Source organism: Streptomyces sp. NBC_00096 (genome assembly GCF_045041305.1).
Lineage (GTDB): Bacteria > Actinomycetota > Actinomycetes > Streptomycetales > Streptomycetaceae > Streptomyces.
The window spans coordinates 112615-167636 of the sequence record NZ_CP108221.1 but is presented as its reverse complement, the minus strand read 5'-3'; the positions used below and the strand labels follow the sequence as shown (position 1 = coordinate 167636).

56 protein-coding genes (2 of these 56 only partly in view) are annotated in these 55022 nt (G+C 73.0%); 35 read left to right on the top strand and 21 right to left on the bottom strand.

Annotated features, from left to right (window positions below; all coding sequences use genetic code 11):
- Positions 1 to 2475, bottom strand: partial view of a LamG-like jellyroll fold domain-containing protein gene (locus OG904_RS00790; RefSeq protein ID WP_405486264.1) — the 5' portion only. 189 nt of this gene lie to the left of the window's left edge; the window shows 2475 of its 2664 coding nt (coding positions 1-2475); the start codon lies at positions 2473 to 2475; the stop codon falls past the left edge of the window.
- Between the two features lie 414 nt (positions 2476 to 2889).
- Positions 2890 to 3795, bottom strand: a complete 906-nt coding sequence (locus tag OG904_RS00785; RefSeq protein WP_405486262.1) for a S41 family peptidase — start codon at positions 3793 to 3795, stop codon at positions 2890 to 2892.
- 57 nt (positions 3796 to 3852) lie between these two features.
- Between OG904_RS00785 and OG904_RS00780 the strand changes: the two genes are divergently transcribed.
- Positions 3853 to 4395, top strand: a complete 543-nt coding sequence (locus OG904_RS00780; protein WP_405486260.1) for an ArsR/SmtB family transcription factor — start codon at positions 3853 to 3855, stop codon at positions 4393 to 4395.
- Positions 4396 to 4497: 102 nt separating this feature from the next.
- Entirely contained in the window at positions 4498 to 5160 is a 663-nt protein-coding gene (locus tag OG904_RS00775; protein ID WP_405486258.1) for a phosphotransferase, read from the top strand.
- A gap of 57 nt (positions 5161 to 5217) precedes the next feature.
- Here the strand turns inward: OG904_RS00775 and OG904_RS00770 are convergent, their stop codons facing one another.
- A complete protein-coding gene (locus tag OG904_RS00770; protein WP_405486256.1) occupies positions 5218 to 5688 on the bottom strand; it encodes a MarR family winged helix-turn-helix transcriptional regulator in 471 nt (156 codons plus the stop codon).
- A 249-nt stretch (positions 5689 to 5937) separates the two neighbouring features.
- Between OG904_RS00770 and OG904_RS00765 the strand changes: the two genes are divergently transcribed.
- The 4 genes from OG904_RS00765 (at position 5938) to OG904_RS00750 (ending at position 9877) form a co-directional block, all read left to right on the top strand.
- The gene (locus OG904_RS00765) at positions 5938 to 7185 is read left to right on the top strand and encodes an MFS transporter (RefSeq protein WP_405486254.1); all 1248 of its coding nucleotides are present in this window, start codon (positions 5938 to 5940) and stop codon (positions 7183 to 7185) included.
- Between the two features lie 70 nt (positions 7186 to 7255).
- Positions 7256 to 7690 (top strand): heme-binding protein, encoded by a 435-nt coding sequence (locus OG904_RS00760; protein WP_405486252.1) that lies wholly within the window; start codon positions 7256 to 7258, stop codon positions 7688 to 7690.
- 73 nt (positions 7691 to 7763) lie between these two features.
- On the top strand, positions 7764 to 9392 hold the full coding sequence (locus OG904_RS00755; protein ID WP_405486250.1) for a beta-N-acetylhexosaminidase: 1629 nt from the start codon (positions 7764 to 7766) through the stop codon (positions 9390 to 9392).
- A gap of 47 nt (positions 9393 to 9439) precedes the next feature.
- The gene (locus OG904_RS00750) at positions 9440 to 9877 is read left to right on the top strand and encodes a GNAT family N-acetyltransferase (RefSeq protein ID WP_405486248.1); all 438 of its coding nucleotides are present in this window, start codon (positions 9440 to 9442) and stop codon (positions 9875 to 9877) included.
- Between the two features lie 41 nt (positions 9878 to 9918).
- Here OG904_RS00750 and OG904_RS00745 read toward each other — a convergent pair whose 3' ends face one another.
- Entirely contained in the window at positions 9919 to 10773 is an 855-nt protein-coding gene (locus OG904_RS00745) for an endonuclease I family protein (RefSeq protein WP_405486246.1), read from the bottom strand.
- Between the two features lie 236 nt (positions 10774 to 11009).
- Here OG904_RS00745 and OG904_RS00740 point away from each other — a divergent pair, with 236 nt between their 5' ends.
- Together OG904_RS00740 and OG904_RS00735 are read left to right on the top strand one after the other, a co-directional pair.
- Entirely contained in the window at positions 11010 to 11576 is a 567-nt protein-coding gene (locus OG904_RS00740; RefSeq protein ID WP_405486244.1) for a DJ-1/PfpI family protein, read from the top strand.
- A gap of 221 nt (positions 11577 to 11797) precedes the next feature.
- A complete protein-coding gene (locus OG904_RS00735) occupies positions 11798 to 12760 on the top strand; it encodes an SMP-30/gluconolactonase/LRE family protein (protein ID WP_405486242.1) in 963 nt (320 codons plus the stop codon).
- On the opposite strand, the gene OG904_RS00730 is transcribed toward OG904_RS00735, so the two are convergent.
- Positions 12744 to 13556, bottom strand: a complete 813-nt coding sequence (locus tag OG904_RS00730) for a glutamate ABC transporter substrate-binding protein (RefSeq protein ID WP_405486240.1) — start codon at positions 13554 to 13556, stop codon at positions 12744 to 12746. The genes OG904_RS00735 and OG904_RS00730 overlap by 17 nt on opposite strands.
- 241 nt (positions 13557 to 13797) lie before the next feature.
- On the opposite strand from OG904_RS00730, the gene OG904_RS00725 reads away from it, so the two are divergent.
- Positions 13798 to 14922 carry a hypothetical protein gene (locus tag OG904_RS00725; protein ID WP_405486238.1) on the top strand — a complete coding sequence of 375 codons (1125 nt, stop codon included), beginning with the start codon at positions 13798 to 13800 and terminating at the stop codon, positions 14920 to 14922.
- A gap of 200 nt (positions 14923 to 15122) precedes the next feature.
- Positions 15123 to 15662, top strand: a complete 540-nt coding sequence (locus OG904_RS00720) for a TerD family protein (RefSeq protein ID WP_405486236.1) — start codon at positions 15123 to 15125, stop codon at positions 15660 to 15662.
- Between the two features lie 235 nt (positions 15663 to 15897).
- On the opposite strand, the gene OG904_RS00715 is transcribed toward OG904_RS00720, so the two are convergent.
- Positions 15898 to 16530 (bottom strand): TetR/AcrR family transcriptional regulator, encoded by a 633-nt coding sequence (locus OG904_RS00715; RefSeq protein ID WP_405486234.1) that lies wholly within the window; start codon positions 16528 to 16530, stop codon positions 15898 to 15900.
- Between the two features lie 195 nt (positions 16531 to 16725).
- Between OG904_RS00715 and OG904_RS00710 the strand changes: the two genes are divergently transcribed.
- From OG904_RS00710 to OG904_RS00660, 11 genes are all read left to right on the top strand, one after another.
- The gene (locus OG904_RS00710; RefSeq protein ID WP_405486232.1) at positions 16726 to 17655 is read left to right on the top strand and encodes a phosphatase PAP2 family protein; all 930 of its coding nucleotides are present in this window, start codon (positions 16726 to 16728) and stop codon (positions 17653 to 17655) included.
- The gene (locus OG904_RS00705; RefSeq protein ID WP_405486230.1) at positions 17652 to 18536 is read left to right on the top strand and encodes a hypothetical protein; all 885 of its coding nucleotides are present in this window, start codon (positions 17652 to 17654) and stop codon (positions 18534 to 18536) included. The genes OG904_RS00710 and OG904_RS00705 overlap by 4 nt, the downstream gene beginning before the upstream one ends.
- Positions 18537 to 18541: 5 nt before the next feature.
- Positions 18542 to 18877: a hypothetical protein gene (locus OG904_RS00700; RefSeq protein WP_405486228.1), complete on the top strand. Its 336-nt coding sequence runs from the start codon at positions 18542 to 18544 to the stop codon at positions 18875 to 18877.
- 150 nt (positions 18878 to 19027) lie between these two features.
- Complete coding sequence (locus OG904_RS00695) at positions 19028 to 19294, top strand: GlsB/YeaQ/YmgE family stress response membrane protein (protein WP_328302561.1); 267 nt, start codon at positions 19028 to 19030, stop codon at positions 19292 to 19294.
- Between the two features lie 72 nt (positions 19295 to 19366).
- The gene (locus tag OG904_RS00690) at positions 19367 to 21064 is read left to right on the top strand and encodes a protein kinase domain-containing protein (RefSeq protein WP_405486225.1); all 1698 of its coding nucleotides are present in this window, start codon (positions 19367 to 19369) and stop codon (positions 21062 to 21064) included.
- A gap of 39 nt (positions 21065 to 21103) precedes the next feature.
- A complete protein-coding gene (locus tag OG904_RS00685) occupies positions 21104 to 21667 on the top strand; it encodes a GNAT family N-acetyltransferase (RefSeq protein WP_405486223.1) in 564 nt (187 codons plus the stop codon).
- A gap of 166 nt (positions 21668 to 21833) precedes the next feature.
- On the top strand, positions 21834 to 22754 hold the full coding sequence (locus tag OG904_RS00680) for a phytoene/squalene synthase family protein (RefSeq protein ID WP_405486221.1): 921 nt from the start codon (positions 21834 to 21836) through the stop codon (positions 22752 to 22754).
- 69 nt (positions 22755 to 22823) lie between these two features.
- On the top strand, positions 22824 to 23822 hold the full coding sequence (locus OG904_RS00675; protein WP_405486219.1) for an ABC transporter ATP-binding protein: 999 nt from the start codon (positions 22824 to 22826) through the stop codon (positions 23820 to 23822).
- Between the two features lie 2 nt (positions 23823 to 23824).
- Positions 23825 to 24541, top strand: coding sequence for an ABC transporter permease (locus OG904_RS00670; protein WP_405497676.1), 717 nt, complete (start codon positions 23825 to 23827; stop codon positions 24539 to 24541).
- Positions 24542 to 24544: 3 nt separating this feature from the next.
- Complete coding sequence (locus OG904_RS00665; protein WP_405486217.1) at positions 24545 to 25882, top strand: sensor histidine kinase; 1338 nt, start codon at positions 24545 to 24547, stop codon at positions 25880 to 25882.
- Entirely contained in the window at positions 25879 to 26484 is a 606-nt protein-coding gene (locus OG904_RS00660; RefSeq protein WP_405486215.1) for a response regulator, read from the top strand. Before OG904_RS00665 ends, OG904_RS00660 begins: the two co-directional genes overlap by 4 nt.
- Before the next feature lie 15 nt (positions 26485 to 26499).
- Here the strand turns inward: OG904_RS00660 and OG904_RS00655 are convergent, their stop codons facing one another.
- The 3 genes from OG904_RS00655 to OG904_RS00645 form a co-directional block, all read right to left on the bottom strand.
- A complete protein-coding gene (locus tag OG904_RS00655) occupies positions 26500 to 27069 on the bottom strand; it encodes a GNAT family N-acetyltransferase (protein WP_405486213.1) in 570 nt (189 codons plus the stop codon).
- A gap of 177 nt (positions 27070 to 27246) precedes the next feature.
- The gene (locus OG904_RS00650; protein ID WP_405486211.1) at positions 27247 to 28200 is read right to left on the bottom strand and encodes an IS481 family transposase; all 954 of its coding nucleotides are present in this window, start codon (positions 28198 to 28200) and stop codon (positions 27247 to 27249) included.
- 109 nt (positions 28201 to 28309) lie between these two features.
- Positions 28310 to 28819, bottom strand: a complete 510-nt coding sequence (locus OG904_RS00645; RefSeq protein ID WP_405486209.1) for a DUF4188 domain-containing protein — start codon at positions 28817 to 28819, stop codon at positions 28310 to 28312.
- Between the two features lie 87 nt (positions 28820 to 28906).
- On the opposite strand from OG904_RS00645, the gene OG904_RS00640 reads away from it, so the two are divergent.
- Together OG904_RS00640 and OG904_RS00635 are read left to right on the top strand one after the other, a co-directional pair.
- Complete coding sequence (locus tag OG904_RS00640; RefSeq protein ID WP_405486207.1) at positions 28907 to 29551, top strand: MerR family transcriptional regulator; 645 nt, start codon at positions 28907 to 28909, stop codon at positions 29549 to 29551.
- A 130-nt stretch (positions 29552 to 29681) separates the two neighbouring features.
- Positions 29682 to 30062 carry a 5-carboxymethyl-2-hydroxymuconate Delta-isomerase gene (locus tag OG904_RS00635; protein ID WP_405486205.1) on the top strand — a complete coding sequence of 127 codons (381 nt, stop codon included), beginning with the start codon at positions 29682 to 29684 and terminating at the stop codon, positions 30060 to 30062.
- 50 nt (positions 30063 to 30112) lie between these two features.
- Here the strand turns inward: OG904_RS00635 and OG904_RS00630 are convergent, their stop codons facing one another.
- Both OG904_RS00630 and OG904_RS00625 read right to left on the bottom strand, forming a co-directional pair.
- Positions 30113 to 30799 (bottom strand): LysM peptidoglycan-binding domain-containing protein, encoded by a 687-nt coding sequence (locus OG904_RS00630; RefSeq protein ID WP_405486203.1) that lies wholly within the window; start codon positions 30797 to 30799, stop codon positions 30113 to 30115.
- Between the two features lie 1425 nt (positions 30800 to 32224).
- Positions 32225 to 33202: a dihydrodipicolinate synthase family protein gene (locus tag OG904_RS00625; protein ID WP_405486201.1), complete on the bottom strand. Its 978-nt coding sequence runs from the start codon at positions 33200 to 33202 to the stop codon at positions 32225 to 32227.
- A gap of 70 nt (positions 33203 to 33272) precedes the next feature.
- On the opposite strand from OG904_RS00625, the gene OG904_RS00620 reads away from it, so the two are divergent.
- The 3 genes from OG904_RS00620 to OG904_RS00610 all read left to right on the top strand — a co-directional run bounded on the left by OG904_RS00620 (position 33273) and on the right by OG904_RS00610 (position 37145).
- Complete coding sequence (locus OG904_RS00620) at positions 33273 to 34274, top strand: LysR substrate-binding domain-containing protein (protein WP_405486199.1); 1002 nt, start codon at positions 33273 to 33275, stop codon at positions 34272 to 34274.
- A 135-nt stretch (positions 34275 to 34409) separates the two neighbouring features.
- The gene (locus tag OG904_RS00615; RefSeq protein ID WP_405486197.1) at positions 34410 to 35495 is read left to right on the top strand and encodes an S-(hydroxymethyl)mycothiol dehydrogenase; all 1086 of its coding nucleotides are present in this window, start codon (positions 34410 to 34412) and stop codon (positions 35493 to 35495) included.
- A 336-nt stretch (positions 35496 to 35831) separates the two neighbouring features.
- Entirely contained in the window at positions 35832 to 37145 is a 1314-nt protein-coding gene (locus tag OG904_RS00610) for an alpha/beta fold hydrolase (protein WP_405497674.1), read from the top strand.
- A gap of 12 nt (positions 37146 to 37157) precedes the next feature.
- Here the strand turns inward: OG904_RS00610 and OG904_RS00605 are convergent, their stop codons facing one another.
- Both OG904_RS00605 and OG904_RS00600 read right to left on the bottom strand, forming a co-directional pair.
- Positions 37158 to 37589: a DUF3887 domain-containing protein gene (locus OG904_RS00605; RefSeq protein WP_405486195.1), complete on the bottom strand. Its 432-nt coding sequence runs from the start codon at positions 37587 to 37589 to the stop codon at positions 37158 to 37160.
- A 255-nt stretch (positions 37590 to 37844) separates the two neighbouring features.
- Positions 37845 to 38717: an MBL fold metallo-hydrolase gene (locus OG904_RS00600; protein ID WP_405486193.1), complete on the bottom strand. Its 873-nt coding sequence runs from the start codon at positions 38715 to 38717 to the stop codon at positions 37845 to 37847.
- An 18-nt stretch (positions 38718 to 38735) separates the two neighbouring features.
- On the opposite strand from OG904_RS00600, the gene OG904_RS00595 reads away from it, so the two are divergent.
- Positions 38736 to 39500, top strand: a complete 765-nt coding sequence (locus tag OG904_RS00595; RefSeq protein ID WP_405486191.1) for a PIG-L deacetylase family protein — start codon at positions 38736 to 38738, stop codon at positions 39498 to 39500.
- 23 nt (positions 39501 to 39523) lie between these two features.
- Positions 39524 to 40357 carry an enoyl-CoA hydratase/isomerase family protein gene (locus tag OG904_RS00590; RefSeq protein WP_405486189.1) on the top strand — a complete coding sequence of 278 codons (834 nt, stop codon included), beginning with the start codon at positions 39524 to 39526 and terminating at the stop codon, positions 40355 to 40357.
- Positions 40358 to 40382: 25 nt separating this feature from the next.
- On the opposite strand, the gene OG904_RS00585 is transcribed toward OG904_RS00590, so the two are convergent.
- The 3 genes from OG904_RS00585 to OG904_RS00575 form a co-directional block, all read right to left on the bottom strand.
- On the bottom strand, positions 40383 to 40985 hold the full coding sequence (locus OG904_RS00585) for a TetR/AcrR family transcriptional regulator (protein ID WP_405486187.1): 603 nt from the start codon (positions 40983 to 40985) through the stop codon (positions 40383 to 40385).
- A gap of 43 nt (positions 40986 to 41028) precedes the next feature.
- Positions 41029 to 41928, bottom strand: a complete 900-nt coding sequence (locus OG904_RS00580; RefSeq protein ID WP_405486185.1) for an SDR family oxidoreductase — start codon at positions 41926 to 41928, stop codon at positions 41029 to 41031.
- 61 nt (positions 41929 to 41989) lie between these two features.
- Positions 41990 to 43102: a hypothetical protein gene (locus tag OG904_RS00575; protein ID WP_405486183.1), complete on the bottom strand. Its 1113-nt coding sequence runs from the start codon at positions 43100 to 43102 to the stop codon at positions 41990 to 41992.
- Between the two features lie 232 nt (positions 43103 to 43334).
- On the opposite strand from OG904_RS00575, the gene OG904_RS00570 reads away from it, so the two are divergent.
- The 4 genes from OG904_RS00570 to OG904_RS00555 all read left to right on the top strand — a co-directional run bounded on the left by OG904_RS00570 (position 43335) and on the right by OG904_RS00555 (position 47479).
- Positions 43335 to 44339 (top strand): NADPH:quinone oxidoreductase family protein, encoded by a 1005-nt coding sequence (locus tag OG904_RS00570; RefSeq protein WP_405486181.1) that lies wholly within the window; start codon positions 43335 to 43337, stop codon positions 44337 to 44339.
- Positions 44336 to 45529: an acyl-CoA dehydrogenase family protein gene (locus OG904_RS00565; protein ID WP_405486179.1), complete on the top strand. Its 1194-nt coding sequence runs from the start codon at positions 44336 to 44338 to the stop codon at positions 45527 to 45529. Before OG904_RS00570 ends, OG904_RS00565 begins: the two co-directional genes overlap by 4 nt.
- Positions 45526 to 46644 carry an acyl-CoA dehydrogenase family protein gene (locus tag OG904_RS00560; protein WP_405486177.1) on the top strand — a complete coding sequence of 373 codons (1119 nt, stop codon included), beginning with the start codon at positions 45526 to 45528 and terminating at the stop codon, positions 46642 to 46644. The genes OG904_RS00565 and OG904_RS00560 overlap by 4 nt, the downstream gene beginning before the upstream one ends.
- Positions 46645 to 46867: 223 nt before the next feature.
- Entirely contained in the window at positions 46868 to 47479 is a 612-nt protein-coding gene (locus OG904_RS00555) for a trimeric intracellular cation channel family protein (RefSeq protein ID WP_405486175.1), read from the top strand.
- A 76-nt stretch (positions 47480 to 47555) separates the two neighbouring features.
- On the opposite strand, the gene OG904_RS00550 is transcribed toward OG904_RS00555, so the two are convergent.
- The 4 genes from OG904_RS00550 to OG904_RS00535 form a co-directional block, all read right to left on the bottom strand.
- Complete coding sequence (locus OG904_RS00550) at positions 47556 to 48908, bottom strand: chloride channel protein (RefSeq protein WP_405486173.1); 1353 nt, start codon at positions 48906 to 48908, stop codon at positions 47556 to 47558.
- Positions 48909 to 48975: 67 nt separating this feature from the next.
- Positions 48976 to 49542: a potassium channel family protein gene (locus tag OG904_RS00545; protein ID WP_405486171.1), complete on the bottom strand. Its 567-nt coding sequence runs from the start codon at positions 49540 to 49542 to the stop codon at positions 48976 to 48978.
- A 212-nt stretch (positions 49543 to 49754) separates the two neighbouring features.
- Positions 49755 to 50465: a GAP family protein gene (locus tag OG904_RS00540; protein ID WP_405486169.1), complete on the bottom strand. Its 711-nt coding sequence runs from the start codon at positions 50463 to 50465 to the stop codon at positions 49755 to 49757.
- On the bottom strand, positions 50455 to 51681 hold the full coding sequence (locus OG904_RS00535; protein ID WP_405486167.1) for a DUF2254 family protein: 1227 nt from the start codon (positions 51679 to 51681) through the stop codon (positions 50455 to 50457). The genes OG904_RS00540 and OG904_RS00535 overlap by 11 nt, the downstream gene beginning before the upstream one ends.
- A gap of 249 nt (positions 51682 to 51930) precedes the next feature.
- Here OG904_RS00535 and OG904_RS00530 point away from each other — a divergent pair, with 249 nt between their 5' ends.
- On the top strand, positions 51931 to 52782 hold the full coding sequence (locus OG904_RS00530) for a YhjD/YihY/BrkB family envelope integrity protein (protein WP_405486165.1): 852 nt from the start codon (positions 51931 to 51933) through the stop codon (positions 52780 to 52782).
- Positions 52783 to 52792: 10 nt separating this feature from the next.
- On the opposite strand, the gene OG904_RS00525 is transcribed toward OG904_RS00530, so the two are convergent.
- Positions 52793 to 54076, bottom strand: a complete 1284-nt coding sequence (locus OG904_RS00525; RefSeq protein ID WP_405486163.1) for a hypothetical protein — start codon at positions 54074 to 54076, stop codon at positions 52793 to 52795.
- Between the two features lie 236 nt (positions 54077 to 54312).
- Here OG904_RS00525 and OG904_RS00520 point away from each other — a divergent pair, with 236 nt between their 5' ends.
- Both OG904_RS00520 and OG904_RS00515 read left to right on the top strand, forming a co-directional pair.
- The gene (locus OG904_RS00520) at positions 54313 to 54699 is read left to right on the top strand and encodes a tyrosinase family oxidase copper chaperone (protein ID WP_405486161.1); all 387 of its coding nucleotides are present in this window, start codon (positions 54313 to 54315) and stop codon (positions 54697 to 54699) included.
- A gap of 6 nt (positions 54700 to 54705) precedes the next feature.
- Positions 54706 to 55022: the start of a tyrosinase family protein gene (locus OG904_RS00515; protein ID WP_405486159.1), read on the top strand. It continues 547 nt past the right edge of the window; the window shows 317 of its 864 coding nt (coding positions 1-317); its start codon is at positions 54706 to 54708; the stop codon falls past the right edge of the window.

The following is a 55022-nucleotide window of genomic DNA, read 5'->3' as shown; positions in this document are numbered from 1 at the left end:
GTCGGAGACGAACACCCAGTAGTCGGTGAGGCGTTCGCTGCAGCAGTCGGTGCGATTGTGGATCTCGATGGCCTGTAGCGTCCGGCTTGCTCCGAGGTCGGTCTGCCACCAGGGGGACGCTTCGAGTGCGGTGTGGGACACGGAGCCGGCAAACCAGTCGCCGTTGGTGTCGCCGTCCACGGCTCGGGTGGCGGATGCGCCGGAATAGGTGGAGGACTGGCTGGCGGTACGTCCGGAGAGCACATAGTGGTCGGTGACCTGCCGGGGGGTGAGAGCCGTGGGGTAGACCGCGGTTTCGTCGATTTCACCGGTGAACGATGCGCTCGACGGGTTGCCCGGACCGACCTGCCAGCCAGCCAGTGCATCGGGGACGCCTCCCCCCACGATCCAATAGCCCAGGTAATCGGCGCTGGTGGTCACCTGCCGGTTGGCCGCCTCCAATACGCCGTCCACGTACAGACTCATTCCGAAAATGGGGCTCTGGGCGGCGACAACATGGTGCCACTTGCCGTTGTTGAGTGCCCCGACGCTGTGGATGGTTCGGTTTGTGCCGCTGCGTACTCCGAACCACACGTATCCGTCATTGCTCATGAAGAGGTTCTTGTCCGTGGTGCGGCCCAGCATGAAGTTGTTGCTGTCGAACCCGATGAGCTTGCCACCGGATTTCGTGGTCGTCCTGAACCACGTCTCGATCGTGTAAGCGGCCGGGGTCTGGCTGGGGTGTTCGCTGTAGGTGTGCTGGTCGGTGCCGAGGTAGCCGGCGGCCGCATTGAACCCGTTGACACCGTTGGGGGTCGTCACGCCGGGCTTGACGCCGCCCTTGTGGATGCCACTGTTGCCGTTCCCCGAGGCATCGGCCGCGAAGGTGCCCGCCGTTTCGTCGAACCGCCAGTACTGCTTTGCCCCGTCCGCGACGACGCGTGCTGCGTACGGGTCGGCCGCTGCGGCGGGTTTGACCTTGGCGGGCGCGGAGAGCGCACTGGTATTCGTGCCGTCACTGGCCGTGATCCGGTAGGTGTACGTCGTACCGGGTGTGACGTTGGTGTCGCTGAAAGTCAGCTGGGGGCGGTTCCAGGGGGAGGACGAGCCGGTGACGGTGTAGACCGGCGTGCTGGAGCCGTTGCGGTAGACGCGGTAGGTGAGGTCGCTGTTGTCGAGGTCGATGCTGGACTGCCAGCGAACGTCGATCTTGCCCGGAGTGGTACTGGAGACGCTGGCCTGCGGGACCGACGGCGACCCAGTGTCCTTGGCCCCGGAGAAGCGGGTCAGCCCCTGCTGCGGCTTGCCGTTGACCTTGGTGAACTCCCCGCCCACCCACATGTAGTCGGTGTCGTTCTTGGGCGCGACGGCAAGGACCCGGGGGCCGATGCCCTCCCCGAGCCCGTCGTTGGTGTCGGGAAACCAGCCGAGGATGGGCCCCGGACTGCCCACCGGCTGGGCCAGCAAGTGCTGGCGCTCCCACCTTTCGGTGAATTCGTCCAAACCGCGGCAGTCGTGTACGTGCGAGGCCGAGTAGAGCACGCCCTTGTAGGCCTCGACGGCCTGTGTGGCGCCGAAGCAAGTATCCCGCCAACGCTCATTGAAACTACCGAGATCGAAAGCCATCCGTCCGTCGTACGCAATGGGGTCGTTGGGTCGAGTAGGCAGGCTGAGGTTCTCCATGGCGGTATAGAAGCCGGTGGAATCGATGGAGATGTCCTTCACCCTCACGTTGCTGGCGAGGAACCCGGCCGGATAGGCCTTGGTCAAGGTTCCACTGGTGCTGGACACGACGGCAAGGGCCTGGGAATCGCGCCCATTCACAGTGAAGAAATCACCGCCAAGGATGACGTTTTGCCCGTCTGGGGTCACCTCGATTGCCCGGCCCGTCTTATCTGTATTCGCCGTCCAGGAGCGCAGCGCCGCGGATGCGGTGGTGACGGAGGCGAAGTAGCGGCGGGGCTGGCCGGCGACACTCGTGAAGTCGCCTCCGAGGTAGACCTCGTCCTTGGTGACGGTCAGGGCCCGGACGGTGGCGTTGACCGAAGGCTGGAAATTCGCCTTGGGTTTGCAGGTGGCGATGTCGATGGCCGCCAGGTTGCTGGTGGCGACGCCGTTGACGGCACCGAACCGCCCACCGGCGTAAAGGGTCTTGTGGTCAGGTGACACGGCCAGCGCTCGCACGGTCGCCAGTCCGGAACCCACTGTGAACGACAGGGCGCAGGAGGTCGGCTGTCCGGTCGCAGCGTCCAGAGCGACGAAATTGACTGCCGGCGTTTCGCTGTCGCCGGCCGCTGCACCGGGTGGCCTGACAGTGGAGAACGTGCCGCCCGCGAAGACGACGCCATCGGCCTGGGTCATCGCCCACACGATTCCGTTGGGCTGCCAGGTGGGCAGCTCATCTGCTGTGATCGGAACCGGTGGAACGGGAGCAGCGGCAGCCGCCGCAGCCAGGCCGCCGCCCAGCGCCGTCGGCAGTACTGCCGACAGTGACAAGGCTGCTATCCAAGCCCCGATCGATCGTGTGAACATAACCGCCCCTTGTGCGTCTCGCATCGCAGATCCAGCAGCAGAATGCGTTGTTTTTGGTCCTGAACTTCGAGGCCCCCAAGACCCATGCACGGCTTGGCCTGATCCACGGCTGCCGCAATGGGCCGGCAGGTGAGTGTCGACCGGCCATTCCGCATCCGCGCGCCACCGGCACCCGGCGCTGCATTCTTCGCCCGGCCGGGTCTGCTTCCTCGCTTACTCAGGTCCCCTTTGCCAATCGAGCAGATTGAAACACACAATCAGCATGATCTATTTGTAGGGTGCGGGAATTGGTGATTCCTCATGATCTGTATGTGAGGTGCAGGAATTTTGGCAATTCCTCACCGGCGTGGCGCCCGATCTCCGGAGCCCCGGACGGGGTCAGCCCGCCAGTCGGGCGAGGGCCAGCGCGTGTGCGTGGGTGAGGGAGTCGGCAGCAGGGCAAGTGACGTCCGGCTGCACGCCGGTGCCCTCCCAGTTCGTGCCGGAGACGGGATTGATGGCGCGGCCAACGGGGACGGTGGCTTCCAGGTGCGGGTGCACCGTCCAGCCCTTGCACGGATGTGCGCCGCCACGGGTGCGCTCGCCGACGACCACGGCGCGGCCGAGCTGCTGGAGGTCGTACGCCAGCTCTTCAGCGGCAGAGAAGGTGCTGTCGCTGGACAGCACGTACAACGGCTTGCTGCCGCCGAAGCGTGCGCCGGGAACGTGCGGCAGGCTCCAGGACTGCTCGCTGCGCTCGCCGCCGGGCCAGTACATGGTGTTGAGGTGGGTGCGCTCGTCGAGTAGGTAGCTGCAGACGAAGGCGACCGTGTCCGGGTCGCCGCCCCGGTTGGCGCGAAGGTCAACGATCAGCGCCCGGGCGCGGGAGGCCAGGGTGAGCGCGGCGCCCAGCGGTTCGGCGGCCCACTCCAGCGGAAACAGCATCGGTGCCAGCTCCACCACGGCGACCCCTCCGTCGAGCAACTGCACCCGCGGCGCACCGCCCAGCGAGGTGTCGAAGTCCCGGCGCATGGCGTCCAGGGTGGCCGCCCCCTGCTTCGGGGACACCGGTTCGGCGTGGTGCTTCAGCCTCAGGTGCCGGTCGCCGTTGACGGACTGCAGATCCGCGGTGACCAACGGGGCGAGCTCCTCGGCGCCGTCGACGTCATAGGCACCCTCGGCGAGGCGTCGTTGCAGCAGGCCGGCGAGCTGCTCGGCTATCTCGGGGAATACGTAGTGCTCGGTCAGGAGCCGGGCCGTCTCGTCGATGACAGGTGCAGCCTGAAGCCTGGTTGGAGTCGTCATGGCAGGGAGTAGAGCACCGCCCTTGCGAAAGCGTCAACGAAATTAGACACTTTCCGCATGCGGGATCAGCCTCGCCGTCTGCCGCCCCCGGAGGGCGTTCTGGAGATCGTTGCGCCTGAGCAGTTCGCGGCACTCGCGCACCCGTTGCGTCAGCGGTTGCTCTTCGCCCTGGGCCACCGGCCGGCCACCATCAGACAGCTTGCGGCGCAGCTCGACGCGAAGAAGGGCAACGTGGCCCACCACCTCAAAGTGCTCCGCGAAGCCGGGCTGGTCCACATCGCAGGGACCCGCCAGGTCCGCGGCGGCACCGAGCAGTACCACCAGCGCACGGCCCGCCGCACGGTCGTCGCCGAACCCCGAGCGGCCGGCACCGCCACGACGCTCGCCGTGTTCGCCCAGGAGCTGGACTCCTCACCCGCCGAGCCCCACCTGACCCTGCGTCACCTGCGTCTGAGCCCCACGAGGGCAAGAGAACTCGCCGAGACCCTGGCCAAACTGGTCGATGAGGCCGGGGGAGACACAGAAGACCAGCCTCTGTACGGCGTGTTGGTAGCGCTCTACCAGCAGGCCCTGCCGGCCGACACCACCAGTTCCGGCTAGGCTGGAGCGGCCGCGAACCCCGATCCGAAACGCGGCCCAGGCCGGCAACTGATCTCGGAGACGGCTGTCGTTGACCGTCCCGCACCGAGTAGGTTCCTCGGCATGAAGATCGGCGAGCTGGTGGGGGCCGGCCGGACGGCGGACGTGTTCGCGCTGGACGACGGCCGGGTGCTGCGGCGCTACCGGGGTGGTGGGGACACCACGGATGAGTTCGCCGTCATGGCGTACCTGGCGGAGCGCGGGTTTCCTGTTCCCGCCGTCTGGCCGGGAACGGCCCCGGGGGAGCTGGTGATGCAGCGGCTCGCCGGAAGGACCATGGTCGAGGCCCTGCTCGACGGGGCGCTCACGGGTGAACGGGCGGGGGAGATGCTCGCGGAGTTGCTGCGGAGCCTCCACGCGATCCCGGCGCGCCTGTCGGCAGACCCCGGGCACCGGGTCCTGCACCTGGACCTTCATCCCGAGAACGTCATGCTGACGCCGCAGGGACCGGTGGTGATCGACTGGTCCACCACGGCGGAGGGCCCGCCCGGTCTGGACTCGGCGATGGCCGCACTGATCCTGGCGCAGGCCGCCCTCACCGTGCCCGCCGTGGCCGTGGGGGCCCGCTCCGTGCTCTCCTCGCTGCTACGGCACCTCGGCGGCGTAGAAGAGGCGCACCTCGAGGAGGCCAGGGCGCGGCGCGCCGCGAACCCGACGCTCAGCCCGGCGGAAACCGGCAGGCTCGAGGAGGCGGTGGCCCTGATCACCGGGACGGCTGGTTCCTGAGGCGCCCCGGCGACCTCCGGAAGGATCGCCCCGGTCGCCCCGGTCGCCCCGGTCGCCCTAGACGGCCCGGGCCCCGGCCGTCGGGGTGTTCTTCACGGCGGCCACCAGCGGGGCGAGCTCCGGTGTGTGCGCGGCCGCCTCGAGGGCTTCGCGCAGAGCGGTGTCGTTGGTGGGACGGGCCTCGGTCAGGAGGGTCAGGCCGGCCGGGCTGACGTCGGTGTAGATGCCCCGACGGTCGGTGTCGCAGAGATAGCGGCTCAGCAGCCCGCGGTCCTCCAGCCGGCTGACCAGGCGGGTCGTCGCGCTCTGGCTGAGCACCACCGCGTCCGCGACCTGGTGCATGCGCAGGTGGCCGCCGGGACCGCTGTGCTGGCGGCTGAGGACGTCGAGCAGGGAGTACTCGCGCACGCTCAGGCCGTGTCCCGACTGGAGCGCGCGCTCGATGTGCGTCTCGATCCGCCCGTGCAGGAGGGAGAGGGCGCACCAGCCCTGGGAGAGGGCGGTGAGTGCGCTGTCCGTGGCCGTCATGGGCTCCTCCTCGAAGGCGTGGGACTCCAGGATAGGGCACGTCTGCAATTGCCCGCGCTTGCAAATATCCCGCGTCTGCAATTAATGTGGACGCAGGCAACCCGCCGTGGCAATCCAGCAGTGGCGGCGCGTCGCGGCAGTACCTCCGGCCGTCGCCGCCCCTTCCGCAACCGGCGCGGCCACCGCCGCCCCCTCGGGCGCCGATCGCGCAGCACCACCCGCACCCTCCCCTGAAGGGCACCCCCCCTCATGCCTCTCGCTCTCCTCGCACTCGCCATCGGCGCCTTCGGGATCGGCACCACCGAGTTCGTGATCATGGGCCTGCTCCCCGAGGTCGCCGGCACCTACGGCGTCTCGATCCCCACCGCCGGATTCCTGGTCACCGGCTACGCCCTCGGCGTGGTCCTCGGCGCGCCGCTGATGACCGTCCTGGGCACCCGCATCCCGCGCAAGCGGATGCTGATGCTGCTCATGGGCCTGTTCATCGCGGGCAACGTGCTCTCCGCACTCGCCCCCGCCTTCGGGATCATGCTCGCCGGACGTGTCGTCGCCTCCCTCGCCCACGGTGCCTTCTTCGGCATCGGCGCCGTCGTCGCCGCCGAGCTCGTCGCCCCCGAGAAGAAGGCCGGAGCCATCGCCATGATGTTCACCGGCCTCACCGTGGCCAACGTCGTCGGCGTCCCCCTCGGCACTCTGGTCGGCCAGCACCTCGGCTGGCGCGTCACCTTCCTGATCGTCGCCTCGCTCGGCCTCCTCGGCCTGCTCGGCATCGCGCGGCTCGTCCCCGACCTGCCCCGCCCCGGGGGCGTACGGATCCGCCACGAGCTGGCCGCCTTCCGCAACGTCCAGGTGCTCCTGGCGATGGGGATGACCGTCCTCGGCTTCGGCGGGGTCTTCGCCGCCATCACCTACATCACGCCGATGATGACCGGCGTCGCCGGGTTCGCCGACACCTCCGTCACCTGGCTGCTCGTCCTCCTCGGCCTCGGCATGGTCGCGGGCAACCTCGTCGGCGGCCGCTTCGCCGACCGAGCGCTGATGCCGATGCTGTACACCTCGCTGGGCGCACTCGCCGTGGTCCTGGCCGCCTTCACCCTCACCGCCCACACCAAGGGCGGCGCGGCCGTCACCATCTTCCTCATCGGCGCCCTCGGCTTCGCCACCGTGCCGCCGCTGCAGAAGCGCGTCCTCGACCAGGCGGCGGGCGCCCCCACCCTCGCCTCCGCCGTCAACATCGGCGCCTTCAACCTCGGCAACGCCCTGGCCGCCTGGCTCGGCGGACTCGTCATCGCCGCCGGGCTCGGCTGGACCGCCCCGAACTGGGTCGGCGCGGCGCTGGCCGCCTCCGCCCTGGTCCTCGCCCTCGTCTCCGGCGCGCTGGAACGGCGTACGGGAACCCGCACGGGCTACGCGGACGCCGCGGGCAACGCGGTCCGCAGCCGGGTCGTCGCCGCCGACACCCCGGCGGCAGCGGCGGCCGCCCCGGCCCACCACTGACCCCACCCGACCACTGACTCCGCCCCACCCCCGCCCCGTCGTACCAGTTCATTCACAGGAGAACCCCCTCATGTCCAGCGCCACCACCACCCGCACCGCCGTAGCCCCCCTGACCACCACGGACGCCGAGGCGCTCGTCGCCGCCGCCACGGCCGCCGCCGACGCGGCCGGGGTCGCGGTCAGCGTGAGCGTCCTCGACGCGGGCGGCCACCTGCTCGCCTTCCGGCGCGACGACCGGGCCGTCCTGATCTCCGGCGAGACCAGCACCCGCAAGGCCTTCACCGCGCTCCAGCTGGACGCCCCGACCGCCGACCTGGTCGAAGCCGTCCAGCCCGGCGGTCCCTTCCACACCCTGCCCACCGCCCTCGACCGCCCGCTGCTGTTCATCGCGGGAGGGCTGCCCGTCCACCGCGACGGCCGGCTCATCGGGGCCATCGGCGTGGGCGGCGGCGCGCCCGCCCAGGACCACGGCTTCGCCGCGACCGCGCTCGGCGCACTGGCCTGACCCCTCCCGCCCGGGTCGCGCACCCGTCTCCCCCGTGCCAGGTTGGTACGGGGGAGACGGGTTGCGATGCGCGATGCGGCAGACGAAGCAGTACCGGCGGAGCCACGCCGGCGCGACGGCCGTTGCCGCCGCGCTGGTCTCCCTCGTCGCCGTACCGGGCTGCGCGGCCGGTGCCGCCCCGGGCGAAGCCAGCGCCCCGGCCCCCACCTCGGCACCCCCGGCGGCCACCACCCCGCCCGCCCCACCCACCGCCCCCTCGCCGACGCCCTCCTACCCGCTGTCCACCGCCCCGCGCACCGTCCCGGCCGTACGGGAACACGTACCGGCCCGCGGCCCCGGCTGGCGGCCCGGTCCCGGCGCACGGGTCGTCGTAGCGCCGTCCGACAGTGCGGCCCTGTCGGACGAGGGCAAGCTGCTGGCCGGTGAACTGCGCATGGGATTCGCCGAGACCGACGCACCGCGCCGCGGGGACGTGCAGCTCGCACTGGGGGCCAAGAACTCCGGGGCGCCCGAGTCGTACACCCTCACCGTGCACGACGGGCAGGTCCGGATAGCCGGCCCCGACGAGGCCGGGGTGTTCTACGGCACCCGCACCCTCAAACAGGAGGTGGGCGGCGGCGGTTCGGCCCCGGAGGGCACGGTCCGCGACGCACCGGCCAAGCCGCAGCGCGGACTGAACCTCGACATCGCCCGCAAGTACTTCACCCCGGACTGGATCGAGGACCGGCTGCGCGAGATGGCCGATCTGAAACTGAACCAGCTCGGCCTGCACTTCTCCGACGACCAGGCCTTCCGGATCGAGTCCGCCACCCACCCCGAGATCGTCTCCACTCCCCACCTCACCAAGGCGCAGGTGCGCGAGATCACGGGCCTAGCCGCCCGCCTGCACATCACGGTCATCCCCGAGATCGACTCACCGGGCCACCTCGGGGCGGTCCTGCGGGCGTACCCGGGGCTGCAACTGAGCGACTCCCAGGGGCGGGCGGTCAAGGGCGCCGTCGACATATCGAACCCGGCGGCCGTGAAACTCGTGGACCAGCTCCTGCGCGAGTACCTGCCGCTGTTCCCCGGCGCGATCTGGAACCTCGGCGCGGACGAATATCAGGCGCTGGTCTACAAGGACCCGCAGACCTCCTTCCCGCAGCTCGCGGCCGCCGCCCGGCAGCGGTTCGGGCCCGGCGCGCGGGTCCGGGACCTGACGACGGGCTGGCTGAACGACCGTGCGGACGTGGTCCGTTCGGCGGGCCGGCAGCCGGCCGCGTGGAACGACGGCTTCTTCACCGGCGGGGTCGTCCAGCCCGCGAAGGACATCCAGGTCGAGTACTGGACCGGCAAGGAGGGCGGGGCCAGGCCACCGCTGGAGTACCTCCGGGAGGGCCGTGACCTGGTCAACCTCAACGACGAGTACCTCTACTACGTGCTGGGGCAGCCCAACCAGTTCACGTACCCCGACGGCCGGCGCATCTACGAGCAGTGGACCCCGCTGGTGCTGCGCGGCACCACGGCCGTGCCCGCGCGGTACGCGGACCAGATCCTCGGTGCCCGCTTCGCCGTCTGGTGCGACCTGGCCGGAGCCCAGACGCAGGCCCAGGTCGCGGCGGGCATCCGGCTTCCGCTGGCGGCCCTGTCCCAGAAGGTCTGGGACTCCCGGACCCCGGCCCTCACCTGGCCGGCCTTCAAGGCGCTCGCCGACCGCCTGTAGGCATATTTCACTGGTCAGGCGCGGGGCCGTGTTGCTTGGATGCGGGGATGAACAGTGAACTGCCCTCGCCCGGAGGTCATGAGATCTCCACCGACCCCGGACGGCTCGACCGGACGCTGATCCACCGGTGGCTGTCCGAGGACGCCTACTGGGCCCTTGGGCGGAGCCGGGAGAAGCAGGACGCCGCGATCGACGGCTCGCTCAACTACGGGGTCTACGACCGGGTCTCCGGCACGCAGGTGGCCTACGCCCGCGTCGTGACCGACCTGGCCACCTTCGCCTGGCTCTGCGACGTGTACGTGGACCCGGACGCGCGGGGCAAGGGGCTCGGCACGGCCCTGGCGGGGGCGGTGCGTGACCACCTCGCCCCGTACGGTCTGCGCCGGATCCTGCTGGCCACGGGGGACGCCCACGGCGTCTACGCCAAGGTCGGCTTCGAGCCGCTGGCGGCCCCGGACAAGTGGATGGTCCTCGGCCGGCAGTAGGGCGGGGCGGCGGGGGCCGCCCCGCCCGGTCCGGCGCAGGCCTACCAGATGGAGTTGACCCACTCCGGGTGGTCGATGAACGGGTTCCGGTTGTGCTGGTAGGTGTCGAATATGACCTGGTTGCGACGCTGCTCGAAGGCGTCCGGCGGGTCCTGCAGGTTCCACTGCTTCAGGACGCTGATCCGGCCGATGGCGGGCGCGCTGCCGTTGTTGACCTTGTCGTTCACTTCCAGGTCGGCGAAGCCGTCGCCGCCGTCGTAGCGCACGGCCATGTAGAGGAGCATGCGCGCGACGTCGCCCTTGACCGCGTCCCGCGGCTCGAAGGAGTCGGAGTCGGTGAAGCTGCCGGGGGCCTCGGCGACCGGGCTGCCGCCCTTGTCGAAGTCCTTGTTCCCGCGCGTGCTGTTGACGGTGACGTCCTCGGGCCTGAGGTGGTGCAGATCCGTTCCCGGGCCGGTGGCGGTGCCGAAGTCGCCGTGGCTCTTGGCCCAGACGTGCTCACGGTTCCAGTCGTTGACACCGCCGCCGTTGGTGGACTTGGACTGGGAGCGGCCCGAGTAGACCAGGATGACGTTGTTGGGGTTCGCCGGGTCCTGGTCGGTGACCTTCAGGGCGTTCCACACGCCGTCGTACGTCACCTTGGACTGGGTCTTGATGATGTTGTGCAGCGCCGTCTTGAGCGCGGCGCCGGTCTTGCCCTCGGCAGCGGCGTAGTAGGTGTCGATGGCTGACGCGGAGACCGCCGCCGACGCCGGGGCCGCTTGCACCGAGGACGCCGGGGCGTCCCCGGGGGCGCCGGCCGCGGTCCGCTGGCCGGCCGTGGCGGAGGCCGGGAGCAGCAGCAGGGAGGCCGCCGCGAAGCCGGCAGCCCATGGAGTCAGACGCGAGATTCTCATCAGGTGGGGGGTACCTCTCCACACGCACCGCTCCCGCCCGGGGAATTGGCGGGGCATCAGGTGGCAGAGCGAGGCTCACATTGTCATGTGCCCTACAGGTAAAAACCACGTGTCGGGAGTCCGGACTTTCTACGCGCGTCGTTCGGGTGATTGGCGCAAGAATCCCTTGGCAGAATCCGGCGGCGCGTGCACGGTGACGGAGCCCACACCGTGAACAGCCCCACCAGGAGCAGCCCATGGCAGTGAAGATCCTCATCGTGACCGGCGACGCGGCGGAGTCGCTGGAGGTCCTCTACCCCTACCAGCGCCTGCGCGAGGAAGGGTACGAGGTCCACATCGCGGCGCCGACGGTGAAGAAACTCCGGTTCGTGGTGCACGACTTCGAGGAGGGCTTCGACACCTACACCGAGAAGCCCGGCTACACCTGGCCCGCCGACATCGCCTTCGCCGACGTGGACCCGGGGGAGTACGCGGCGCTCGTCGTACCCGGCGGGCGCGCCCCGGAGTACCTGCGCAACGACCCCGAGGTGCGGCGGATCCTGGCCGCCTTCGCCGGTTCCGACAAGCCGATCGCACAGATCTGCCACGGCCCGCTGATCACCGCGGCGGCCGGCGTGCTCGACGGGCGCCGGGTCACCGCCTATCCGGCGCTGGAGCTCGACATGAAGGCCGCCGGGGCCGAGTTCGAGGACTCCGAGGCCGTGGTCGACGGCACGCTGGTGTCGGCCCGCGCGTGGCCCGACCACTCGGCCTGGATGCGGGAGTTCCTGACCGTCCTGCGCGGCAAGGCCCCGCTGGCCTGATCGGGCCGCGGAGTCCGGGGCACCCCGCTCGGCCGGGGCTCCCCGGGCTCCCCGGACTCCTCCTCCTCGCTCTCCCCGTCGCCGGCCCCGGCCGTCCGGGGAGGGTGAGGTTCCCCGTCCCTTTGTGAAAGATCCTGACGGGGGACTGCCGGAAAGCGATCGGTGTGATGTGGTGGGCGGGTCAACACGTCTGGTTCGCAAGGCAGTTGAGGGGGACAATCATGTCTGGAACCTTGGGGCGACGCGGGTTCATCGGTGCGGCAGCGGCTCTGGGAGGCGCCGCCGTCGTCGGTGCCGGAGCCCCGCTCGCGCAGGCGCAGAGCGCCCGGCCGCCCCGGCCCGACGCGATCGCCACCCCGGCGGGGTTCCAGCCCGAGGGGATCGCCGTCTCCGCGGGCGGCACGGCCTACACGGGCTCGCTGATCGACGGCTCGATCTACCGCTTCGACCTCGCCACCGGCGCGGGCCGGATCATCACCCGGGGCGGGGGCCCGATCTCGGTCGGCCTCAAGACCGACTCCCGCGGGCGCCTGCTGGTCGCGGGCGGCGACAGCGGGCAGATCCGCGTGATCGACGCCGGGGACGGGCGGGTTCTGGCCACCCACCAGGCCGCGACGGGAACGGCGTTCATCAACGACGTCGTCGTCGGCTGCGGAGGCGCCTGGTTCACCGACTCCTTCGCGGACGTCCTGTACTTCCTGCCGGCCGGCCGCGAACTCACCGGCCCGGGCGCCGCCCCCCGCGCGCTGCGGCTCGGCGGCGAGTGGGCCCCGGTCCCGCCCGGCGGCGAGCACTGGGGCGCCAACGGCATCGAGCGGACCCCCGACGGCCGGGCCCTGCTCGTGGTGCACGACACGGCCGAGGCCCTGTTCCGCATCGACCCGCGGACCGGCGCCGCCACCCGGACCGTGCTCGACGGCGGCTCGGTCGGCAACGGCGACGGGCTCGTGGTGCACGGGCGCACGCTGTACGTCGTACGCAACTGGGCCTATGCCGTGGACGTGTTCACCCTGAGCGTGGACGGCCGCCGGGCCCGCTTCGTCAAGCGGATCACCGACCCGCGCTTCGACGAGCCGACCACGGCGGCGGTCCACGGCGGCCGGCTCTACGTGGTCAACGCCCGCTTCGACGCCGACTGGTCGGACCCGGCCACTTCCTCGACGGTCGTCAGCTGCCCGATGTGACGGCGGGGGCCGGCTCGTACTTGTAGTCCGCGCCGAAGTTCTTCTTCACGGCCCGTTCCCAGGAGCCGTCCGCGACCATCTTGCGGATCGCCTCGTTGATCTTGCCCTGGAGCTCGGTCTTCCCCTTCTTCATGCCGATCCCGTAGTTCTCGCTGCTCAGGCTCAGCCCGACCAGCCTGAACTTGCCCTCGTTGCCCTTGCGGGCGCTGTAGCCGGCCAGGATGGAATTGTCCGTGGTCATGGCGTCGACCAGGCGGTCCTGCAGGGCGACGAGGCACTCGGAGTAGCCGGGGAGCTCCAGGAGGCTCGCCTTGGGGGCCAGGTTCTTCTTGATGTTCTCGGCCGAGGTCGAGCCGGTCACCGAGCAGAGCCGCTTGTTGTTGAGGTCTTCGGCCTTGGTGATGGTGGCGTCGTCGGCGCGGACCAGCAGGTCCTGGTGCGCGAGGAAGTACGGGCCGGCGAAGTCGACCTTCTCCTTGCGCTTGTCGTTGATCGAGTAGCTCGCCGCGACGAATTCGACCTCGTTGTACTGGATGAGGAGCTCGCGGTCGTTGCTGTAGACCTGCTTGAACTCGATCCGGTCCGGCTTGTAGCCGAGCTCCTTCGCGATGTACCTGGCCACGTCCACGTCGAAGCCGGTGTAGGTGCCGTCGGGCTCGCGCATGCCGACGCCGGGCTGGTCGAACTTGATCCCGATGGCGAGGGTCCCCTTGGAATCGTCGCCACCGACGCACCCGGATGCGGTCAGGACGAGACCGATCACTGCGGCAACCGCGCCGACCTTGGGAACCTTCATGCTGCACTCTTTCCTGGGGTACCCGGATCGCGGGTACACGGGTGCGCGGGGTAGCGCGGGGGTGCGCCAGGACCGGGCCGGGGTACGGGGAACCGCGGAGGCAGGGGGGCGCGTATATGAGGAAGCTAGGAACTTGCCGGGCGCGGTGTCACGGCATCTGAGCAAAGCTTGAGGGTCACGATCCGGAACGGCGGCAGATCACGCGGCGCATCCGGTCCTGTACGGGAGAGGAGCCGGTCGCATGGCCGACGGCGGGACGAGGGTCGAGGGGAACGCCCTGCTGCTGGGCGAGGGGGCGCAGGTCAGGTTCATGCGGACGCTGCGGCTGCCGGAGTCGGGCACGCACAATCTGCCACCGGGGCTGGGCGAGTTTCCGCTGCGGCGGGTGGAGGACCATCCGGACACGGTGCCCGCGGACTGGCTCGCCAAGGGCGGGGTGATGCTCCCCGTGTACCTGCGCGAGGCGATGTGGCTCGCCTTCGGCGGGAGCCGGCAGCCCACCGCCCTCCAGGTCGGGGTCGGCAAGGTGTGCGCCGTCTCCGGTGAGCGGTGGACGGGCACGCTCGGGCGCCGGCCGCAGAACTACCTCGTACTGCCGCGCCAGCCGTGGCTGGACGGGATCAACTCGGGCAGGGGCACGGTCCGCCAGTTCGTCGCCGTCCCCCTCGGGCTCGGCGCCACCGTCGAGGGCCAGGTCACCGGGGAGGAGACCACGGGCGGCGTCCAGCTCCAGGCGTTCCCGCTCGGCCCGAAGGCGCTGGCGCGCTGGCGGGAGGAGGAGCGGCAGCGCGCGGCCACCCTGCCCCGTCAGGGCGGCGGCCTGTACGGGACCGTCCCGCCGGGCGGCCCCGCGGGCGGCTACGGGGCCGCTCCGGCGATGCCGATGGCGGCGCCCGCCCCGGGCGGACCTCCGGGAGCGCCGCCCGGCTCGGCCGGTGGCCCGGCCACCCGGTTCCGCGCGGGGGCCCCGCAGGCGGCTCCGGCGATGGGGCTCGGTGTCGGCGGGGCCATGCGCCAGGAGGTGTACCGCGACGACCGGAAGCTGCGGGACTGGGCGGACGAGCCGGCCGCGCGGGTCTTCGTACACCTGGTGCCCCCGCCCGCGTGGCGCCGGATCACCGGTGAGGAACCGCCGCCCTCCCCGGTGGACCGGGCCGCCTACACCAAGGCCGGGCTGCCGTGGTTCGACCACTACGACGAGCAGGCCACCGACCTCGCCCCCGCCGACGCCCTGAGCGGGGTGGAGCCGGTGGGCGAATGGCTCGGCACCGATGACACCCCCTGGTCCGATCCCGCCCCCGGGCAGATCAGGCCCCTGGGCAAGACCCCCCGGCCGGGCCGGCCGGTCCAGGACGGCGACTGGTAGGAAACGCGGGCCAGGGCGGGTGGGGCCGGGGCGTCTCGTGGAACCGGCGGGCGGGGTGGGCGCGGCAGGTCGTGGGCCCGGCAGGTCGTGGGCCCGGCAGGTCCTGGCGGACTGGCCGGGAACGTACGGTCGTTCGGGTCCGGCGGACGGACACGTGACAGCATGGGAGGGCAACAGACGTGAGGTGGAGGGGGAGTTCGGTGAGCGGAGTACGCAAGGGCCTGGCCAAGGTGGAGATCGCCCTGAAGTGGGATCCCAGCCCTGCGGGCGCGCCCGTCCACGACCTCGACATACTCGCCGGGGTCTACGCCGCCGCCGACCCGTACGGGGAGCCCGTCCACCTCGTGCACTTCGGCAGCCGGTCCCCCGACGGCACCATCACGCTGAACCGGGACAGCCGGACCGGCCAGGGGCTCGGCTTCGACGAGGTGATGACCCTCGAACTGGACCGGATCGCGGTGGAGCTGAGCCGTGTGGTGGTGGGCGTGATGATCCAGCAGCAGGCGGGTGAGGGTCCGCCGCTGACCTTCGCCGACGTCGCGAGGACGGGGCTGCGCATCCGGGAGGGCTACACCGACCTCGCCGTGGACGACTTCGCGGGCGTGGCCACCGCGAGCGCCGTGACGGTCGCCGAGTTCACCCGCGACGCCTCGGGCGTCTGGTCGCTGAACCCGGCGCTCCGGAGCTTCGGCACCGGCCCGGAGGAGTTCGCCCGGGTGATGGGCGCGGCCCGGGGCTGATCACCGTACGGGCCGGGCGCGCCGGTCACCGTACGCGGCGGTCGGGCTGGTCACCGTACGGACCGGTCGGGCCCGGTCACCGTACGGACCGGTCGGGCTGGTCACCGTACGGGCCGGTCGGCGGGCACTCCGCGAGGGAGTGCCCGCCGCCCGGCCCGGTGGTGCGCTGCCACCGTCCCCACGAGGCAGCGCGGGCAGGTCGCCGTCCGGTCATCGGGAACGGCGGCCGGCCGGTTCAGGGGGTCTGCGCGGAGGCCCGCGGGGCCACGCCCAGCGCCGGCAGCAGGCAGGCGTCGACGAACCGTACGAGGTACTCGGAGTCGGCGTAGCGCCCCTCCAGTACGGGCCGGATCCGCAGGACGCCCATGAGCTGCGCGGGCAGGAACTCCACCGCCGGATGCCCGGGGGCCAGCTCTCCCCGCTCCACGGCCCGCTCCACGATGGCGTCGAACGCCGCCAGCTCGGGCTCCACCAGCGCCTCGCGCAGGGCCGCCTTCAGCTCCTCGTCGCTGAGCACCGCCACCCCGAGGGCCTGTGTCAGCCGGGTGTCGCGCCCCGAGGTGTAGGCCGCGATCCGGGCCGCCTCGCGCAGGTCTCCCGCCAGGGTCCCGGTGTCCACCGCCGCCAGCGTCCCGCGCCGGTCCGCGCGCAGGGCGGCGGCGACGAGCTGGGGCTTGGTCTTCCACTGCCGGTAGAGCGTGGACTTGCCGCAGCTGGCCCGCGCGGCGATCTTCTCCATGGTCAGCGCCTCGTAGCCGTCCTCGCGCAACTGGTCCAGGACGGCGTCGTAGAACTGCCGCTCCCGCTCCGGGCTGATCTTGGAGCGGCGCGCGGGGGCCGGGGCGGCTTCCGGCGTCGGCGACGTCATGGTGCGGCTCTCCTCGGTGCTGCTCGGTGCTGCTCGTGCGGGTCTGCGGGGCGGTAAATCGGTCGCGCCGCAACGGACTCCAATGAAAGTCTACGGGAACGCGAGCGTATCGGTACACACTCGTATCGATACGCGAATGTATCGATACACTGGTGTGTCGATTGTGAGTCCGTGTACAGGAAGCGAGACCGGGGGATGACCTCCCACACCACACCTGCCGAGGCCGGCGCGGGGCCCAGGCCGTCCGGCGGCCGCCGCCGTCTCATACGCGAGCTGCTGCTCGTCGCGGGTCTCTTCGCCGTCTACAAGTGCGGCCGCATGCTCTCCACCGGCCGCACGGACGAAGCCTTCCGCAACGCCGCCCGGGTCTGGGACGCCGAGCGCACCCTGCACCTGCCCGGCGAGGGCCTGGTCCAGAGCCTGCTCCTGCACAGCGACGCCCTGGTCCACACCGCGAACACCTACTACGCGGCCGTGCACTTCCCCGCCACCGTGGTCTTCCTGGTCTGGCTCTACGTACGCCGCCCCGCGCACTACCTCTGGACCCGCCGCGTCCTCGCCGTGCTCACCGGCGCGGCCCTCGTCCTCCACCTGGCCTTCCCCCTCGCGCCCCCGCGGATGCTGGGCGCCGCCCACCTGATCGACACCGGTCAGGTCTACGGACCGACCGTCTACGGGGCCGCGCCGGCCACCGACACCGTGGCCAACCAGTTCGCCGCGATGCCCTCCCTGCACTTCGGCTGGGCCCTGATGCTGGCCCTCGGCATGATCGCCGCGACCTCTTCCCGGTGGCGCTTCCTGTGGCTGCTGCACCCGCTGGCCACCCTGCTCGTGGTCGTCGGCACGGCCAACCACTACTGGCTCGACGCCGTCGTCGCGACGCTGCTGCTCGGGGCCGCCCTGCTGCTGGTTCCGCGCCCGGCCGTCCGCGCGCTCCTCGCCGCGCGGAGCGTGCCCGGTCCGCGCGGGACCGGCCCGGTACCCGTGACCGCACCCCCGCCCGTGACCGCCAGGACCGCAGTGACCGCCAGGACCGCAGTGAGCGCTGGGACCGCAGCGACCGCAGTGAGCGCCGGAACCGCCACGACCGCCGGGACCGCAGAAGTCGTGGGAGCGGTCCGGTGAGCGCCACCCTCGTCGCCGTCCTGCTCTGCCTCGCCGCGGCCGTCACCTACGCGGCGGCCGCCGTCGCCCAGGAACGCCTCGCCCGCCGCGCGGTCGCCCGCAGCGCCGCATCACTGCTCGGCAACGGCGCCTGGTGGTGGTCGGCGGGCCTGAACGCCGCCGCCGCCCTCCTGCACGCCGCCGCCCTGCGCTACGGCCCGCTCACCCTGGTCCAGCCGCTCGGCGCGCTCACCCTCGTCGCCGCCGTCCCGCTGGGCGCGCACGGCGCCGGGCGCAAGGTCGTGGCCACCGAGTGGCGCGGCACCCTGGCCACCGTCGCCGGCCTCGGGCTGCTCCTGCTGCCCGCCTCCGGCCCGGCCCCCGACGAAACCCTCACCCTGGCCGAGGCCCTCGCCGTCTCCGCGGCGACGGCTGCCGTCATCGTGCTGCTGACCGTACGCACGGACACGCGCTCGGGGCTGCGCCACGCGACGGCGTCCGGGCTGGCCTCCGCGGCCGCCTCCGCCCTGACCCAGACCGTCGCCGTGGCGGGCGGCCGCGGCGGGGCGCTGCTCAGCCTCCGGGTCGTGTCGGTGGCCCTGCTCGTCGTGGTCTTCGCGGTCGGCGGGATGCTGCTGTCCCAGCGGGCCTACCGGGGCGGCCTCGGGGCCCCGCTCGCGGTGGTCAACCTCACCAACCCGCTGGCCGCCGCCGCGATCGGCATGGTGCTGCTCGGCGAACGCATCCAGGGCGGGGCGCTCGGAGTCCTGCTGGCGGCGGCGGGCGCGCTCGCGGCGGCCCGGGGCGTGCTGCTGCTCACGCGGACCCCGCAGCAGACGACGGCCGCCGCGTCCCCGGCCGCCGGATCCCCCGCCGCGCCGATGGCCGGTGTGGCAGCATGATCCGTATGGCTGCCGACGACGGTTCGTTCCTCTCGCTCCGCTCCAAGGACTCGATCCTCTCCTTCGGTTCGGTGGGCTCCGTCCTGTCCCTCGGTTCCGTGGGCTCGGTCCTCTCGGTCGGCTCGGTCGGCAGCGTGCTGTCCATCGGCTCGATCGGCTCTGCCCTGTCGGCCGCGTCGGCGGGGTCCTGGCTGAGCGCGGGCTCGGTGCTCTCCGCCCAGTCGACGCTGTCGGTGCTGTCCTGGCGGTCCCGCGGCGGATTCCTGGCTGCGGGCGCGATGGGTGCTGCGGCGGCCGCCGTGCTGGTCGCCGCCACCGCCGCCCGTACCCGGCGCGGTTGAACCCGGCGCGCATGTGCCCGGCGCGTCCATATCCGGCGCGGCCGAACCGCCTCGGCTGAGAACCGTTTCGCCCGTTCGCGCGTCCTTCCCGGTGAGACGGAAACGGACACCGCGCGCACCCGCGCGCACACCGAAGCGGAGTGAACAGGCATGGGCATCATCGGCTGGATCATCCTTGGACTGCTCGCGGGCGGGATCGCCAAGGTCCTGCTGCCCGGCCGGGACCCCGGCGGCCTGATCGGCACCACCCTCATCGGCATCGCCGGCGCCTTCATCGGCGGCTGGCTCTCGGCGAAGTTCCTGGGCCGGTCGATCCAGAACGACTTCTTCGACCTCGCGACCTGGGGCTCCGCCATCGCGGGCTCCCTGGTGCTGCTCGTCGCCTACCGGCTCCTGTTCGGCAACTCCCGCAACTGACCGGCGCCCCCGACCGTCCATCCCCGGGACCACCTGCACCACCGTCGGCGGTGGCGCCTACGATGACCGGCCATGGAGAGCAGTGAGGCCGGCAGACGGTTGATCGACGGGCGTTTCGAACTGGTGGCGCCCCTGGGCAGTGGCGGTATGGGCACGGTGTGGCGGGCCCGTGACATCGCGCTGCACCGGGACGTGGCGCTCAAGGAGGTGCGGCCGCCCGATCCGGCGACCGCCGCCGCCCAGCCCGATCTCGCCGTCCAGCTGCGCGAGCGGGCCGTCCGCGAGGCCCGCGCGCTCGCCCGCCTCGCGCATCCGAACGTGGTCACGATCCACCACATCGTGGAGCCCGCGGAGGGATCCGGCGGGCATCCGTGGATCGTGATGGAGATGGTCAGGGGCGGCTCCCTGCACGACCGGCTGGCCGACGGGCCGATGCCGGTGGCGGAGGTGCTGCGGCTCGGCCTCGACGTGCTCTCCGCGCTGCGCGCCGCCCATGCGGAGGGGGTGCTGCACCGGGACGTGAAACCGGCCAACGTCCTCCTGCGGCCCGACGGCTCCGCGGTGCTCACGGACTTCGGGATCGCGGCGCTGCACGGTTCCACCGCGCTGACCTCGACGGGCGTGCTGATCGGGTCGCCGGAGTACATCGCGCCCGAGCGGGCGCGCGGCGAGGAGGGACTGGCCGCCTCCGACCTGTGGTCGCTCGGCATGCTGCTCTACGTGGCCTCGGAGGGGGTGCACCCGCTGCGCCGGGCCACCAGCCTGGCCACCGTGGTCGCGGTGCTCGACGAGCCGATCCCGGCGCCGGTACGGTCCGGGCCGCTGGGGCCCGTACTGGAACGGCTGCTGGTACGGGACCTGGCCGCGCGGCCCGGCGCCGAGGAGCTGGAAGCGCTGCTCCGGAGTGCGAGCAGTGCTCTCGGCGGGGCCACTCCGGTGGTACCCCTGGTCGCCCTCGGGAACTTCGGCCCGGTGACCCCGGGGCCCGGGCCGACTCCGGCACCGACTCCCACCCCCACGCCGTTCGTTCCGGGCGCCGGCAACCCCTACGCGTCGACCGTCCCCGTACCCGCCCCGGTGCCGTCCGGACCGCGCCGCCGCCGTCCGGCGCTGCTCGCCGGGCTCCTCGCGGTGGTCCTGGCCGCCGGGGTGGCCGGCATCGTGCACTGGAAGGCCGACGGGAACGAGGGCACCGGCGCCGCCGGTGCGGGCAGCGACGCGAAGTCCTCCCTCACCCCGTCCGCCTCCGCCCCGGTCTCCCCGGCCCAGGGCACCCCCGTGCTCACCAGCCCCACCCCGAAGGGGAGTACGGCGAAGACCGCCACCCCGCCCCAGGGCAGCCTGATCACCCCGGCCGGCATCCGTGCCGCCGTCGAGGCGCTCAAGCAGCAGACGGGCACCACCACCTTCGTCAACATGCGGGTCTACGACGAGTACGTGCTCGCCGACATCCCCACCACCCCCGGAGCCAAGTCCGTCGACGCCTGGCAATACCGGGGCGGTGCGGCCAAGCGCACCGGACCGGCCGGACTCGTGAAGGAAGGGGACGACCTCATGGACATGGCCGCGATCAACTGGGACCGCCTCCCCGCCCTGATGGACCAGTCCAAGCAGGAGCTCGCCGTCGCGATCCCGAGCTCGCGCTACCTCAACGTCTCCCCCTGGCTCGGTGGCCCCGCGATCCGCCCGTACATCAGCGACCCGTACGGCCAGGGCGGTTACGTCCTCGCGGACACCGATTTCAAGATCAAGAAGGTCTACAAGAGCTGACGATGTGGCGCGCGCCAGGCCATTGGGATACTTCGGCCCATGGATGCGAGTGCGAGTGCGAGTGCGAGTGCGAGTGCGAGTGCGAGCGCGGGGGCGGACGGGGCGGACGGGGCGGACGGGATACGGCCGGGCCGTCCCGTGGAATGGGCGCTGCGTTCCGCGGAGCCGGCGGATGTCGAGGCGATCGCAGAGCTGCGGGCAACGGTGATGCGCCCGGACCTGGAGCGGCTGGGACGGTTCGACGAGCACCGGGTCCGGCAGCGGCTGCGGGATTCCTTCTCCCCGCGGCACACGTCGGTCATCGTGGCCGACGGCGCCTTCGCGGGATGCGTCACCGTGCGACCGGCCGAGGACGGGCGGTGGCTGGAGCATTTCTACCTCGCTCCGGCCCTCCAGGGCCGGGGGCTCGGATCGGCCGTGCTGCGAACACTGCTGGAGCGGATCGACGCCGGCGGCTTGCCCGTTCGCCTGAACGTCCTGCGGGGCAGCGCCGCCCGGCGGCTGTACGAGCGCCACGGGTTCACCGTGGAGGTCCAGGACCCGATCGACGTCTACATGGTGCGACGGCCGGGTGCAGGCGCCCTCGGATCCGCCCGCTGCTGACCGCCCCCGGCTTCGCCGTCCCCGACCACCAGGCCGGCACGCCCGACCTCGAGCACGGACCGGGTCGTAAGATCCACAGGAACTGACCGCGCCCACCGGCCCGGCCGCCCGGCGCGGGCACCGGCCGGCACGTACGCGGACGCACGAAGCGGAGAACCGACCCACCATGCCCAGCTGGCGCACCACGCTCACGACGGCCGGCATATCCGGCGCCCGGCTCCGCGGCGACTACACCCACGCGGCCCGCCGGGTCCTGCGCCGGGAACCCGCGCCCTACCTCGCCCTGCGACTGCTCGCAGCGCCCCCGCTCGTGCCCTGGCTGGCGGCCGGACTCGCCTTCATGAACCGGGTCGACGACGTCGCCGAGACCGGAACCCCGGACCAGCGGGCGGCGGGCCTCGCGGAACTGGGCGCCCGGGTGCGCCGGGCGCTGGAGACGGGGGACGGTGCCGACCCGCTGCTGCGTGCCTACGCCCACGCCGTCGACTCCCGCGGCCTGCCCGCCGAGTGGATCTTCCGGTTCCTCGACGGAGCGGCCGCCGCGGAGGCGGTCTTCGACGGCTTCGCCTCCGAGGAGGAGTTCCAGGCGTACCTCGACGCCTACGCCTGGCCCGGGGTGCTCGTCTTCACCGGCCTGCAGTACGAGGGCGGGCCCGACGCCGAACAGGCGGCCGGCTGGCGGCGGTTCGTGGACGCCGCCCAGCGGGTCGACTTCCTCGCCGACCTCGCCGGGGACCTCTCGCAGGGCCGGCTCTGCATCCCGCGCGCCCGCCTCGCCGAGCACTCCGTGACCCGGGCCGACCTCGAACGGGCCCGTGACACCCCGGCCGTGCGGGAGCTGCTGGCCGCCGAGTGCGGGCGGGCCCGGAGCGCGCTCGCCGCCGCGGAGGACGTCGTGGACCTCGCCGATCCGGGGCTGCGGGCGGTCGCCTCGACGATGACGGAGCTCATGGGACACCAGCTCACGGCGGTGGAGCGGGCCGGAGCCGGGGCCCTGCGCAAGGACGTCGGCTACGGCTTCGCGGCGCCGCTGCGCACCCTGGCACGCGCCCGATCGCGCAGGCCGCGTACCGCCGTACGGCAGTGACATTCGTACGGCCACGGTCCGTACACGAGGCTCTGCCGGGGGTCCGGTCCCGTCCGTAGGGTGGTGGACATGACGCAGACGACGACGGGAACGGGAACCCGAACCGGAACGGGAACGGGAACGGGAACGGTGGCGGCGGGCACGCCGCGCCGGGCCGCCGACGCGGTGCCGCCCGCGGTGAGCTTCCGGCACACCGCCAAGTCCTTCGGCCCCGTCCACGCCGTGGCCGGCCTCGACCTCGACATCCGGCGCGGTGAGACGGTCGCCCTGCTCGGCCGCAACGCCGCCGGAAAGTCCACCGCCATCAGCCTGTTGCTCGGGCTGGACGAACCCGACGCGGGCAGCGTGCGCCTCTTCGGCGGGAGCCCCGGGCGGGCGGTGCGCTCCGGCCGGGTCGGCGCGATGCTCCAGGAGGGGCGCGCCGTGCCCCGGCTCACCGTGCGCGAGCTCGTCACCTTCGTCGCCCGGACCTATCCGTCGCCGATGCCCGTCGCCGAGGCCCTGGCCCTGGCCGGGCTCACGGACCTGGCCGGCCGCCGCGCCGACCGGCTCTCCGGCGGCCAGGCCCAGCGCGTCCGCTTCGCCGTGGCCCTCGCCGGGAACCCGGAGCTGATCGTCCTCGACGAGCCGACCGCGGCTCTCGACGTGGAGGCCCGGCGCGCGTTCTGGGTGTCCATGCGGGCGTACGCCCGGCGCGGCAACACCGTCCTGTTCTCCACGCACTACCTGGAGGAGGCCGACGCCCACTCCGACCGCATCGTGGTCGTGGACCGGGGCCGCGTCGTCGCCGACGCCACCGGAGAGGGGCTCCGGCGCGCCGCCGGCGGCTCCCTGGTCGCCTTCGACCTGGCCGGGCTGCCGACCGAGGGCCTGGCCGGGTTGCCGGGGGTGGTCGCCGTGGAGGTACGCGGGGAGCGCGCGAGGCTGCGTACCAAGGACCCCGACGCCACGGTCGTGGCCCTCGCCGGCCGGGGAGCCGTGCGCGGCCTGGAGGTCACGGGGGCCTCCCTCGAAGACGCCTTCCTCGCCCTGACCGGATCCGCGGCCGCCGTGGAGAGTGCCCGATGATCATCACGGCGTACGTCCGGCTCGAAGTCCGCCGCGCCCTGCGCGACACCGGATTCGTCTTCTTCGGCATCGGCATGCCGGTGGTGATGTACCTGCTCTTCACCAACCTCGGCACCAACGCCCCCGAGTGGAAGACCGCCTCCATGGTCGCCATGGCCGCCTACGGGGCCCTGGGTTCCGCCCTCTCGACCGGTACCGGCATCGCGGAGGACAAGGGCGCCGGCTGGCTGCGCCAGCTGCGCGTCACCCCGATGACCGCGCGCCAGGTGGTGACCGGCCGGGCGCTGACCGGCTCGGTCATCGTGCTGCCCGCCATCGCCGCCGTCCTCACGGCGGGCGCGCTCGTCAACGGGGTCCGCCTCGGGGCCTGGCAGTGGGCGGCCGTCGCCCTCGCGCTCTGGCTCGGCGCCCTCCCCTTCACCCTGCTGGGCATGGGCAACGGCTACCGGCTCTCCGCCCAGACCACCGGCCTCGTCAACGTAGCCTGCAACCTGCTGTTCTCCGTCGTCGGCGGCCTGTGGTTCCCGGCCGAGCTGTTCCCGCACTGGCTGCGGTCCCTCTCCGCCCTCACCCCGACCCACCGCTTCGCGGAGATCGGGCAGTCCCTAGCGGCGGGCGCGGCCCCCGCCCTCGCGGCGGTGGCCGTGATCGGGGCATGGGCCCTGCTGTTCGGCGCGTACGCGGTCCTCTCGTACCGTCGGTCCGCGAGGACGGTGTAGACCATGGGTTCGGTACACGAGGCGGAACGGGGCACGGGCATGGACGTGGGTACGGGCGCGGGTACGGGCACGGGCACGGGCGTGTGCGAGGACCCGGCCCCGGGCGGCGGCTCCGGCGGCAGGTGGGGCAAGGGGGAGGGACGGGGGTCCGGCCCGCGCGGACTGAACGGCGGATTCACCCTGCTGCCCTGGCTCCTGATGGGCATGGGGGCCTTCTCCAACATCCTCCAGGGCCGGACCCCCAACCCGCTCGTCGGCGGCGCCGGTCTGCTGATCTTCAACTCCCTCTACATCAGCGTGGTGTTCCGCGCCTTCGACACGCGCAAGCGGGAGGCCGCGAGCACCCGCTGGAGCCTCGTCGTCATGGGCCTGGTCACCTGTGGGCTGGCCCTCGGTTACGGCGGCAGCTGGCTGACGTTCTTCCCGCTGCTGGGCCTCGCCACCGGGGCGGTGCTCCGGGGCCGCCCGCTGGGGGTGGCCGTGCTCGGCCTCAGCGCCGTGGGCGGCGCGATCGCCGTGTACCACGACGGGTGGGGGGCGGTCGGCATCGTCTACGGGACGTTCCTGTCCGGCATGGTCACCGCGGCCATCCTCGCCCTGTCGGAAACGGTGCGGGAGCTGCGCGAGACCCGGCAGGAGCTGGCCCGGGCGGCCGTGGAGCAGGAGCGGCTGCGCTTCTCGCGGGACCTGCACGATCTGCTCGGCCACACCCTGTCGGTGATCGTCGTGAAGTCGGAGGCGGCCCGCCGGCTCGCGCCCCGCGACCTGGACGCGGCGCTCGCGCAGGTGGCCGACATCGAGTCCGTCGGCCGCCAGGCCCTCGTCGAGATCCGGGAGGCCGTCACCGGGTACCGGGAGGCGAGCCTGGCGGGCGAACTCGACCGGGCCCGCGGCGTCCTGACCGCTGCCGGGATCGAGCCCGTCGTACGGCAGTCCGGGCCGCCGCTGCCACCGCGGACCGCGGCGCTGCTGGGCTGGGTGGTGCGCGAGTCCGTGACCAACGTGATCCGGCACAGCGGTGCGACGGGCTGCGAGATCGAGATCCGGGGCGCCGCCGGGCGGGTCCGCCTGATGATCACCGATGACGGGGGCGGCGGCGTAGGCTCTGACCCGCCGGGCGACAACCGGGCGGGCAGCGGTCCGACGGGCAGCAGTCCGACGGGCAGCGGTCTGACCGGGCTGACCGAGCGGCTCGCCGCGGCCGGCGGCACCCTCGTCAGCGGCCCGGCCCCGGGCCGCCGCGGTTTCCGCGTCACCGCCGAACTCCCGGTGGACGAGGACTTCGTACAGGGGGATTTCGTACAGGGGGACTTCGTGCACGGGGAAGGGGACGGCCGATGATCAGGCTCCTGCTGGCCGAGGACCAGGGCATGATGCGCGGGGCCCTGGCCCTGCTGCTCGGTCTGGAGGAGGACATCGAGGTCGTGGCGCAGGTCGGCGCCGGGGACGAGATCGTGCCCGCCGCCCTGGAGACCCGGCCCGACGTGGCCCTGCTCGACATCGAGCTCCCCGGCCGCAGCGGGCTCGACGCGGCGGCGGACCTGCGCAGGCAGTGCCCCGGCTGCCGGGTGCTGATCCTGACCACGTTCGGCCGGCCCGGCTACCTGCGGCGCGCGATGGACGCGGGCGCGGCCGGCTTCCTGGTGAAGGACGGGCCGGTCGAGGAACTGGCGGCGGCGGTACGGCGGGTGCTCGCGGGGGAGACCGTGATCGACCCCGCGCTCGCGGCCGCGGCCCTCAGCGCGGGCCCGAACCCGCTGACCCCGCGCGAGGTCGACGTGCTGAGCGCCTCGGTCGACGGCGCCACCGTCGCCGACATCGCGGCGAAGCTGCACCTGTCGGAGTCGACCGTACGGAACTACCTGTCCGCGGCGATCGGCAAGACCGGCACCCGCAACCGCATGGAAGCCGTCCGCGCGGCCCGCCGCCAGGGCTGGCTCTGAGGCCAGGGCCGGCTCTTAAAGCACGACGGGCTGGTGGATGAAGCCGGTCAGTGGTGCGAGGACCTTCCAGTCGAGCGCTTCGTAGAGCGCCCGGCCCTGGACGGTCGCGCCCAGGATCCCGGTCGCCGCGCCGCTCCCGATGGCCGCGTTCGTGAGCGTGCCCATCACGACCGTTCCGAGGCCGAGGCGCTGGTGGGCCGCCTCGGTGATGATCTGGTCGAAGACACAGGCTCCATTGGTCAGACCGAGCTGACCGCGCGCGGCGAGCTCCCCGTCGGCAGCCAGAACGCGCACGCTCACGACACCGTCGGCGGTCCCGGCGGTGGCCGTGTAACCGTCAGGCGTGTGCACGACGGACCGACGCAGGTCGACGGCCATCAGGAAGCCGGGATCGGTCGGCTCCCAGTCGGGCGAGAACCACGGCTCCATGACCTCCGGTTCCCGGAAGGCCTTGATCCAGGTGGCCGGTTCGGTGACCGCGCCGACGAGCTCGCGGGCGGTCTCGGCATCGGTGTCGAGGAGGACGTGACGGACCGCCTGGGTCGGCAGCCCGACCTCGATGCTCAGCCCCCACGGCTGGTCCACCGGCCTCGGCGCCCTCCGCGAGACGGTCCACCCATCGACCCACGCGCGCGCGAGCTCCCACATCCGGACACCCCTCCGAGTAATGACTGCAACCCGAAACGGGATATTACACAGTGAGGTCGTGGCCCTTGAGCCGCTCCAGGCGTCGCGGTCCCGGCAAGATCCGAAAGAGGCGGCCTAGGTGTGTTGTCCGGGGAGGTTGGTGACGCGGCTGGCGGGTGTTTGGCCTTGGATGCCGGTGTGGGGTCGGTGGTAGTTGTACCAGTCGATCCAGTCGGTGAACGCGGTCTGGCGTTCGGTGTCTGAGGTGTAGGGCTGCTGGTAGGCCCATTCCTCGAGCAGGGTGCGGTGGAAGCGTTCGACTTTGCCGTTGGTCTGCGGCCGCCAGGGCCTGGTCCAGCGGGGGCTGATGCCCAGATCGCGGCAGGTTTGGCGCCAGGTGTTCCTGCTGTAGGCCCAGGCGTTGTCGGTCAGGACCCGTTCGACGGTGATGCCTCGTTCCGCGAACCAGGCGGTCGCCCGTCGCAGGAAGGCGGCGCATGTGGGGGCCGTCTCGTCGGGGAGGTCTTCGGTGTAGGCGAGGCGGCTGTGGTCGTCGAGGGCGGTGTGGAGGTAGGCCCAGCCGGTGCCGGTCTTGTTGCGGCGGCCTTCGGCTCTGCCGAGGGTTCTGTGGCCGCCGCCGTCGGGGATCCGGCCGAGCTTCTTGACGTCGATGTGGATCAGCTCGCCGGGCCGGGCTCGTTCGTAGCGGCGGATGGGTTCGCCGGTGGCCCGGTCCAGAGCCGTGAGTGGTGGCAGGCCGTGGCGGGTGAGGATGCGGTGGGCGGTCGAGGGCGCGATCCCGCAGCGGGCGGCCAGCCGCAGGGGGCCGATCCGGTGTTCGCGCCGCAGTCGCAGGACCTGTTCCTCCACCTCGGCGGCGGTCCGGGCGGGCTGGTGGTGGGGCCGGCTGGAGCGGTCGCTCATTGCGGCGACGCCGAACTGCCGGTAGCGGGTGGCCCAGCGGGCCGCGGTGGTGTGGCTGACCTGGAAACGCTCCGCCGACCGCCGCACAGGCCAGCCGTCGTCCACGACACAGCGGGCCAGACGAAGTCGTCCGGTCTCGGTCAGCGGGGCATTACGGTGAACCACGAGGGCCTCCTCGGATCGGTGCAGATGTCGCAATCCACACCGAACCCGGAGGCCCTCACCCATTTCAAGAACCCAGCACGCGTGTCACCAACGTGTCGGGACAGCACACCTAGGTCGCCTTCCCGCCGGAGCGGTGCTTGAAGCGGTCGGAGGCGCGGCGGCCGCGGGCCTCGAGGGGGAGCGTTCCGGTGGCGGCGGCCAGTCCGTAGGGCGGCATGTCGGCGTAGATCGACTCGTACGAGCCCTCGGGGACCACGTACGACTCGTGCCACAGGCCCACGTGCTGGCGGAGCTTGCCCGCGCGCTCCTTGCGGTTGATGATCGCCCAGGCCCGGTGGTGGAACATGTCCGGGGCCTTGGCGTAGGCGTACAGCTTCTCCTTGGACTCCCAGTACTGGACCACGTAGTAGGTACGGGGCGAACCGGTGAGCAGGACGTGGCCGAGCAGCCCCCGGCCCTCGGTCCGGGTCAGTTCGCGGAGCATGCGGGGCATGGCCAGCAGGACCGGCAGCCAGTGGTGCACGGCCCAGAAGTGGTTGATGCGCATCCCGATCAGGAGGACGACGACATCGCCCTCCGCGGCTGCAGTGGTGTGGCCCGGTATCGGCTTCGCTGACACTCTGTCTCCGGATCGCCTGGTTGGATAGCGGCACTGTCCATCCCTACGGGGTTGGATAGTGGCACTCCCCAATGAAAGGTTCAAGAGATGCGGCTGGCGGAGTTGAGCGAACGCAGTGGCGTCTCGACGGCGACCATCAAGTACTACCTGCGTGAAGGGCTGTTGGCGCCGGGACGGCGGGTCAGTGCGACGACCGCCGAGTACGACGAGGGGCATCTGCGGCGGCTGCGGCTGGTCCGCGCGCTGATCCAGGTCGGCGGGATACCGGTGGCCAAGGCCCGGGAAGTGCTCGCGCACGTGGACGACGAGTCCCTGGGGCGCACGATGCGGATCGGCGCGGCGCTGTGGGCGCTGCCGCAGGTGCCCGAGCCGGACGAGGAGGACGCGGCGGTGATCGCCGCGCGGCACGAGGTGGACCGGCTGCTGGAGATGCTGGGCTGGTCGACGGCCCGGATGGTGGGCGCACTGTCCCCCATCCACCGCTCGCTCGTGGCGGCGGTGTCCGCGCTCATCCGGCTCGGCTATCCGTGGGACGCCCCGCTGATGGCTCCGTACGCCGAGCTGATGCACCAGGCGGCCGTGCGCGACCTGGACTTCATGGAGACGTACCCCTCCGAGGAGGAGAAGGTCGAAACGGCGGTGGCCGCGGTCATCCTCGTCCAGCCAGTGCTGAAGGCCCTGCACCGGCTGGCGCAGGAGGAGGAGTCGGCCCGGCGGTACGGGCTGGAGTGAGCGGGGCCGGGCTCGTGCGGGTCCGGGCTCGTGCGGGTCCGCGAGAATGCGGGGGAAAGGTACGGGCGCCGTACGGCGCGCCGGGCGTGGCGCGTGCCGTGACGTGCCACCGAGAACACCTGGAGAACCGATGCCGCAGATCACCGTCGACTATTCGGCGAACCTGACCGACACCTTCGACCGGCGTGGATTCGCCCTCGCCCTGCACGCGTTGACCGCCACGGTGGCGAATGCCACCGTCGAGAACTGCAAGACGCGCTTCCGGTGCCTCGAAGAGGTCTACGTGGCCGACGGTGCGCCCGGGAGCGCGCTCGTCCACGTACAGCTGGCCCTGCTGACGGGCCGGACCGAGGCGGTCAAGGCCGAGTTGAGCGAGGCCGTGCTCGAACTGCTGCGCACGTACACGGCCCGGGGGGCGGACGCGTCCGGCCCCGTCCCCGTTCCCGTCGTGCACGCCTCGGTGGACGTGAACGAGCTGGGGGCGGCGTACCGCAAGCACGTGGGGGCCTGAACTCCGGCCCCCTTGCCCAGGCTCCGGTCCGCTGCCGTCGTACGGGCTTTTCAGTAGGCGCCGTTGACGTTGTCGATCGAGCCGTAGCGGTCGGCCGCGTAATTGCAGGCGGCCACGATGTTGGCGACGGGATCGTAGGAGTTCTGCGCGGTGCCGGGTACGTGATAGGCGCGGAAGGTCGGGTCGATGACCTGGAGCAGGCCCTTGGAGGGGATGCCGGCCGCCGCGTTGGAGTCCCAGTTGTTGATGGCCAGCGGATTTCCCGAGGATTCACGTATGACGTTGCGGTGAATTCCGTCATAGCTGCCGGGGATTCCGTGCAGCGCCATGACGTCGAGGGACTCCCTGATCCAGCCGTCGAGGTTGTTCGGGTAGCTGGGGACGGCCTTGACGGCGGCGGCCTTGGCGGCGGTGGCCGGTGCGGCCGCGGGGGCGGCGGCGAGGTTCAGCTTCAGGCCGGGGCGGATGATCGCGGGGTTGGCGCCGACGATGCTCCGGTTGGCTTCGTAGAGCTGCTGCCAGCCGCCGCCTATGGAGTGCTCCGCCGCGATCTTGCTCAGGGTGTCACCGCTGACCACGGAATACGTCTTGGGAGCGGCGCTCACCTCGGCCGCCCCGGCCGTGGTCGTGCTGATCAGCGGGAGGGTCAGCGCCGCGCTGCCCGTGCCGGCGATGGCCAGCTTGCGGGTGAGTGCGTGGTGCTGCTTCGGCCGACGGTGCTTTCCCTTTGCGGACATGGCGGAATTCCTCACGTGGGGGGTACGGAAGGGCCCTGGCGGAGGCCGGATTCGGCAGTGGACCACCGGGAATGAGGTGACCGTAGGCGGTGTCGGCGGGCCGGAACAAGGCTTGAATTCCGCGGGCAGATCAACTTCCCGCAATCGGCCCGATGGATGACCTTGAAAGGGGATGCCAGAATTCCCGAATTTCCAACTGGGAAAAGGGATTCGCCCCCTGCGGGGAAATGATGTTGGCGCGGCCAGGGTGACTCACATCACGGGTGACGGGGCGGGGTTCAAAATCGGGCAAGTCGCCCGTCGCCGGGGCTGATTCGGGCGACCGGCCCGTTAGGTGCAAATCGCCCATCACGGGCCCAATCGACCATGTGCGGGACCCTGCCGGCGCCACCCCCGCCCGCGGGCCCCCGGCACCGGCCGCACACCGATCCGGAACGGCCCCGGCGGACGCGTGGGCGCCCTGCGCGGTGGCCGCGGCCGGGCTGGGCAGGGCAGGCCTGGGCACGGCTGGCCTGGGCAGGGACCGTGCCTGTGGCTGTGCCGGTCCCGTGCGCCGGGCCTGTCCGGCTGGTGTGTGGCGGTCCGGAACGGCCCCGGCGGGCGAGGGGTGCCCTGCGTCCTGGGCACGGCTGGCCTGGGCAGGGACCGGGCGGTCCCGTGCCGGACCGTCCGGCTGGCGTGTGGCGGTCCGGCGGACGCGGGGGAGCCCTGCGTGCTGATGGCGCGGTCGGGCTGGACATGGCCGGCTTGGGTAGGGGCCCGCACCTGCCGGTCCCGTGGCGGGCCTGTGCGGCTGGTGTGTGGCGGTCCGGAGCGGGCCGGGCGGACGCGCAGGCACCCTGCGTGCTGGACGTGGCGGTGCCCGGGCGTGCCCGTGCGCCTGGGCGGTGCCAGTGCCGGTGCCTCGGCAGGCGCCAGCCTGAGTCCGTGCCGGGCCTGCCCGTGCCCGACTTCGGCAGTGCCGGGCTTGCCCGTGTGGGCCCGAGTCCGTGCCGGGGCCCGGCCGTGCCGGGTGTGGGCCGGCGTCCGGAGGGTGGTCGGCGGTGGCACGCCCCGTCGGGCGTGCGTGCCGCCCGCCGGGGACGTGGGCGATCGCGGAGCCCGCGGGGGTTTCCGGGTCTCGGGTCTCGGGGTGGGGCAGGGCGAGATGGCCCAGCCCCGGCGGATGGGGCCGCGGGCCCGCACAGTGTCGGCCGGCAGGGGGAGCCGGGTTCGACTGCGGCCTCGGCTGGGGTGGGTGCCCGGGTCGGGGCGCGGGCTTGGGGCGGGGTGGCTGGGCTGGGGTGGGGTGGCTGGGTTGAGGTGGGGGCTCGGTTGGGGCGGGTGACTGGGTTGAGGTGGGGGCTCGGCCGGGGTCGGCGGGCGGGGCGGGGTGGGTGGCCGGGAGGGGGATTGGGTGAGAGGTGGCGGGTTGGGGGCGCGGGGTTAGAGGGGGGCCAGTTCCCGTTGGGCGGCGGCGATCGCTTCGGGGGTGGCCGGTAGCAGGGGGAGGCGTACGTCCGGTGTCGGGATGCGGCCCTGGGCGTACAACACGCCCTTGACGACCGTGGGGTTGGGCTCGCTGAAGACGGCGTGGGAGAGGCGGGCCAGGGCGGCGCCCAACACGCGCGCCCGGTCGGCGTCGCCCGCCCGCCAGGCCTCGGCGAGCTCGGCGAACCGGGCTGTCGCGAGGTGCGCCGAGGCGAGGATCCCGCCCGCCGCGCCGAGCGCGAGCAGGGGTGAGAGGAAGGCGTCATCGCCCGCCAGCACCGCGAAGTCCGCCGGCAGGTCACCGAGCAGCGCCACCGCGTCCTCATCGACCGAGCCGACCGCGTACTTGACCGCGGCCACCCCGGGCAGCGCCCCGATGGACCGCAGCGAGGCCGCGTCCAGCGGCTTCCCGGTCCGGTACGGGACGTGGTAGACGATCAGCGGTACGGGGCTCACCCGCGTCAGCCGCTCGAAGTGCGCGAGCACCCCGGCCGCCGAGGGGCGTACGAACGCGGGCACGGTCACCAGCGCCGCCCCCACCTCGGGCCACCGCTTCAGCCGGGTGAGCGAGTCCTCGGCGGCCCGGGTCCCGCTCGCCCCGGCGCCCACGGTCAGCGCCGCCCCCCGTTCCCGGCAGACCCGCGCGCAGACCTCGGTGACCAGGTCGCGCTCCGCCTCGTCGAGTCCGGCCGGCTCGCCGGTGGTGCCGAGCGCCACGATCCCGGAGGCGCCCGCGTCGAGCACCTCGTGGGCGAGGGCCTCCAGGGCCTCGGCGGCCACCTCCCCGGCCGCGGAGAAGGGGGTGATCAGCGGTACGTGGATCCCCTGCGGGACCGAAGGGGTTGGGGCCTGTGCCGTGAGGGTCTGTGTCGTGGAGGTCTGTGTCGTGGAGGCCTGGGGCGTGGAGGCCTGGGTCATGGAGGTTTGGGTCATGCGTCGAGCCTCGCGCGCTCCGAGCATCGAATCCAGTTCGCTTTTCTTACCCGACCCGTAAGCTGATCCGATGCTCGATGTACGACGCCTGCGCCTCCTGCGCGAACTCGCCCGCCGGGGGACCATCGCCGCAGTGGCCGAGGCGCTCTCGTTCAGCCCTTCGGCGGTGTCCCAGCAGCTCGGCGTCCTCGAACGCGAGGCCGGTCTGGCGCTGCTGGAGCGCACGGGACGCGGGGTCAGGCTCACTCCCGCCGGGCAGAACCTGGTCCGGCACGCCGACGCGGTCCTGGAACTGCTGGAACGCGCCGACGCCGATCTCGCCGAGGCGCGCGGCGGCCTGGCCGGCGCGCTGCGGATCGGGTCCTTCCCCACCGCGACCCGGGCCATCGTCCCGGCGGCCCTGGTCGCGCTGGGCCGCCGCCACCCGGGACTGGAGCCCATGGTGTCCGAGACCGACCCGGCGGCGGTCGCGCACGCGCTGCGAGCCGGTGACCTGGACGTGGCGCTGATCCACGAGTACGACTTCGTCCCCGCGCCGGAGGAACCGGGGCTCGCCGCCGAGCCGCTGTACCGCGAAGCGATGTACCTCGCGTCCCCGGCGCCCCCCGTCTCCCCGGCGCCCCCCGTCTCCCCGGCACTCCCCGCGCCCCCCGTCTCCCCGGTGCCCCCGGCGCCCCCCGTCTCCGCAGCGATCCCAGCGACCCCGCCCGCCACCGACCAGCGCGCGATGCTCCGTACCCATGCCGATGCGCCCTGGATCACCGCCACACCGGGCACGCTCTGCCACGCCATGACGCTGCGGGCCTGCCAGGCCGCCGGGTTCACGCCGCGGATCCGCCACCAAGTGGACGAGTTCGCCACCGTGCTCGCCCTGGTCGCGGCCGGTCAGGGCGTGGCCGTGGTGCCGCAGCTCGGGATCACCGGGCGCGCGGATCCGGCCGTGGTCCTCACCCGCCTCCTCATGGAGCGCCGGACCAACCTGGCCTTCCGCAGCGGGGCCGCCGCCCACCCCGCCGTGGCCGCCTTCGGCGCGGCCCTGCGGGAGGCGGTACCGCCGGAACTGGCCACGTAGGCACGGCTGCCGCGCGCCGCGGCGCGGGGCAATTCCCGTACGCGGGAACGCGCGTGTACGTTGGCCGGACCGGCGGATCCCTCGCGGGACCCCCGGTGCAGTCGACGGAAACCGTGAAGAAGATCGGGGTAGCACGTGACGCATCGCGTACGAGGGGTCATCGCCCGGAGCAAGGGCGCACCGGTGGAGACCACGACGATCCTCGTGCCCGATCCGGGCCCCGGCGAGGCGCTCGTACGGGTCCAGGCCTGCGGGGTCTGCCACACCGACCTGCACTACCGGGAGGGCGGCATCAACGACGAGTACCCCTTCCTGCTCGGCCACGAGGCAGCCGGGATCGTCGAATCGGTCGGCCCGGACGTCACCTCCGTGGCCCCCGGCGACTTCGTCGTCCTCAACTGGCGCGCGGTGTGCGGAAACTGTCGGGCCTGCAAGCGCGGCCGCCCGTGGTACTGCTTCGACACGCACAACGCCACCCAGCCCATGACCCTGGAGGACGGCACCCCGCTCTCCCCGGCCCTGGGCATCGGCGCCTTCGCCGAGAAGACCCTGGTCGCCGCCGGCCAGTGCACCAAGGTGGACCCGGCCGCCTCGCCGGCCGCCGCCGGACTGCTCGGCTGCGGGGTGATGGCCGGCCTCGGCGCCGCCCTGAACACCGGCAACGTCGGGCGCGGCGACTCCGTCGCCGTCATCGGCTGCGGGGGAGTGGGCAACGCCGCCGTCGCCGGCGCCCGGCTGGCCGGAGCCTCGCGGATCATCGCGGTTGACCTGGACGACCGGAAGCTGGAGTGGGCGCGGGGCCTCGGCGCCACGCACACCGTCAACGGTGGCACCGAGGACGTGGTCAAGGCCATCCAGGAACTCACCGGAGGCAACGGCGCCGACGTGGTCATCGAGGCCGTCGGCCGCCCCGAGACGTACCGGCAGGCGTTCTACGCGCGCGACCTGGCCGGCACGGTGGTCCTGGTCGGCGTCCCGACGCCGGAGATGCGGCTCGAACTCCCGCTGCTGGACGTCTTCGGGCGCGGTGGCGCCCTGAAGTCCTCCTGGTACGGGGACTGCCTGCCCGAGCGGGACTTCCCGCTGCTCATCGACCTCTACCTGCAGGGGCGCCTCGACCTGGACGCGTTCGTCTCCGAGCGGATCGCCCTGGACGGCGTCGAAGCGGCCTTCGAGCGCATGGAGCGCGGCGAGGTGCTCCGCTCGGTGGTCGAGTTCTGACCGGGATGTGACGGGGCCGGCCGGGATGTGACGGGGCCGGCCGGGATGTGACGGGGCCGGCCGGGGCCGCGACGCCGGCCGGACCGAGCCGCGACGCCGGCCGACCGGAATGTGACGCGGGCCGACCGGCCCGTGACGCCGGCTGGACCGGCCCGTGACCCGGTCCGCTCGGGGCCCGCGCGGCCGCCCCGCGGGCCCGCCCCCTCCCGGGGGCCTCGCGTAAACTCGGCCCGGCCCGTCGCCCCGGGCCGCCACCACCCACCGGCCCCGGGACGGCTGACGCGCACACACCCACCGTGTCGACCCCCAGGGACCCTCGTGACCCCCGTGCCCACCGTGACCTCCGCCGCCGGCAGCTACCGCCAGCCCGGCGTCGTACTCACCGACCACCACTTCAGCGTGCCGCTCGACCACGCCCGCCCCGATGGCGAGCGGATCGACCTGTACGCACGGGAACTGGTCGCCACCGGGAAGGACCCCGCGTCCCTGCCCTGGCTGCTCTACCTGGAGGGCGGACCCGGCTTCGGTGCCCGCCGGTTCATCGGCCGGCAGGCCTGGCTGGAGCGGGCCCTGTCCGAGTACCGGGTGCTGCTCCTCGACCAGCGCGGCACCGGCCGCTCCTCCCCGGTCAACCGGCAGACCCTGCCGCTGCGCGGCGGCCCCGCGCGGCAGGCCGAGTACCTCACCCACTTCCGCGCCGACTCCATCGTGCGCGACGCCGAGACCATCCGTCCCCTCCTCACCGGGGGCGCTCCCTGGACGGTCCTCGGCCAGAGCTTCGGCGGCTTCTGCGTCACCCACTACCTCGGCGCCGCCCCCGAGGGACTGACCGCGGCCCTCATCACCGGCGGGCTGCCCTCCCTCGACGCGAGCGCGGCCGAGGTGTACGAAGCCGCGTACCCCCGCATGGAGCGCAAGAACCGGGCGCACTACGCCCGCTACCCCATGGACGTGGAACGGGCCCGCCGCATCGCCGCCCACCTCGCCGAGCACCCGGCCGAGCTCCCCGGCGGATACCGGCTGACGGTCGAAGCCTTCCAGTCCCTGGGCCTCATGCTCGGCGTCTCGGACGGCAGCCACCAGCTGCACTACCTGCTGGAGGGCGCCTTCGTCCCCACCGGGGCCGGGCCCGCCCTGTCCGACGCCTTCCTGGAGGCGGTCCACGCCCAGCTCTCCTTCGCCGGACACCCGCTCTATGCCCTGATGCACGAGGCGATCTACGTCCAGGACCCGGGCGCCCCCATCGGCTGGGCCGCCGAACGGGTCCGCGCGGACCACCCGCGCTTCGACGCCGCGAGGACCCTCGCGGGCGAGGAGCCGCTGTACTTCACCGGTGAGACCATCCACCCCTGGCACTTCACCGGCGACCCGGCGCTCGCCCCGCTGCGCGAGACCGCCGAACTGCTGGTGGCCCGCACCGGCTGGACGCCCTTGTACGACCGGGCGCGGCTCGCCGCCAACAAGGTGCCGGTGGCCGCCGCCGTCTACCACGACGACATGTACGTCGACACCGGGCACTCCCTGGCCACGGCCCGCGCCGTCCGGGGGCTGAAGACCTGGGTGACGGACGAGTTCGAACACGACGGCGTCCGCGCGGGCGGCCCGCGCGTCCTGGACCGGCTGCTGGCCCTCGTACGGGACGAGGCCTGATCCCCGGGGGAGTTACGGGACCGGTATGCCCGTGCGGAGGAAGAACAGACCGGTGAGGTGCCCCTCCTCGTTGAAGGTGACGCGGAACTCTCCGGGCTCCTTCGCCATGTGCAGCGGCACGTTGACCACGGTTCCCTGGACGGACGCGACCTGCTGGGGCTCCCCGTGTGATCGGTAGGCCCCGAACTCCTCCTGGTACTCCTTCCAGGACCGCGCGAGGAGCTCCGCGGGCGCCGGGTGGCGCAGCGTCTCGTCGAACCGGCCCGAGACGGCGGTGAAGTCACCCCGCACCACTTCGTCGAGCACGTCGAGAGCGAGCTGCTTGTCATCGGCCGGGGCCGGGACCGCCATCGCGGCCGGGGCCATGACCGCCGCGGGGCCGCGCACCTGCGCGGGGCCCGCGGGGGAACCGTTCGTCAGGAGGACGGCACCGGAAACGAGCACGGCCGCGGGCACGATCCGAACGAACCGCCGCCGTCGCTTCCCGTTCCCGCCGCGCGTCGTGTGTCTGCCGGACTGCAGGGCCATGGTCTTCCCCTTCTCCCCTTCTCCCCTTCTCCCGTTCGAGAGGCTGGGGTGGGGGTGGGGGTGGGGGCTGGGAGGTCGGGAGGTCGGGAGGTCGGGAGGTCGGGAGGTCGGGAGGTCGGGAGGTCGGGAGGGTTTGCCTTGGGTCTCCCGATTCACCTGGAACGCCACCCTTCATGCTAGGGCGCCCGGATGGGGGTCGCACGTCGGCTGCGGCAGGTGCCCGAGGTCCTCAGCCGCCGGTACGGACGGTTCCACGAAGGCCCGGGTCAGGTGGGCGGTGGCCAGCAGGGCGCCCCGGCGCACCGCGAGGGCCAGGGCCTCCTCGCGGGAGGCCCGGGCGGCGGCCCGGTCGCGTTCGTGGGAGTACGGGATCGCCGGATCGGCCAGCTGCACCGCGTGGACCAGGACGTCACCGGTGACCAGGACGTCCCGGTCCCCGCAACCCGGGCCGCCCGCGCCCTCCACCAGGACCGACTGGTGGCCCGGGGTGTGCCCGGGCGTCGGCAGCAGGGTGAGCCCGGGGGCCAGCCGGTGCACCCCGGTCACCTCCTGGAGCTGGCCGGAGGCCCGCAGCGGGGCCACCGTCCAGTCCCACACCGGGTCCGCCCGGTCCAGGGCCGCAACCTCCGCACCCTGTACGAGGTACCGCGCGGCCGGGAAGAACGGCCGGCCCGCCGCGTCGAGCGTCCAGCCGGTGTGGTCCTCGTGCAGGTGGGTCAGGACCACCGCCTCCACGTCGGCCGGGGCGATCCCGGCCTCCGCGAGCGCGGCGGGCAACCGGCCCGGGACCGGGGCCCAGCCGGCCGCGGGCCCCTGCGCCGGGCCGACCCCCGCGTCGATCAGCACCCAGCGGCCGCCCGGCCGGGACACGGCGAAGCACCGGAAGTCCAGCCGCCAGGAGCCGTCCGGCCCGGCCGCGCCCGGGTCCACGCGGGCGGCCCGGACCCAGGCGGCGGCGCCCGCCCCGGGGAACGCCGTGGCCGCGGGCTCGAAGAACGACCCGGTGGCGTCGAGCAGGGCCACCACGAGCCCGTGTCCGTCCATTCGCCTATTGTGCGATGCATGAGCGAACGACTGGACGGGCCCGCGCCCTTGGAACCGATGCCCACCGACTGGCAGCGTGCCCTGGCGGTCGTGGCGCACCCCGATGACCTGGAGTACGGCTGCGCGGCGGCCATCGCGGACTGGACGGACGGCGGCCGCGAGGTCGTCTACCTGCTCGCCACGCGCGGCGAGGCGGGCATCGACACCATCGACCCGGCCGAATGCGCCCCGCTGCGCGAGGCGGAGCAGCGCGCGAGCGCGGCCGTCGTCGGGGTGTCAGCGGTGGAGTTCCTCGACCACCGCGACGGCGTCGTCGAGTACGGCCTCGGCCTGCGCCGGGACATCGCGGCCGCCATCCGCCGCCACCGCCCCGAGCTGGTCGTCACCATGAACCACCGCGACACGTGGGGCGGCGCCGGGGGCGGCGGATACTGGAACACCCCCGACCACAAGGCGGTCGGCCGGGCCGTCCTGGACGCGGCGGGCGACGCGGGCAACCGGTGGATCTTCCCCGAACTCATCGCGGAACAGGGGCTGGAGCCGTGGAACGGGGTGCGCTGGGTCGCGGTGTCCGGCACCACGACGCCCACGCACGCGGCCGACGCCGGTCCCGGCCTGGAGCGTTCGGTGAGATCGCTGATGGAACACAAGGCGTACATCGCGGCCCTGACGGACGAGGACCCCGAGACGTACGTACGCACCTTCCTGACGGGCAACGCCCAGCAGGCGGCGGCCCGGTTCGGCGGCCGCCCGGCGGTGCCCTTCGAGGTCTTCCCGCGTTGAGCGGTGCGCCCTAAGGTGTCGCCGTGATCGACACCATCAGCACGGAGATCGCGGAGGGCGAGGAACGGATCCGTCTGGAGGTCGCGGACGGGATCGCGGAACTCACCCTCTGCCGGCCGGAGAAGCTCAACGGCTGGAGCTGGGAGTCCACGCGCCAGCTGGGACTGCTGGCGGACCGGATCCGCTTCGACCCGGCGGTACGGGTGGTCCTGCTGCGGGCCGAGGGCCGGGCGTTCTGCGCGGGCATCGACGTGACGGCCCCGGGCGGGGCGATCACGGGCGGCTCGGCGGCCGAGCGCAACCGCAACTACTACGAGGGCATCCGCTGGGTCCACGAACGCTTCGCGGTGCTGGCCCGGCTGCCGCAGCCGGTCGTGGCGGCCGTGCAGGGCTACTGCCTGGGCTTCGGCTTCGAGCTGGCCCTGCTGGCCGACATCCGGGTGGCGGCGGACGACGCCGTCTTCGCCCTGCCCGAGGCGCAGTTGGGCGTGGCGGTGGATGCGGGCGGCGATCTGCGCATCGCCCGGGAGGCGGGGGCCGGCTGGGCCAAGTTCCTCGCCCTGACCGGCCGTCGCATCGACGCGCGGACGGCCGAGCGGCTGAACCTGGTCCAGCAGGTCGTCCCGCCACAGGAGTTGGAGCCGACCGCACGCGCGCTCGCGGCGGAGATCGCGGCCAACGCCCCCCTGGCGGTCCAGGGCATCAAGCGCGCGATCGACTCCTACGCCGATGCCGCCCTGCCCGCGGCCCTGGACCGCGTCGCGATGACGGCGGCCCTGACCCTGACCTCCGAGGACTCCCGGGAGGGCTACACCGCCAAGGCGGCCCGCCGGCCCCCGCACTTCACCGGGGGCTAGGCCGTCGGACCTCCGGCGGGTCCGGTCACTCCTCCAGGCGAAGCAGGGCCAGGGCCCTGGCGCAGACCTCGGGCAGGCGGTCGTGGCCGCCCTCGGCGGCCCAGTGTTCGAGGGCCACGGTGACCGCGTCGATGAGGACGGCCGCCAGCAGGCGGGTTTCCAGGGCGGCCGCCGGGCGCCCCGTGCGCCGCGCGAGCACCGGCACCAGGCGGTCCTGCATCGCCCGGGCGGCCGCGAGCCAGCGCAGCCGGATCTCCGGGACCCGGCTCATCACCTGGATCAGGCGCACCGTCTGGCCCGGTTCCTCGTAGCGCGCACCCGCCGTCGCGATGGTGAAGGCGGCCTGGACCGCCTCGGTGAGCGGCTCCGCGGCGGGCCGCAGCGCGAGCTCCTCGACCAGCGTGGCCACCCCGGCGGTCAGGACCGGGGTCAGCGCGTCCTCCTTGGTCGGGCAGTACCGGTAGAAGGTGCGCAGTGAGATCCCGGCCGCCCGCGCGATGTCGTCGACCGTCGTGGCCTCGTACCCCCGCTCCGAGAACAGCGCGGCCGCGGCCTCCGCGATCTCGTACCACGTGGCCTCCCTGCGCCGCTGCGTCAACGACGGGCGGCCCGTACTCGCCGTGCTCACCGCAACACCTCCTGGGATGGGTGGGGCCAATGTGCCACACCTGTCACGGGGTGAACGGACCCCGGCCCAACTGATCGCGCACCGGGACCACTTCGGGGTTGACGAGGGAGCGGCGCTGCCAGTTCGCGCCGTCCACCACCAGGGTGTGCCCGGTGATGAAGCGGGCGTACGGCGAGGCCAGGAAGGTGGCGGCCCAGCCCAGTTCGCGCGGGGCGCCGACCCGCAGGGCGGGCTGTCTGGCGTCCTTGCCGTCCGGGGCGGCCCGGTCCAGGCCGCCGCGGATGTCCTCGGTCATGTCCGCGTGCGGGACCAGTCCGGGGACCAGCCCGTTGATCTGGATGCCGTAGGGGCCCCACTCGACGGCGAGCGTCTCCACGAGGTTCTTCACCCCGGCCTTGGCGGCGGCGCTGTGGGCGTAGCCGGGCCCGCCCGTCCAGGCGTACGAGGCGCCGATGTTCACGATGGACCCTGCGCTGCCCGCGGCGAGGTGGCGGCGGCCGAACTCGCGGGTCACGAACCAGGTGCCGGTCAGGGTGATGTCGACCACCGCCCGCCAGGCGTTGGGGGACAGGTCCTCCGCGGGACAGGGGAAGTTGGCGGCCGCGTTGTTGACCAGCACGTCCGGTACCCGGCCGAAGGCCGCCCCGGCCGCGTCGAAGACCTCGGCGACCCGCTCGGGGTCCCGGATGTCGCAGACGGCGGCCGTCACCCGGCCCGCGCCGGGTACGGCCGTCAGTTCCTCCTGAGCCGCTTTGAGCTGCTCGATCCGGCGCCCGGCGATCACCAGGTCCGCGCCGAGCCGTGCGAACTCGGTGGCGATGGCTTTGCCCAGACCGGTCCCGCCGCCCGTCACGAGCACCACCTGAGCGGTGAACGTGCCGGGCGGCAGGGCGGCGGAGCCGAGTGGCGGCGGCGCGGGCAGACCGCGCATGGGGTTCTCCATGCGGCCATCGATAGCGTGCGGACGCTCAGATCGCCATGGCCGGGACGCCGCCCGCCGCCGGCTACTTCTTCGGCAGGTACGCCTGCTTGCTCGCGCAGGTCCAGATCACCGGCCGGAGCCTGCCCTTCGCGTTCACGGCCGAGCCGCCGACGCGGTCGCGGTCGGAGACCGCTTCCGCCGTGCTGGCGCCGTTCGGCGAGAGCCGGGGCAGGGCGAGCACCGGACCGGAGCCGGGCCACAGCTGTGCCTGGTCGGGCAGGGTCTGCGATTCCGGGTGGAACTTGGCGGTGCCCACGCTCACGTTGGTCGTCCGGCTGATCGCCTCGAAAGTGCCGTACGGGTGGGTGTTCAGCACGCCGGGGGAGGAGGCGGGGCCGGTGTACGGCGGGGTCCAGACGAACGGCCTGTACTGGTGCGCGGGGCCGAGCCAGTCGTAGCCGGTGACCCGGCCGCTGTCGTCCATGTCCTGCACGTAGCTGTCCTGGCCGCTGGGGGCCAGGGCCCGGGCGGGCGAACCGTCCGCGGGCCACACCAGCGGGTAGTTCCCCAACTTGTGCTCGCCCGTCTCGGGCACCTCGTAGTCCTGCTCCGCCAGCCCCAGGATGTCGCCCGCGGTGTTGATGGCCGTGATCATCTTGATCCGGGTCCCGGGACCGCTGTCCGCGGGCAGCCGGAGCTCCCGCACCTTCTGGCCGTCCTTCCAGACGGTGGCGACCCCCTGCACGGTGAGGGAGGTGACGTATCCGGCGTCGTTGACGTCGGCCTCGATGTCCGGCCAGCCGGTCCCCGGCAGCGGGGTGGGCGCCGCGTTCCCGGCCCGGTAGGTGAACAGGTAGCCGTTCTCGCCGTTCACCCGGCCCACCATCAGCCCGCCGCTGTTGACGGCGATCACCTCGCCGGTCAGGGTCGCGTCGTGCAGCGGGACCCGGTGGAGCGTGGTGCCGGTCCAGTACACCGGCTTGCCGCCGGAGACGCCGACGGCGAGGTTGCCCGTGCCGAGGTCCAGGACGCCCTGGGTCGGCATCGTGTCCGGCACGTAGGTGTCGGGCGCCAGGTGCCCCAACACCTGTATCTTCGGCGTGCACTTCGCCTCGGCGGCCACGGCCGGGCCGGCCGCGGTGACCAGACCCGCAAGGACGATGACGGCTCCGGCCGCGGGCATGCTTCTTCTCATGTGCTTGTCCCCCATGGACATGTGCTGTTCCCCGTTAAGTCATGACACGTGCACGCCACATGCTGCCCGAAAGGGTGCGGGAAGTGGCTGATTTTGCGACAGGTGGTTCCGGAGTGCGTCGGTCCGGTCCATCCGGCGGGATTTCCCGTCGGGCCCACCGGTTCCCAGCGATGCAAGCGACCGCTTAGTATGCCGCGAGGCGTGGTTCCCCGTCGGCGGCTGGAGGCCCCGGATGCAGGCATGGCGAGTACACACCCCCGGCGAGCCCCGCGAGGCCATGAGCCTCGAAGAGGTTCCCGAACCCGTTCCCGGCGAGGGCGAGGTGAGGCTCAGGGTGCTCGCCGCCAACGTCAACTTCCCCGACGCGCTGCTCGTGCGCGGCCAGTACCAGATCCGCCCGCCGCTGCCCTTCACCCCCGGCGTGGAGATCTGCGGCCTGACCGACGACGGCCGCCGCGTCATCGCCAACCCGAGCCTGCCGCACGGCGGTTTCGCCGAGTACGTCACCGCCTCCGCGCGCGCACTGCTCCCCGCCCCCGACACGCTCGACGACGCCGAAGCGGCCGCCCTGCACATCGGCTACCAGACGGGCTGGTTCGGCCTGCACCGCCGGGCCCGGCTCCAGCCCGGCGAAACCCTCCTCGTGCACGCCGCCGCCGGCGGGGTCGGCAGCGCCGCCGTCCAGCTCGGCAGGGCCGCCGGGGCCACCGTGATCGGGGTCGTCGGCGGCAAGGCCAAGGTGCGCACCGCCGAGGAGCTCGGCTGCGACCTGGTCATCGACCGCACCGCCGAGGACGTGGTCGCCCGCGTCAAGGAGTTCACCGAGGGGCGCGGCGCAGACGTCGTCTACGACCCGGTCGGCGGCGGGGCCTACGCCGCCTCCGCCAAATGCGTGGCCTTCGAGGGCCGCATCGTCCTCGTCGGCTTCGCGAGCGGCACCATCCCCGCCCCCGCGCTCAATCACGCCCTCGTCAAGAACTACGCGATCCTGGGCCTGCACTGGGGCCTCTACGCCGCCAAGGACCCGGCGGCGATCGCCGCCTGCCACGCCGAGCTCACCCGGCTCGCGGCCGAAGGCGCCATCAAACCGCTGGTCAGCGAACGGGTCCCGCTCGCCGCGGCCGCGGACGCCGTGCAACGCCTCGCCGACGGGACCACGACCGGCCGGGTGGTCGTCGTACCGGCCCTGGACGCGGCACCGTCCGGCTCCACCACCGCGGACGGCGGCCCCCGATGACGGCCGCCGCGGTCACCGCCGCCGAACTGCTGGTACGCGTACGGGAACTGCTCGCCGCGCACCCGCCGACGGGCACCGCACGCGCGGAGTTCCTGCGGGCCCGCTTCGACGCCGGACTCGCCTGGGTGCACTACCCCGAGGGCCTCGGCGGACTCGGCGCCCCCCGCTCCCTCCAGGCCGTCGTGGACTCCGAGCTGGAGGCGGCCGGAGCCCCCGACAACGACCCGCGCCGGATCGGCATCGGCCTCGGCATGGCCGCGCCCACGATCCTCGCGTACGGCACCGAGGAGCAGAAGCGGCGCTTCCTGCGTCCGCTGTGGATCGGGGAGGAGGTCTGGTGCCAGCTCTTCAGCGAGCCCGGCGCCGGCTCCGACCTGGCCGCCCTCGGTACCCGCGCGGTGCGCGATGGCGAGGACTGGGTGGTGGACGGCCAGAAGGTGTGGACCTCCAGCGCCCACACCGCCCGCTGGGCCATCCTGATCGCCCGCACCGATCCCGCACTGCCCAAGCACCAGGGCATCACGTACTTCCTGTGCGATATGACCGCCCCCGGCGTGGAGGTGCGTCCGCTGCGCCAGATCACCGGCGAGGCCGAGTTCAACGAGGTCTTCCTCACCGGCGTCCGGATCCCCGACGCCCACCGCCTCGGCGAGGTCGGCCAGGGCTGGGCCGTGGCCCGCACCACCCTGATGAACGAGCGCGTCTCCATCGGCGGCATGCGGATCCCGCGCGAGGGCGGCATGATCGCCCCGGTCGCCGCCGCCTGGCGCGAACGGCCGGAGCTGCGCACGCACGCCCTGCACCAGCGGATGCTGGAACTGTGGGTGGAGGCCGAGGTCGCCCGGCTCACCGGGGAGCGGCTGCGCCAGCAGCTCGTCGCCGGCCAGCCCGGCCCCGAGGGCTCCGGGATGAAGCTCTCCTTCGCCCGGCTCAACCAGGAGATCAGCGGCCTGGAGGTGGAACTCCTCGGCGAGGAGGGCCTGCTGTACGGGGACTGGACCCTGCGCCGCCCCGAGACCGTCGACTTCACCGGCCGCGACGCCGGCTACCGCTACCTGCGCGCCAAGGGCAACAGCATCGAGGGCGGCACCAGCGAAATCCTCCTCAACATCGTCGCCGAACGCGTCCTCGGCCTGCCCGCCGAACCGCGCGACGACAAGGACCTCGCATGGAAGGACCTGGCTCGATGACCGCTCCGAGCGCCGCCCCCCTGGACCTGCTGTATTCCGAGGCGGAGGAGGAACTCCGCACGGCCGTACGGTCCCTGCTCGCCGACCGCTGCGATGCCGCGGGCATCCTCGCCCGGATCGAGGGCGGCCGCCCGCACGACCCCGAACTGTGGCGGATCCTCGCCGCCGACATCGGCGCGGCGGGACTCCTCGTACCGGAGAAACTGGGCGGACAGGGGGCGAGCCACCGGGAGGCGGCCGTGGTCCTGGAGGAGCTCGGCCGGGCCGCGGCGCCGGTCCCGTACCTCACGAGCGCGGTCCTCGCGACGGAGATCCTGCTCGGCTGCGACAGCACGCGGGCCGCCGATCTCCTACGGGAGCCCGCGGCGGGCCGCCGGATCTGCGTGCCCGCACTCCCGCTGACCCTGGCCCCCGGAGCCCCGCTGCCGCAGCCGGTCCACGACTCCGGGGACGGCGCGCTGAGCGGTACCGTCACCTCCGTCGCGGACGCGGTGGCCGCCGACGTACTGCTGGTCCTCGCCGACACCGGGCTCCACGCCGTCCCGGCGGCCGACGCCCGGATCACCCCGGTCGTCGCCCTGGACCTGACCCGGCCGCTGGCCACCGTCACCCTCGACGGCGCCGCCGGAACCCTGCTCGCCGACCCGGCCACCGCCCGCGCGGCCATCGCCGGAGCACTGCTCTCCGGCGCCGGACTGCTCGCCTCGGAACAGCTCGGGATCGCCGAGTGGTGCCTGACGGAAACAGTGGCCCACCTGCGCACCCGCCACCAGTTCAACCGGCCGCTGGGCTCCTTCCAGGCCCTCAAGCACCGCCTCGCACGGCTCTGGCTGGACGTGGCCTCCGCCCGCGCGGCGGCCCGAGCCGCCGCCGACGCCCTCGCCACCGGCGCGGCCGACGCGCCGCTCACGGTGGCCGTGGCCCAGGCCTACTGCTCGGGCGTGGCGGTCCGGGCGGCCGAGGAGTGCGTCCAGCTCCACGGCGGCATCGGCATGACCTGGGAACACCCGGCCCACCTCTACCTCAAGCGGGCCAAGTCCGACTCCCTGGCCCTGGGCACGGCCGGCCACCACCGCGGCCTGGTCGCCGACTTCGCGGAACTCCCGGCTCCGTAGGGGCCGGGAGTTCCAGCCCCGCGGGCGTTCGGGGCGCGGGGTCCGGGGCGGAGCCCGGGGAACGGTGGAAGGGAGGGCAGGGGACTCCGCCCGCGCAGCGGCCGCCCCGCGGCCGCGCGGCCGCGCCGGGGAACCGGCCGAACGGCCGATGCGGCCCGCAGGCTGGCTGCGGCAACCTTGGCGGGTTCCCCCGACGACCCCGCCCCGCGAAGGGAGCCGCGCCATGCTGCACGCCCTCTACCTCCTCGGCATCGCCGCCTTCGCCGCCTCCGGCGTCCTCGCCGCGCACCGCGCCAACATGGACCCCTTCGGCGGGCTCGTCCTCGCCTTCGCGGCCAGCATCTCCGGGGGGACCCTGCGCGACCTCATCCTCGACCGGCACCCCCTCTACTGGACGCACGACTGGCTGCTGCTCGTCCTCATAGGGTCCGTCGCCGTCGCCACCATGCTCTACCTGCGCCGCTGGGAGCTCCCGCACCGCACCCTCATGGTCGTCGACGCCGTCGGTCTCTCCGTGGTCACCGTGATCGGCGCCCGCGCCGCGATCGACGCACACGTCACCCCCGTCGCCGTGCTCATCCTCGCCGTCCTGACGGGCGTCACCGGCGAGGTCGTCCGTGACGTGCTCTGCGGGGAGTTCCCGCCGCTGCTGCTGCGCGAAGAGGTGTACGCGACGGCCGCGCTCGCCGGGGCGCTCTGCTACCTCGGCCTGCACTGGGCCGGTGCCCCGGACACCGCCAACACCGCCGTGTCCGCCGCCCTGGTCTTCGGCCTGCGCATGACGGCGGTCTTCCGCGATCTGCACCTGCCCCGGCTCCAGCGCGTCACGGGCTGACCGCCGCGGCAGCGCTTTCCAGCGCCGACAGCACACCCGGCGGCCGCCCCGGGCCTACGCCGCGGCCACCCAGGGCCTACGCCGCGGCCGCTCGGTCCTTTGCCGCCGCCGGCCCGGGCGGCAGCAGCTCGGTGATGACGAAGGCGACCACGGCCGCCAGGATCACCACGGGCATCATGGCGGAGCTGCCCAGGAGCAGGACCACGAGCACCACGCTGCTCACCGGCAGCCGCAGCGTGATGGCCGAGGCCGCCGCCATGCCCGCCGCCATCGCCGGTACGACACCCAGACCCGGCAGGGGCGAGAGCAGGACGCCCGCCGCGGCGCCGAGGAAGAGCCCCGGGAAGACGGGGCCGCCCCGCAGGCTGCCGAGGCAGAGCGTGTACGCGGCGCCCTTGAACAGGAGGACGGCGAGCAGCGCGCCGACACCCCACGCGTGCGGGTCGGCGGCCAGTGCGGCGAGGGTGGACTGACCGGATGAGGCGACGTCCACGGGCGAGCGGCCGGTGCCGAGCGCGTAGAGGGCGGCGCAGGCCGCGGCGCCGAGGGCGCACTGGACGGTCCGTACGAGCGGTCGCGCCGTGACGTAGGCGGCGATCAGCCGGGCCCCCGCCAGCAGCGGGTGCAGGACCGCGGCGAGGACCACGGCGATGGCCAGCGCCCAGAGCACGTCCGTCGCGTCCAGGCGGGGCAGCGGCGCCGGCAGCCTCAGGGAGAGGTCGCCCGTCGCCAGCCCGGTCCAGCGGCCGAGTCCGGTGAACACGAGGGCTCCCACTCCGCTGGAGAGCAGGGCGGGGAGCATCACCGCGAACAGCTGCGGCCCGCCCACTCCCGCGACCTCGATGAGGAGCACGGCGGCGATCAGCGGATTGCCGAAGATGGCCGAGATGGCCGCCGCCGCTCCGGCCGCGCCCAGGAGAGCGGTGCCCTGCGGGGTCGCCGGCACCTTCGCGAGGTCCCGGAACACCAGGGCCAGGCCGCCGCCCAGGGCGATCAGCGGCCCCTCCGGCCCCAGCACGGCGCCGAACGGCAGACAGGCCACCGCCGCGAGGAGCACGCCGGGCAGCGCGGACGAGGAAGCGCCCCCGGTGTGCAGCCCGGAGGCGGGGACGTGGCCGCCCGCACCGGGCAGGCGGGCGGCGACCAGGCCGACCGCGGTTCCGGCGACGAGGAGCAGGGGGAAGGGCCACCACCAGGGCGGGACGTCCAGTCCCATGGCGTGGGGGAGGTCCGCCCACAGGGCGTGCTCCAGTTCGTGGAGCAGGACGAGGAACCAGAAGGCGGCGAGGGACACCGGGATGCCGATGAGAGCGCAGAAGGCGAGCGCCTTGAGGTAGCCGGGGCGGCGGAGCATGTGCCGCAGCAGTTCCGCCTCCTGTGGCTGCGTCCCGCCGCCCGTAGGGTCGGATCGAGCGAGCGGCTCCGTCATGGGATTCCTCCTTCTCGGGCCGACCGTGGGGCGGGCCGTGGGGCGGGCCGTCCGTCGGGCCGGGGGGTCACGCCTCGTCCTCCGGGAACCGCGGGGCCTCCCCCCGCCTGGCCACCCCGATCCGGACCGCGCCGAAGAGGACCTTGGCGATCACTCCGACCACGATCAGATCGGCGGCCATCTGCGCCGTCGTCAGCACACGGGCCGCCTGAGTGGTGGGCGCGATGTCCCCGAATCCCACGGTCGCGAACACCGTGACGGTGAAGTACAGCGCGTCGGTCCGGGTCAGCGGCTCCGTGAACGAATCCGGCAGCTCCTTCGAGAGCAGGAAGTACGTCGCCGAGAACAGCACCAGGAACAGCGGCACGCCGGTGGCCAGCGCTTCGAGGGCGCGCAGCCTCGGATGCTCCGCATGGGTGATGGCGGCGATCTGCCAGGCGATCAGGCCGCCGAAGAGGGCCAGGCCGAGTACCAGCAGCACGAGGGTCAGGGTGCCGAACCCGCGGTCCATCGGGGCCAGGTAGTACAGCGCCGTGAGGAGGACGACCGAGGCCGCCGAGCGGAGCAGCGGTCCCGCCAGCAGGCGCAGGCCCTGACGGCCCGGCCCGGGCAGCGACCGTGGGCGGCCCGTCACCTTCACCGACCCCTGCCGCGGTGGTCGACCGGTACCGCGTCCTCGACCTCGCCGCCCATGACCACTCCTCGCACACGAACCGGGCGATTTCCCGCCTCCGGCGGCGGGCGGAGCCGTACGCCCATTGCAGCACCCGCCTGATCCACTCGCACCCCGGACCGCTCTCCGGCCCCCACGCCCCCCCACCGCCTCCCCCCGAGTAGTCCCCGGGCTCAGCGCGTGAGGTCGTAGAGGCTCCGGCTCACGAGCCACAGTCCGAGGACGAGGCAGGTGACGACGATGGCCTGGTCCTTGTGGCCCGACAGCCACGCGCGGAGGTTCGTGAGCGCCAGCGCGGCCCTCCCGGGCGCGAACACCATGTACAGCTCCATGGTCAGGAGGCTGGACGTGGCGAGGACGCAGAAGGCCAGCAGGGCCAGGTACGAACTGCGGTGGGAGAGGTCGGCCTCGATGACGGTGGCGGCTCCGGCACCGACCATTCCCCAGGGCTGGAGGAGCACGGCGAGCGTGGCCGCCGACCACCCGGAGGCCTGGTCCATACGGGACGTCAGGGAGGTCCCGGAGGATCCCGAGGTCCCGGAGGTCCCGGAGGATCCGGACGTCCCGGAACCGGCAGCCGGCGGGCCACCGGCCGAGGCGCGCCGCCGCCGGCGCCTGTGCTCGCTGTACAGCAGCAGCCCCGTGCCGATGGCCAGCTTGGCGGCCAGCGCGGCCGTGGTGGGTGGCGAACGGGGAGCGGGCGGCTCCCCGCCGGTGAGGAGGAGCACGATGGCGACCACGGCAACGAGGCAGGCGAGCCAGGCGGCGATGAAGGCGAGCCCCTTCAAGACGCCCCGGGGCGCCGAGAGCACCAGGACGAAGGCCATGACCGGCAACGGGTAGAGCGTGATGACCAGGCCGATGACCAGCAGGTCAAACACCATGGCCACGCACCTGTGAAGCGCCGTCCCGGCCCGCCCAGATCAGCGGATAGGCATCGCTCCCGGTCCGTTCGACCCACCGCAGCAGGTCCCGCAGGACTTCGGGACGGTCGCCCGGACTCTGCTCCACCAGCCTGGTCAGCAGGGTGCGCATTCTGCGCAGTGCCATCGGGGAGCCGGCGACGGCGAAGACGAGGTCGTCGGCGGCCGTGCGCACGTACTGTTCCCAGTCGGGCACCGGGACGGTCACCCGCACCCTGCCCTCCTCGTCCGTGAAGTGTCCGATGTCCAGGTCCCGGTCGGCGAGGTGGAGCAGGAGGTCCTCCAGGCGGTCCAGGCAGTCCACCGCCGTCGCCGGATCGTTGACGGCCGGGGAGAGGGCCCGTAGCGCCATGTCGACGAGGAGCCGGAACGGCAGCTGCGGATCCTGGTCGAAGGTGCGCTCCACCCCCGTCACCATGGAGTCGAGCAGCACCCGTTCGGGCAGTTGCCCGCCCGTCACCTCGGCGAGCACCAGGCCCCGCGACAGGGCACGGCCCGGGGCGACGCGGAAGGTGATCGAGCAGTGGTGGGCCTTCGCCGCGCGGACCAGCGCGGAGACGTCCAGCTGCTGGAGCACGGCCGCCGGTCCCGACCAGCGGACGGCGGCGCCGCCGGCCGTCCCGGGAGGTGCAGCGGTGACCTTGCCCTGATCCGGGTCCGGGTCCGGACCCCGATCCGGATCCGGATCGTACGGCCGTACGTACAGCGCATCGAACAGCTGGTGCGCGCGGGTGGCGATCGCGGCCAGCGAGTGGGCGAGCTGGATCGAGCTGAAGGCCATCATCTGGAGCGTGCGCATCAGTGCGAGCGCGACCAGAGTGAGCAGCATGGCGATGAAGGGGACGACGACCGACACGTTTCGCTTCGTGCCGATGGCCAGGCCCGCGGTGATGCTGAACACGAACACCCCGACGGTGAAGGCGAACGCGCGCCAGACGATCGGCTCGTCCCGGAAGAGCCCGAGACGGGGCGTGAAGGCGCTGGCGGAGAACTGCACGACCAGGAACAGCATCGAGTAGATGATGCTCACCAGGCTGATGACGCCGAACCCGATGGTGAACAGCAGGGTCGCCACACGTCCGGACTCCACCCGCGGTCCCACCGACAGGAGCGGGACCAGCAGCCCCAGCACCAGCCCGGCGACCGCGCAGACGAGCTGGGACAGGTCCCGGCGCACCGCGCGCGCAGGCCGGTGGAACGGCGCCCCCCGCCGACGCCTCCGCGTGGACCCGGGGCGTGCGGGGCCATCAGCCGAGCCGGACATCCAGCCTCCTCAACGGTCCCCGTGGACGCAGCGCCGGTTAAAGATGCAACCACGGGAGCGGTGGGACCGAGTGGCGAAATGCCGGATACGGGCAATTCCGTCATTGTTCTCGGGGAAGGGCGGCCGCCGGCCGCCGGGAACCGTGGCCCGAGGAGTCGCACCGTGCCTGGACCGGAGGCCGGACCCCGTCTGCGCGCCGTGCCCCGCTGGATGCGCAAGCACACCCCGCTGCTGGGCCGGCTCCTGGAGCAGCTCGCAGCCGTCAGGGTCCTGGACTGCGCGACCAGACTGGCCGCCCAGGCCTTCCTCGGCGCCGTGCCGGCCGTCTTCGTCATCGCGGCCCTCGCCCCCGACTGGCTCCAGGACCAGCTGATCTCCTCCATCCGGACGACACTGGGGCTCCAGGACGCCGCACTGGACCAGGTGCAGTCGGTGTACTCCGCCTCCGATCCCACGGCCGTCACGAGCACGGGCTGGGTGGGGGTCGTGGTGACGCTGCTGTCGGCGACCGCGTGCAGCCGCGCCCTGCAGAGGACGTGCGAACGCTCTTGGCACCTGCCCAAGGCCAAGGTCCGGGTCGCCGCGTGGCGGTGGCTGGCCTGGCTCGTCGTCTGGCTGGTCGCCCTGCTGTTCCAGGGGCTGGTGCAGACGGCCTTCGGCGCCGGCCGGGCCACCGGTTTCGCCCTCGTCGTCGTCAGCGGAACACTGCTGTGGTGGTGGACGCAGCACCTGCTGCTCGGCGCCCGCATCCCGTGGCTGCCGCTGCTGCCCGGTGCGCTGCTGGCGGGGGTCGGGGAGCAGCTCCTGACCGTCGCGTCGCGGGTCTACATGCCCGTCGCCGTCGAGCGCAGCATGCAGCAGTTCGGCAGCCTCGGCTCGGTCTTCGTCCTGCTGTCCTGGCTCATCGGGTTCTTCCTCGTCATCACCCTCGCCATCGCCGTCGGGTACGTGGTGGCCCACGAGCCGCTCCCGGCGGGCTGGCTCGGCACGCCCGAGGACCCCCCGGCACCGTGACCTCACGGGGCTACCGCTGTCCGGCCCGGCCGGAGGCGCGGCCCCCGGCCGCCAGCAGGGAGAGGACGGCGAGCACGGCGAGCAGGACGATGACCAGCAGCAGGACGGTGAGGACCGTCGGGTGGTTCCACAGCGCGAACACGAGCGCCAGTACGAGCAGCGCGCCGGTGGTGAGCGGCCGGCGGTGGGCCTGCACCCAGGTACCGGTGCTCCCGGTGCGCACTCCGTGGGCGGCGCCCCACGCGGCGGCGGAGTCGGCCGCGCGCTCGGCGCGGCCGCGCACACCGCGCGGCAGGCGGCCGGCGCCGGAGAGGTAGGCGCCGAGGGCCACGACGACCCCGAGGACCAGCGCGGTCCGGATGCTGACCCGCAGGAACCGCACCAGGGTGTCGAAGACCGCCGCTGCCGCCTCCGGTGACTGGACCTGCGCCGGGAGGTGGCCGAGGTAGTAGTGGCGGACGACGGCCAGCCCGATGGCGAAGACGAGACAGGCGGCGGCCGCGCCGAGCGTCACGGTGACCAGGGCCCGGCGACGGCGCCGGGCGAGCAGCACTCCGACGGCCCCGAGGACCACGGTGAGCACGGGCAGCCAGTTGCCGGCCACGTCGAGCAGGTGGACCGCGCCCCTGATCTTCTGCAGCTTGTCGGACTGGAAGAGCACCATCTGCTTGTCGACCTCGGGGATCTTCTCGGCCGGGGACAGGCCGGCCTTCACGAGCTCCTCCTTGACGCTCTCCACGGCGGCGCCGACATCGAGGGTGACGGTGCCCCCCTCGACTCCCACCGCGCCGCGGCCCTCACCGGTCAGCGCCTGCACCACCGCGGAGTGCGCGGCCCGGTTGGCGGTGGTCCAGACCGTCTCGAAGCGGTCGCTCTCCACGAACCGGGTCGCCACCTTGGAGACGGCCGCGTCCGCGGCCGAGTCCAGCTGCGGTCCCAGCGCCTTGACGGCCGTTCCGACGCGGGGCGGCAGCCCCTGGGCCTCCAGCCACTTCGCCAGGTCCGAGGTGACCCGGGCGCCGTCGACCCGGACGTCGGCCGCCTCGGTGATGCGGTGGACGGCTGCCGCCTCGATCGCCGGATCCGAGGCGAGCGGGGAGACCGTGGACACGTAGCGGCCGGTGTCCAGCACGATGTCGTGCACCCAGACCGTGAGCAGGGAGATCGGCACGAGGAGGCACGTGAGCGTGATCACCACGGCCGAGACCGAGCTCATCGCCGTCCGCGCGGCGCGCGACCCTCCCGTCCGACCCGGTGCGGACGGCTCGTCGAGCGGCTCGGACGGCAGACTCATGGCGCTCCCGGGAACGAACGACGGACGGGAAACCCGCTTCCGTCCCATGGGACACATGCCGAGGCCGGATCTGCGCGTTCAGCTGCGCCCACCGTGTGATCCGCCGCGTGCCGGGTCGTGGTGGCCCGCGGTGGCTCGTGGCGGGTCGCGGCGGCTCGTGACGGGTCCGCCCGGTGACCTCGTCCGCCGTGCCGCGTTAGACCCGTAGGCACCGGCCACCGAGCGAGGGAGACCGTATGTCCGCAGCACCCGCCGCCGCACCACTCACCCGCCGCGCGGTCCTCCGTACGGCTTTCACCGCGGCCGTGTTCGCCGGCACGGCCGCGGCACTGGCCCCCGTACTGCGCGCCCGCCGTCCGCGGCAGACCCTCACCCCGGCCCCGCTCGCCCCGGGCGGCGAGGAGACGTACCGCGGCCGGCACATCGCCGTCGGCCCGGCAGGGGCCGTCCGCATCGACGGCCGTCCCCTGCACGTCATGCGCCGCGCCGACGGCAGCTACCTCAGCGGGATCAACCACTTCCAGTCCTACGAGACCCCGCTGGAGCTGGCCCGCGCCGCGGTGGACGAGCTGGGCACCAACCAGCTGGCGTTCGCGGCCGCGCACCACGGGGGACAGGAGTAGTACGCCGTGTACATCCGGCAGAACCAGAAGAACCTCACCAGCGCACAGAAGAAGCGCTTCACGGCGGCCGTCATCGAGCTCAAGCGCAACGGCACCTACGACGCGTTCGTGCGCACCCACGACAAGTACTTCGTCCCCGACCGCGACCGCAAACTGCGCGTCGGGCACATGTCCCCGTCCTTCTTCCCCTGGCACCGGCGCTACCTGCTGGAGTTCGAGCGGCAGCTGCAGAACGTCGACCCCGGCGTGAGCATCCCGTACTGGGACTGGACCACCGACAACAGCCCCGTCTCCTCGCTGTGGGCGGAGGACTTCCTCGGCGG

Coding starts and splice junctions, on each gene's coding strand:
- OG904_RS00785 (WP_405486262.1), bottom strand. CDS start 3,795: ATGACGACTCCAACCAGGCTTCAGGCTGCACCTGTCATCGACGAGACG.
- OG904_RS00735 (WP_405486242.1), top strand. CDS start 11,798: ATGTCTGGAACCTTGGGGCGACGCGGGTTCATCGGTGCGGCAGCGGCT.
- OG904_RS00710 (WP_405486232.1), top strand. CDS start 16,726: ATGACCTCCCACACCACACCTGCCGAGGCCGGCGCGGGGCCCAGGCCG.
- OG904_RS00775 (WP_405486258.1), top strand. CDS start 4,498: ATGAAGATCGGCGAGCTGGTGGGGGCCGGCCGGACGGCGGACGTGTTC.
- OG904_RS00715 (WP_405486234.1), bottom strand. CDS start 16,530: ATGACGTCGCCGACGCCGGAAGCCGCCCCGGCCCCCGCGCGCCGCTCC.
- OG904_RS00520 (WP_405486161.1), top strand. CDS start 54,313: ATGTCCGCAGCACCCGCCGCCGCACCACTCACCCGCCGCGCGGTCCTC.
- OG904_RS00580 (WP_405486185.1), bottom strand. CDS start 41,928: ATGGAGAACCCCATGCGCGGTCTGCCCGCGCCGCCGCCACTCGGCTCC.
- OG904_RS00675 (WP_405486219.1), top strand. CDS start 22,824: ATGACGCAGACGACGACGGGAACGGGAACCCGAACCGGAACGGGAACG.
- OG904_RS00755 (WP_405486250.1), top strand. CDS start 7,764: ATGCGGCAGACGAAGCAGTACCGGCGGAGCCACGCCGGCGCGACGGCC.
- OG904_RS00780 (WP_405486260.1), top strand. CDS start 3,853: ATGCGGGATCAGCCTCGCCGTCTGCCGCCCCCGGAGGGCGTTCTGGAG.
- OG904_RS00665 (WP_405486217.1), top strand. CDS start 24,545: ATGGGTTCGGTACACGAGGCGGAACGGGGCACGGGCATGGACGTGGGT.
- OG904_RS00630 (WP_405486203.1), bottom strand. CDS start 30,799: ATGTCCGCAAAGGGAAAGCACCGTCGGCCGAAGCAGCACCACGCACTC.
- OG904_RS00740 (WP_405486244.1), top strand. CDS start 11,010: ATGGCAGTGAAGATCCTCATCGTGACCGGCGACGCGGCGGAGTCGCTG.
- OG904_RS00680 (WP_405486221.1), top strand. CDS start 21,834: ATGCCCAGCTGGCGCACCACGCTCACGACGGCCGGCATATCCGGCGCC.
- OG904_RS00695 (WP_328302561.1), top strand. CDS start 19,028: ATGGGCATCATCGGCTGGATCATCCTTGGACTGCTCGCGGGCGGGATC.
- OG904_RS00750 (WP_405486248.1), top strand. CDS start 9,440: ATGAACAGTGAACTGCCCTCGCCCGGAGGTCATGAGATCTCCACCGAC.
- OG904_RS00660 (WP_405486215.1), top strand. CDS start 25,879: ATGATCAGGCTCCTGCTGGCCGAGGACCAGGGCATGATGCGCGGGGCC.
- OG904_RS00725 (WP_405486238.1), top strand. CDS start 13,798: ATGGCCGACGGCGGGACGAGGGTCGAGGGGAACGCCCTGCTGCTGGGC.
- OG904_RS00600 (WP_405486193.1), bottom strand. CDS start 38,717: ATGGACGGACACGGGCTCGTGGTGGCCCTGCTCGACGCCACCGGGTCG.
- OG904_RS00575 (WP_405486183.1), bottom strand. CDS start 43,102: ATGAGAAGAAGCATGCCCGCGGCCGGAGCCGTCATCGTCCTTGCGGGT.
- OG904_RS00770 (WP_405486256.1), bottom strand. CDS start 5,688: ATGACGGCCACGGACAGCGCACTCACCGCCCTCTCCCAGGGCTGGTGC.
- OG904_RS00565 (WP_405486179.1), top strand. CDS start 44,336: ATGACGGCCGCCGCGGTCACCGCCGCCGAACTGCTGGTACGCGTACGG.
- OG904_RS00595 (WP_405486191.1), top strand. CDS start 38,736: ATGAGCGAACGACTGGACGGGCCCGCGCCCTTGGAACCGATGCCCACC.
- OG904_RS00620 (WP_405486199.1), top strand. CDS start 33,273: ATGCTCGATGTACGACGCCTGCGCCTCCTGCGCGAACTCGCCCGCCGG.
- OG904_RS00685 (WP_405486223.1), top strand. CDS start 21,104: ATGGATGCGAGTGCGAGTGCGAGTGCGAGTGCGAGTGCGAGTGCGAGC.
- OG904_RS00550 (WP_405486173.1), bottom strand. CDS start 48,908: ATGACGGAGCCGCTCGCTCGATCCGACCCTACGGGCGGCGGGACGCAG.
- OG904_RS00690 (WP_405486225.1), top strand. CDS start 19,367: ATGGAGAGCAGTGAGGCCGGCAGACGGTTGATCGACGGGCGTTTCGAA.
- OG904_RS00730 (WP_405486240.1), bottom strand. CDS start 13,556: ATGAAGGTTCCCAAGGTCGGCGCGGTTGCCGCAGTGATCGGTCTCGTC.
- OG904_RS00635 (WP_405486205.1), top strand. CDS start 29,682: ATGCCGCAGATCACCGTCGACTATTCGGCGAACCTGACCGACACCTTC.
- OG904_RS00745 (WP_405486246.1), bottom strand. CDS start 10,773: ATGAGAATCTCGCGTCTGACTCCATGGGCTGCCGGCTTCGCGGCGGCC.
- OG904_RS00765 (WP_405486254.1), top strand. CDS start 5,938: ATGCCTCTCGCTCTCCTCGCACTCGCCATCGGCGCCTTCGGGATCGGC.
- OG904_RS00625 (WP_405486201.1), bottom strand. CDS start 33,202: ATGACCCAAACCTCCATGACCCAGGCCTCCACGCCCCAGGCCTCCACG.
- OG904_RS00640 (WP_405486207.1), top strand. CDS start 28,907: ATGCGGCTGGCGGAGTTGAGCGAACGCAGTGGCGTCTCGACGGCGACC.
- OG904_RS00760 (WP_405486252.1), top strand. CDS start 7,256: ATGTCCAGCGCCACCACCACCCGCACCGCCGTAGCCCCCCTGACCACC.
- OG904_RS00700 (WP_405486228.1), top strand. CDS start 18,542: ATGGCTGCCGACGACGGTTCGTTCCTCTCGCTCCGCTCCAAGGACTCG.
- OG904_RS00525 (WP_405486163.1), bottom strand. CDS start 54,076: ATGAGTCTGCCGTCCGAGCCGCTCGACGAGCCGTCCGCACCGGGTCGG.
- OG904_RS00540 (WP_405486169.1), bottom strand. CDS start 50,465: ATGGTGTTTGACCTGCTGGTCATCGGCCTGGTCATCACGCTCTACCCG.
- OG904_RS00560 (WP_405486177.1), top strand. CDS start 45,526: ATGACCGCTCCGAGCGCCGCCCCCCTGGACCTGCTGTATTCCGAGGCG.
- OG904_RS00555 (WP_405486175.1), top strand. CDS start 46,868: ATGCTGCACGCCCTCTACCTCCTCGGCATCGCCGCCTTCGCCGCCTCC.
- OG904_RS00570 (WP_405486181.1), top strand. CDS start 43,335: ATGCAGGCATGGCGAGTACACACCCCCGGCGAGCCCCGCGAGGCCATG.